This window comes from Nonomuraea sp. 10N515B, assembly GCF_052245915.1.
GTDB lineage: Bacteria > Actinomycetota > Actinomycetes > Streptosporangiales > Streptosporangiaceae > Nonomuraea.
On sequence record NZ_JBQQBQ010000009.1, the window covers coordinates 170784 to 224760 of the forward strand.

The window sequence follows — 53977 nt, forward strand, 5'->3', positions numbered from 1 at the left end:
CGAAGACGGGCTCGCCGCCCTCGGCTATCGCGCCGACGCCCAGCTCGGGCGTCGGCGGATAGCCGATCTTCCTGGTGACCAGCACCTCGAGATCTGCATCGAGCCTGCGCGCGATGGGCACGGCCACCGCCACGCCGCCACGGGGCAGCGCGAGCAAGACGGGGTCGTGCGCGTCCAGCAACCGCTCTGCGAGCCTTGCCCCGGCCTCGGCCCGGTCTGCGAAGAGCTCCATGACCTGTGCCCTACCCCACAGGCACGCACTCCTCGCCTCCTGACCACCAGCCGTTCCCACCACGGCCGCCCCGACCCGTCAGCCCCGGCCCGTCGACCCCGCGGCCCCGGGCCCATCGGACCCGGACCCATCGGACCCGGACCGGGCGGCCGGGCCAGGCCACCGGGTCACGGACGATCCGGCCCGAGCCCGGGCGGGCGGTCAGGGGCGGTTTCTGCCTGAGCGGCGCATCTCCTTCGTGATGACCTTCCATTTGTTCTGCTGCTCCTTGCGCAGGCGCGCATCGGTGCGGCCGGCCATCCAGGCGGCCTCGCGCTGCAGCTTCCGCCAGCTCTCCAGCCGCCGTTCCGGCAGCTCGCCACTCTCGAGCGCGGCCAGCACCGCGCAGCCCGGCTCGCCGTTGTGCCCGCAGTCGCCGAACCTGCACTGCCCGGCCAGCGTCTCGATGTCGGAGAAGACGAGGTCCACGCCCTCTCCGATGTCATAGAGGCCGATCCGGCGGATGCCGGGCGTGTCGATGACGAGCCCGCCGCCCCGCAACGGGATCAGCTCCCGGTGCACGGTGGTGTGCCGGCCGCGCCCGTCCGCGGCGCGTACCTGCTGGGTCTCCATGACCGTCCCCCCGGCCAGCGCGTTGACCAGGGTGGACTTGCCGGCCCCTGACGGGCCGAGGATGACGGCCGTGCGGGAGCCGCCGAGGTAGCCGGCGACGAGCTCCACCCCCTCCCCGTGCAGCGAGGAGACGGCGTGCACATCCACTCCGGGCGCGGCCACCCGCACGTCGGCGAGCAGGTCCTCGAGGCCCTGCTCGAACAGGTCGGACTTGGTGATGAGCACGACGGGCGTGCCGCCGGACTCCCAGGCCAGCGCCACGAGCCGCTCGATGCGGCCGAGGTCGGCGAAGTCGGTGGAGTGCATGGACGGCTCGGCCACGAACACGAGGTCGACGTTGGCCGCGAGCACCTGGCCCTGGCCGTCGCCGGACAGGCCGCCGACCGAATCGCGGCTCACGCCGCCCCTGATGAACGCGGTCGTCCGCGGGAGCACGTCGTCGAGCTCGTAGCGGCCCTCGGGCAGCAGCCGCAGCGCGACCCAGTCGCCGACACACGGCAGCGCGACCGGGTCGGCGGCCGACGCCCGGCGGACGTGGGCGGCGTATTTGACGTGATGCTGTCCGTCGGCCGCGATCACCTCGGCCGCGCCGCGGTCGACGCGGGCCACACGGGCGGGAACGGTGCCGGAAGGCAGCTCGGCGGCGCGGAGATCGGTCCAGCCGAGCAGGGAAAGATCGTAAGAGGACAACTGAGTGAAACCCTTTGATTCGAGAAGGAACCGGGCAGCGTCAGGCGAGCGCCCGGAGGTGGACTGACGGCACGCTGAGCAGAACGACCCGCATAGTCCTCACCTCCTCGATCAGTTCCGGGGCGACTCTACGCACCTGTCCCCAAGGTTGCAATCACATATTGGTCTGGCGTTCCGTTGAACCCTGACCGGGCGGCTCGTCGTACCTCCTGCCGACGGACGCGAGAAAGGGGAGATGATGCGAGCGAGCACGTATCCCCCGCCCTCGGCCGACGGAGCCGCCCCGATGGGCCAGCCACGCTCACGCCACCGGATCCGGCGCATGCGGTCGGATCATGAGGTGCCCGACGACGAGGTGGCAGTGTCCGCGCTCTACCGGGAGTATCACAGGCCGCTGCTGGCCTTCGTGATCCGGCTGACGGCGGGCGATCGGCAGTGGGCGGAAGACGTGGTGCAGGAGACCATGATCCGGGCGTGGCGCAGCGCGGAGCAACTCGATCCTGAGGCAGTCTCACTTATGCCCTGGCTCGCCACGGTCGCCAGACGTATCGTGATCGATGACCGGCGGCGCAGGGACGCCCGCCCCCAGGAGTCGGGCGACGGGCCGCTGGAGAGCATGCCCGTGCCGGACGAGATGGAGGGTCTCCTGCACCAGGTGGTCGTGTCAGAGGCGCTGAAGGCGTTGTCGCCGGCCCACCGCGAGATCCTCAACGAGACGATCCTGCGGGACCGGTCGGTCAATGACGCCGCCGTGGCGCTCGGCATCCCGGTGGGCACCGTGAAGTCCCGGGTCTACTACGCCGTTCGTGCGCTGCGCATCGCGTTGGAGGAGAGGGGGGTGACGGCGTGACATCGAGAGTCGAGCACACGGACGTGGGCGCGTACGCGCTCGGGCTGCTCGAGGCCGAGGACAAAGAAGCGTTCGAAGCCCATCTGCTCTTCTGCGCCGCCTGCCGCTCCGAACTGTCGGAGCTGGCCGGCGTGGCCAGCGTGCTGAACGGGCTCGGTGGTCCCGTGGAGGACGACCGCCCGCCTTCACCGGCCCCGGCGATCGACATGCTGCGCCGCAAGCGGGCGGCGGACAGGAGGACGCGCAGGGGGACGTTCGTGATCGGGATGGCGGCGGCGGTCACGCTGGTGGCCGGCGGGCTGACCGTCGGCACGCAGCTCAGCGGGGGTGACGCGCCCCAGGTCGCGCAGGGTTCCGATCACATGGCCCATATGGGGCCGGCCGAGCAGTTCTACGCCGACGGCCGGCCCATCGAGGGCAAAGGGGTCGACGGGATCACCGGCGGGCTCGTGGTGGAGTCCAAGGGGTGGGGCACGCACGCGGCCCTCAAGCTGGCCGGGGTCAAAGGGCCCTTGGAGTGCGAGCTGATCTCGGTCTCCAAGTCGGGTGAGCGCCGGGTGATGACCGGATGGTCCGTGCCTCCAGCCGGGTACGGAGTGCCGGGGTCGCCCGATCCGCTCTACATGCACGGCGGCAGCGCGACGCAGCTGAAGGACGTCGATCATTTCGAGGTGGTGACCTCGACCGGCAAGAAGCTGCTCACCATCGAGGCCTGATCCTCGCTTTCCGAGCCCTCCCGCCGCTGGTGGGAGGGCTTTCCCGTGCCCCGGCGGAATTTACGGATAGCTGAGTTGAACCGCTGGGCGATTCCCTGCGTACTGCTTGCCGTACCAACCGGAATATCTAGCCCTATAAGAGGTTTCACCATGTCTATCCGAAAGTTCATGATTCCTGGTGCTCTGTTAGTCAGTGTCCTGATCATCGGCCCTGCGCCGGCGCACGCCTCGGGCGACGAGGTCTATCTCGCGGCCGGGCTGCGCGGCGCGAACGAGGTGGGGACGCCGGGAGACGCCGACGGGCGTTCGACGGTCGTCCTCAAGATCAGCGGGAACGAGGTGACGTTCGCGGCCCGGTGGAACAAGGTCGGCGCGTCCACTGCGGGCCACGTCCACGCCGGTGCCAAGGGGGCCAACGGCGACGTGCGGCTGGAGTTCTTCGCCAAGCCGCTCCCCAAGGGCGTGCTGGGCGTCACCGGCACCGTCAAGGCCAGCCCCGAGCTGGTCAAGGCCCTCCTCGACAACCCCGGCGGCTTCTACGCCAACCTGCACGACGCCGCACACCCCAAGGGCGCGGTACGGGGCCAGCTCCAGCGGCTCAGCAAGCCCATCGACCTCAACGGCGTGCTGCACGGGAGCCAGCAGGCCACGTTGTCGGCCCGCGCCGACGCCGCCCAGGAGGTCCAGGAGAACGACGGCAAGAAGCGCGGCGACCAGGACGGCCAGGCCACCTGGTGGCTGCGTCCCGACGGCGCTTCCATCGCCTACACTGCCCACTGGTCCGGCCTCGGCCCGGTCACCGACGGGCACGTGCACAAGGGCGCGCCCGGCACCAACGGTCCCGTGGTCGCGGACCTGTTCGCCGGCGCCCTGCCGGAGAACCTGACCGGCGTCGCGGGGGTGACGCCGGTCTCCTCCAAAACCGTCAAGCGCATCGCCGCGGACCCCGGCCGCTACTACACGAACCTGCACACCGCCGACTTCGCCGGCGGCGCCGTACGTGGTCAGCTGTCCGGCGCGCCGTTCACCCACCCGCGCTCGCTCACAGCCGACGTGCTGCGCGGCGAGCAGATCTACGCCTGCACCCAGCAGCCGTCGGGCGCCTACGCCTTCACCCAGCTCGGCGTGACGGCCAAGCTGCGGCGCGGGATCGACCACTCCTTCGTGACGCCCGGCTCGGGCCCGCCGCAGTGGATCGCCCCCGACGGCAGCGCGGTTCGCGGCGCGGTCGTCACTCGAACGCCCAATGGCGACGGCAACATCCCCGAGCTCCTGCTCAACGCCACCCAGTCAGGCGCCGCCACGGGCCTGCTCGCCCACACCACGCAGATCCTGCGCCTGAACACCACCGGCGGCGTCGCCCCCACCGGCGCCTGCCAGCCCGGCAGCCAGGCCACGGTCCCGTACGGGGCCGACTACATCTTCCTCGGCTGAGGCCGGCCAGGGGGACGCCTCGGTCCCGTCCCCCGGCAGGCCATCCCCGGCCGGCGCGGCGCCCAGTCCTCCGGGTCCCGCCGCCCGGCCACCGCGACGGGGCACTCCGGCCCGCCCCGCTCGCGACAAGCGCCCCGCCGCACACGGAGCCCGTGCGGCGGGGCGCTCTTGGGCGCGAGGCGGTGGAGACCGGCGCACCGTGTATGGCGGCAAGGCCGGGAACCACGGAACCCGGCCAGCGGAACGCCGTAGCGGCGGCGCGCCACTGACCGGGTCAGAAAGCGTCTCCCTGGACGGGGCTCAGCCAGCGTCGGCGACTGGAAGAACCTGGCCCCGCCGTAAAGAAGATCTTAAAGACCAGGAGCAGGGAACTGCGCGGTCAGCTCACTGACCTCGTGGTGAACCCGGCTGATGACGTCCTCGGCGTCGCCCTTGGCGAGGGCGGTGACGACCTCGTCCATCCAGGCCCCGATCTGCCGCATCTCCGCCTCGCCCATCCCCCGCGACGTGACGGACGGCGTGCCGATGCGGATCCCCGACGGATCGAACGGCTTGCGCGGATCGAATGGCACCGTGTTGTAGTTGGTCTCCAGACCGGCCCGGTCGAGCGCCTGCGCCGCCGGCTTGCCGCCGATGCCCTTGGGCGTGAGGTCCACCAGGATCAGGTGGTTGTCGGTGCCCCCGGACACGAGGTCGAACCCGCGCGAGCCCAGCTCGTCGGCCAGCGCCTTGGCGTTGGCGACCACCTGGTGGGCGTAGGCCTTGAACTCGTCGGTGGAGGCCTCTTTGAGCGCGACGGCGATGGCGGCGGTGGTGTGGTTGTGCGGGCCGCCCTGCAGGCCGGGGAAGACGGCCTTGTTGAGTGCCGTGGCGTGCTCGTCGCTCGTGGCCATGAGCATGGCGCCGCGCGGGCCGCGCAGCGTCTTGTGGGTGGTCGTGGAGATCACGTCGGCGTGGCCGACCGGGGTCGGGTGCGCGCCGCCCGCGACCAGGCCGGCGATGTGGGCGATGTCGGCGGCCAGCACGGCGCCGACCTCGCGGGCGATCGAGGCGAAGCCCTCGAAGTCGATGATGCGCGGGATGGCGGTGCCGCCGCAGAAGATCAGCTTCGGCCGGTGCTCGAGCGCGAGCTGCCGCACCTCGTCGAGGTCGATGCGGCCGGTGTCCTTGCGTACGCCGTAACGCACCGGGTTGAACCACTTGCCGGTGGCCGAGACCGACCAGCCGTGCGTGAGGTGGCCGCCGAACGGCAGGCCCATGCCCATCACGGTGTCGCCGGGCTGCAGGAACGCCATGTAGATCGCCAGGTTGGCGGGCGAGCCCGAATAAGGCTGGACGTTGGCGTGGTTGACGCCGAACAGGGACTTGGCCCGCTCGACCGCCACGATCTCGATCTGGTCGATGACCTGCTGGCCTTCGTAATAACGCTTGCCCGCGTAGCCCTCGGAGTATTTGTTGGTCAGGACGGTGCCGGTGGCCTCCAGCACGGCCTTGGACACGTAGTTTTCCGACGCGATGAGCTTGACGGTGTCGGACTGACGGCGCTCTTCCGCCTTGATGAGCTCGGCGATCTGCGGGTCGACGCTAGCGAGAGAACTCATGACTCTCCTGTCATCGTTGACAACGTGCGAAGACCCAGGCGCACGGCCTCCGCTCCTTTCGCTCCCCGGTGGTCGTTCCCACCCAATGCGCCAGTCGCGTCTCGCTGTAGACGATAGCGGATCCGGTGGCGGCCTACCGCCTCCGATCTGGGGGTTCAGACAGATGTGACGGCGACGTTCTTGATCACGCCGAGCGGTCCGAGGTTGACGTCCACCTTCTCCGCATCCTGCGGGAGCCCGTCGAAGACGATGCGCACCTTCGACACCGTGTGATCGAAGACATCCTTGCCGAGCTTGTCGTACAGAGGCGCGTTGTTCTTGCCGACGTTCCTGACCGTCCACTGCAGGCGCGCCGTAGTGCCCTGCCGCGTCAGCGAGTACCTCTGCGGCCCCGCCGGTGCCGAACGGCGGGCGGCCGGTGCCCGCGTACGCCACCTGCTGCACGTCCACCGGGTGGATTGTTCCGGAAAGCAACCCTGCATGGCTCTATTTGGTACGACCCACGCCCGGCCAGAGCCGGTCGACCTCCGCGTTGAGTATGGCCCCGATCAGCACGGCCAGCGCCGTGATGTAGAGCCACAGGAGCACCGCGACGGGCGCCGCCAGGGAGCCGTACACGGAGACGGGTGAGAACCACGCGGCCAGCACGGCCCGCAGCACCGCGGCGCAGAGGATCCACAGGAACAGCGCCAGGATCGCGCCCGGCAGCTCCCGATACCACTTCGTCCTGACCGGCACGCTGACGTGGTAGAGCACGGTCAGGAAGAGCACCGAGCCGATGATCACGACCGGCCAGTAGAGTATGTCGATCATGATGCCGTACTCGCCGGGCAGCGTGTCCTTGAGCAGGGTGGGGCCGACGATCAGGATCGGCATGACGATGATGCCGATGACCAGTCCCACGACGTAGAGGCCGAAGGACATGAGCCTGGTGCGGATGATGCCGCGCTCCTCGCCCAGGCCGTAGGCGACGGAGATGAGGTCCACGTAGACGTAAAGGGCTCGGGAGCCGGACCACAGCGACAGCAGGAAGCCCAGCGAGATGATCGACACCTTGCTCGCGTCGTCGCTGAGCACGTCCGCGATGAGCGGCTTGACCACCTTTTCCACGGCGTCCTCGGCGAACAGCAGCCCCGCCTGCTCGATCACCCACGCATTGACCTGCTTGACCACCGCGCCGCCCGCCCAGGCGCCGATCTTGGCCAGCACGCCGATCAGGCCCAGCACGAACGGAGGCAGCGACAGCAGCGCGAAGAACGCCGCCTCGCCCGCCAGGCCGGTCACCCGATAGGTGACGCCGGCGTTGGTGGCCGAGCGGACGATCGCCCACGATTTCGTGTCGAGCACCCAGCTCAGCCTGGCCCTGGCGTTGGAGACGAGCCCTCGCTTAGGCCGGGGAGGAGCATCTGTGGACGTCATGGCACCCAACGGTTTTCGCAGTGACTCTTCGAGACAGCTTACGTCCCCGGCAGCAGGTCTAGTCGTTGTCTACGATGCGCGCACCCAGCGGAAGGAGGGAGACCGGGATCAGCTTGATGTTGGCGATGCCCATGGGGATGCCGATGATGGAGATGAACAGCGGAATCGAGGTGATGACGTGGCCGATGGCGAGCCAGATTCCGGCGACCACGCACCAGATGATGTTGCCGAGGAGTGAGAACACGCCCGCGTCCGGATCGCGTACGACGGTCCGGCCGAACGGCCACAGCGCGTAGGCGGCAATCCTGAACGAGGCAATGCCAAAGGGGATGGTGATGATCAAAATGCAGCAGATGACGCCGGCCAGGGCGTAACCCAACGCCAGCCAGATCCCGGCGAACACGAGCCAGATGACGTTCAGAATCGTGCGCATGCTTCCAGCATGTCAGCGCGCGTGCCAGCCGTGTCCCTGATTTCACCCTGATCTGGGTGCCCGGCCTTTACCAGGGGGCCCGGCGAACGCCTGGGCGATCTCCATCCAGGCCCGCGCCTCCTCGCCGTCGATCTCCAGTGCCGTGTCGGACAGGTGGACACGCTGGGTGACGGCGAGGCAGAAGTCGAGCATCGGCCCGCGCACCACGGCGGCCGCCTCCGGCGGGCCGGCCGTCCACGCGCTCCCGTCGGGCATGGTCAGCTCCACCCGCACGGGCTCGGACGGCTCCGCCAGGCCACGGACGGCGAAGCTGTACGGCCGGGCCCTGAACCCGATCATGGCCACGTGCCGCAACCTGACCGTCGGCTTCCTGACGACGCCGAGCGCGTCGGCCACGTCCTGGCCGTGGGCCCAGGTCTCCATCAGCCGCGCGGTGACGAACGAGGCGGCCGACATCGGGGGCCCGAACCACGGCACCCGGTCGCGCGCGTTCAGCGCGGCGAACACCTCGATGCTGCGCGCTCGGGCGGCGCGGAACCACTCGCGCAGCTCGCCCGGCGAGGTCCGGCGCGCCCGCACGACGAGGTCGTCCACCGAGGAGAAGCCCGATGCCGCGAAGTCCGCCAGCGAGGCGTTGAAGCCTTCGGGGTCGGTGACCGCCTGGACGGCGGCGTCGTCGAACCAGGCCAGATGGCTCACCTGGTCGCGGATCGCCCATCCCTCGGCGGGTGTGGCCAGCTCCCAGTCCTCGTCGAGGAGGGGCTGGAGCAGCTCCTCGAAGGAGGCGGTCTCGGCGCGGAGATCGCCGAGCAACTCGGCCATGAGATCCACGCGGGCCAGCCTAACCCGAACAACGTTCCAGGAGAATAATGCAGGAGTGATCTGCCAGAGCTGCAAGGACAAGCGTCACGAGGACTGCCGCGGCGGTTCGTGGTGCGACTGCCAGCACCAGAGCACCGAGGAAAAGCCCAAGGACTCGGAGCTCGGCTGGCGCCGCCAGGGTTGAAAGATTTGGACAGTCCCACACTCTGGACCCCGTCTTGGACATCCGGGACCGCCAGGGTATCTTCGATACATGCCAGCGGACCCCATGCTCGTCGGTCGACGCCACGTCGACCTCCAGCGTGTCCGCAGTGCCATCTGTTGCGACGCCCGCTAACCCGATTGTTTCTGCCGCTGAGCGCGTCGCAATCCTCCCTCGCATCCTGCCCTCGACGATGAGGCTTGAGGAACCCTGCGCGCGCCCATGATCCGAAGGACGCGCAATGAGCACCCCTGCCAGCAGGCACCACAAACGCCCGCGCGGCGAAGGCCAGTGGGCTCTCGGTTACCGTGAGCCGCTCAACAAGAACGAAGAGAACAAGAAGAACGACGACGGCCTCAACGTCCGCCAGCGCATCATCGACATCTACTCCAAGCGTGGCTTCGACTCGATCGATCCCGCCGACCTGCGCGGCCGCATGCGCTGGTACGGCCTCTACACGCAGCGCAAGCCCGGCATCGACGGCGGCAAGACCGCGATCCTGGAGCCGGAGGAGCTGGACGACAGCTACTTCATGCTGCGCGTGCGGATCGACGGCGGCCAGCTCTCGCTGGCCCAGCTGCGCACGATCGCGGACATCTCCAACGAGTACGGGCGCGGCACCGCCGACCTGACCGACCGCCAGAACATCCAGCTGCACTGGATCGAGATCGAGTCGGTGCCGGACATCTGGGAGCGTCTGGAGGCCGTGGGCCTGTCGACGACGGAGGCGTGCGGCGACACTCCCCGCGTGATCCTGGGGTGTCCGCTGGCCGGCATCGACGCCGACGAGGTGCTCGACGCGACCGAGCAGATCTACGAGGTCCAGGAGCGGGTCGTCGGCAATCCGGCGTACTCGAACCTGCCCCGCAAGTTCAAGTCGGCGGTGAGCGGCTGCCCGGCGCACTGCACGGTGCACGAGATCAACGACGTGGCGTTCGTGGGCGTGGTCAACGAGCAGGGCGAGATCGGCTACGACCTGTGGGTGGGCGGCGGCCTGTCCACGAACCCGATGCTCGGCAAGCGGATCGGCGTGTTCGTCAAGCCGGAGCAGGTGGCCGACGTCTACGAGGGCGTCGTCGGGATCTTCCGCGACTACGGCTACCGGCGGCTGCGGCACCGGGCGCGGATCAAGTTCCTGGTCAACGACTGGGGTGTGGAGAAGTTCCGCGAGATCCTCGAGACCGAATACCTGAAGGGGGCCCTGCCCGACGGGCCCGCGCCCGAGCTGCCGCGTGGCAGCCGCCGCGACCACGTCGGCGTCTTCCCGCAGAAGGACGGCAACTTCTACGTCGGCTTCGCGCCCAAGGTGGGCCGGCTCGACGGTGACAAGCTCCACACGATCGCCGACATCGCCGAGCGGCACGGCTCCGGCCGGGTGCGTACGACGGTCGAGCAGAAGATGGTCGTCCTCGACGTCGCGCCCGACCAGGTGGACTCCATCGTGGCGGAGCTGGAGGCCAACGACCTGCAGGTCAGGCCGTCCACGTTCCGGCGCCAGACGATGGCGTGCACCGGCATCGAGTACTGCAAGCTGGCCATCGTCGAGACCAAGGCCACCGCGGCCCAGCTGATCGACGAGCTGGAGCGGCGCCTGCCGGACTTCCAGGAGCCGCTGACGATCAACGTCAACGGCTGCCCCAACTCCTGCGCCCGCATCCAGGTCGCCGACATCGGCCTCAAGGGCCAGCTGGTGGTGGACGAGAACGGCGACCAGGTCGAGGGCTTCCAGATCCACTTGGGCGGCTCGCTGGGCGTCAACGCCGGCTTCGGCCGGAAGGTGCGCGGGCTGAAGACCACTGCCAAGGCGCTGCCCGACTACGTGGAGCGCGTGGTGAAGCACTACGACGCGCAGCGCAAGGAAGGCGAGTCGTTCGCCGACTGGGTGCAGCGCGCGGACGAGGCGGACCTGAAATGAGCACGCGAGCGGTCCCCTTCCACTGCCCTTACTGCGGCGACGAGGACCTCGAGCCCTACGAGAGCGACGGCGGCTGGTACTGCAGGGCCTGCGCTCGTGCCTTCAAGCTGAAGTTTCTCGGAATCGGAGTGAAGATATGACGCTGGTGGACATCGAGGTCGGTTTGAGACAGCAGCGCGGCACGCTCGACCTGCAGGACATCGTGGAGTCCGCCGCGACGTTCCTGGAGGGCGCCCCCGCCCGTGAGATCATCCGCTGGGCGGCGGCGACGTTCGGTGACCGGCTGTGCCTGACGTCCTCGATGAGCGACGCCCTCCTCATCGACCTGGTGAGCAGGGTCAAGCCGGGCGTGGACGTGTTGTTCATCGACACCGGCTACCACTTCGCCGAGACGATCGGCACGCGGGACGCGGTGCGGCAGGTCTATGACGTCAACGTGATCGACGTGAAGCCGTCGCGGACGGTCGCCGAGCAGGATCGCGACCTCGGCCCGCGCCTGTTCGGCCGCAACCCGGATCTGTGCTGCTACCTGCGCAAGGTGGAGCCGCTGAACCGGGCGCTGGAGCCGTACCTGGCGTGGGTCTCCGGCATCCGCCGCGACGAGTCGTCCAGCCGGACGAACACCAGGGTCGTCGAGTGGGACGCCAAGCGGCAGATGGTCAAGGTCAACCCGATCGCCGCCTGGACCCAGGAGGACGTCGACAACTACATCGCCGACAACGGGGTGCTGATCAACCCGTTGCACTATGACAACTACCCTTCGATCGGCTGCGCGCCGTGCACGCGGCAGGTCGCGGAGGGAGAGGATCCGCGCAGCGGGCGCTGGGCGGGCCTGGGGAAGGTCGAATGCGGCATTCACCTGTGATCCCCAGGAGGGGACTCGTCCCGTTGGCAGGCGGGACGGCCCCCGGTGGCGTGCCACTGGTGGCGGTGGCGCACGGGTCTCGCGATCCGCGCGCCGCCGCCACCGTGGCCGCGCTGCTCGAGCAGGTGCCGCTGGACGTCCGCGTCGCGTATCTGGATCACTGTGCTCCCACGCTCCCCCAGGCGCTCGGCGGCCTGGAAGAGGCCGTGGTGCTGCCGCTGCTGCTCACCGAGGCCTACCACAGCCGGGTGGACCTGCCGTCGGCGCTGAATGAGGTACGCGCGCGCCGGCCGCGCCTGCGCGTGCACTACGGGGCCACGCTGGGGCCGCACCCGCTGCTGCGCGCCGCGCTGGAGCGGCGGCTGGCCGAGGCGGGCGTGCGGCCCGGGGACCCGGACACGGCGGTGGTGCTGGTGTCGGCGGGTTCCAGCGACGCCAGGGCGAACGTGGTGATCTCGCAGATGGCGCTGGAGTGGCGGCGGGCCGGCTGGTGGACGGTCAAGGCCGCCTACGCCTCGGCCGCGGAGCCCTCCCCCGCACAGGCGGTGGCCGAGCTGGTGCGCGCGGGCGCGCCGCGCGTGGCCGTGGCGCCTTACCTGCTGGCTCCCGGTTACTTCGCCGACAAGGTGCGCCTCAGCGCGCTGGAGGCGGGCGCGGCCGTCGTGGCCGACGTGCTCGGCCCGGCGCCGGAGCTGGTCGACGTCCTGCTGGAACGTTACGAGCAGGCACAACGCCAGCCGGTGTCACTCGCGATCTGAGCAGCGGTTCGCGACGATCCGCCGCGACGGCGGGGCGCGTCAGCAGCCCCCGGGCCGGCTCGGCTCGGCGAGCCGGCGGATCAGTAGCCGCGCCCGATGTCCCTGTTCACGTCGCGCAGCTGCCTGTGCAGCTCGCGGCTTTCGGCCCGCAGCTGCCTGCCGAGCTTGCGCCAGTCCTCGCCGTGCAGCTGCCGCCAGTGCTCGCGCCAGGCCGAGAAGGTCCGCTTCAGCGGCTGCGCCCGCGAGTCGCCGAGCACCTTCACGTCGCCCATGATCGCGTACGCGTGCACCCGCACCACCGGCACGTTCATGCCGGGCGCGGCCTCCAGCACGTCCACCTTCTTGTCGCCCATGACGGCCATCCCGTCGAGGTCCACGTTGACCCCGTCGGGCACGATGATCTTCACGTCGCCCATCACGGAGACGGCCGTGATGTCGACCGTGTTCGTGCGGACCTCGGCCTCGCGCAGGTCGAGCACCACGTCCCCCATGACGGCCACGGCGCCGAGCTCCTGGTCGATCCGCCACTTCCCGCGCCGCTTGGAGTCGCCCATGACGCCGACGAACCAGCGCCGCTTCCTGCCCTCGCGAACGGGTCGAGCTCCGGCGGGCGGCTGGGCTCCGGCGGACACGGCGCCGGCGGCAGGCAGGTCCTGGGTGAGCAGCGCCAGCTCGGCGTGCGTGGTGGCCGTATAAGCGGCCTCCGTGCGGTCGGTCAGCTCGGCCAGCGTCAGCCTGCCTTCCACCGAGGCGACACGGAGCTGCTCGACGACGGCCTCGCGCTCGGCATCCGACGCGCGGACCCCACCGGGATCAGTCATACTCGCAACATATCGCGTCTTGGCCGGAATGCAGCTCCTCCTTTCGGAGGAGAAGGCAGCCAAACTGTGAATATTCGGTATGAGGGGTGAACCCTGGCGGGCCTCGGGCGCGTACCACTCGATGACATGGCCCTAGCTTGGTCCGGGGCGCGGCCGGACCAGGTTAGGGTCCGTGTCATGCATGAGGAACAGCTCTACCGCGCGGCGTTGAACGGCGAGACCGAGACCGTGGGCAAGCTGCTGGCCGGCGGCGCCGATCCCAACAAGCCCAGCGAGGGCGAGGAGGAAGGGCTGCCGCTGTGCGCGGCCGCCGCCTGGGACCGGCACGAGGTGGCCAGCACGCTGCTGGCGGCCGGCGCCGACGTCAACGGCCGGGAGACCGGCGGCTGGACGGCGCTGCTCTGGGCCGCCTCCAACGGCCACGCCGCCACCGCCAGGGTGCTGATCGAGGCAGGGGCCGGCGTGGACACGGCCAACGACGACGGCGACACCCCGCTCTCGCTGGCCGCCAGGCGCGGCGCGCTGGGCGTCGTGCAGGTGCTCCTGGAGGCGGGCGCCGACCCCGGGAAGTACGACGGCGATGGTGACACGCCGCTCGACATCGCCGTCGACTGGGTGGGCGTGCACCTGGAGAGCGCGCTGCTCGACCAGATCGAGCAGGAGGGCTGGGACTACGTCGTGGCCCGGCAGTACGCCAAGGACGGCACCGAACTGGTCACGGTGGCCGGGCAGGCGCCCGACGGCGAGCAGACCGAGCAGGTCCAGGCGCAGCGCGGCCACGCCGCCATCGCGACGCTGCTGGAGGACGCGACCGGGGTCTACACGCCGGTGGAGCGACTCGTGGCGCGGGCGCTGGCCCACCGCGACATCGACGAGGACGCCGAGACCTGGTGGATCGTGGCCGACACGCTGGACAGGCGCGCCGACGAGGAGACGTACGAGGCGCTGGCCAGGTTGTGCGTGAGCGAGGACGCCAGGGAGCGGGAGTTCGGCGTGGACGCGATCGCCCAGTTCGGCTTCGCCGAAGGCGAGAAGCCGTTCCTGGAGCGCACGCTGCCGCTGCTGCAGAAGATGGTCACCACGGAGGGCAACCCGCAGGTGCTGCGCTCGGTGCTGGCCGCGCTCGGCCACCAGGGCGACCCGCGGGCGTTGCCGGCCGTCCTCGACATCATCGGCCGCCCGGGGCACAAGCGCACGATGACGGACGCCATCGCGCTGGCCGACGTGCTGCCGCCGGACCACGAGGAGGGCCTGGCGCTGCTGATCGAGATGACCGAGGAGGACGAGGCCGAGGTGCGCGACTGGGCCACCGCCGGGCTCGCCGGGCTGGAGGCCGACACGCCGCGCATCCGCGAGGCCCTGGCGGCCCGGCTCGCCGACTCGGACCTGCGCACGGTGGCCGAGGCCACGCGCGGGCTCGCCATCCGCGGGGACGACCGGGCCGCGCGAGGCGCCGAGCGGGTGCTGGCCGAGAGCGACGACGATTACGCCAGAGACCTCGTCACGCAGCAGTAGAGGGTCCCTCAGTCGCCGTTGAGCACGCGGGTCACCCATTCCAGGGTGCCCGTGCGCAGGGCCTCCTCCGCCAGGCGCTTGCCCGTCGGGGTCGTGAGGGCGGCCAGCGAGCTGTCGATCCAGCCCTGGACGTTCTGGTGCCCCTGCTCGCGGTATTCGACGGCCTGGAGCAGGCACTCCAGCTTGTCGGCGTCCCGCGCGCAGACGGCCTCGACGCTGGCCTTCTCCTCGTACTCCGCGACGGCGTCGCGCATCATGTCCGCCACCGGCTCCGGCACGCCCCGCACCTGGTCGGCGGTGACCTCCTCGTTGGGCGCCACGGTGAGGTAGCGCTTGCCGATGTACGGGATGTCGGTGATGCGCGTCTCCTGCGTGTCGTGGAACAGGGCCATGAACGCGGCCCGCTCCGGATCACCGCCTTCGAGCTTGGCGATCATCCCCGCGATGATCGCCGCGCGGAAGGAGTGCTCGGCCACGCTCTCCGGGTCGCGCACGCCGGCGACGTGCCACCCGGTCCGCTTGTAGCGCTTGAGCAGCCCGAACTCGTACAGCAGCCCTGCCAGCCCCGTCTCATCGCCCGTCACGATGACCCCCTCTCGTCATGCACAGGGCCTTAGAGCTTAAACGACGTTTCCGGCTGCCGCCGAGCGACGGTCGCGGCGCCTGGTCGGCGGCGCGCCGGCGAGGACAGAGGACGGCGGCAGATGCTCTAAATTACGCCAAATGCCGCGACCATTCTTCTGGCCGCGGCATTTGGCATTTCGGCGGATTCGAGGAGGCGATTCTCCGCACTACTCGTCCGCCGTCATGCCCATGCGGTTCGTCCCGCTGGACGCACGAATCGTCCGGCTCATGGCGTTCGCGTGTCGTTGTGTGATGCCCGCCCGGCCCCGTAGGGCCGGGCGGTCCTGAGTCGTCCCAGGCCGTCCTAGTCGTGGTCTCCGTAGTGGTGCCAGGACCCGTGGTGGTGTCCGTAGTAGCGGCCGTAATAGTCCCGGTTACCGTGGTGCCAGCCGGGATGGTAGCGCCAGACGGGGTTCTGGTAGCGCCACCAGCCGTAACGGCAGCGGTAGTTCCACGCGCAATACTGCGGCGGGGTCTCGTGCGAGCTGACCGAGACCTCGGTCGTGGCGGTGGTGCTCGCGCCGGCCACCCCCTGACCGACGGGAAGGAACATGACCCCGGCGGCCGCGGTGGCCAGGGCCAGTGTCGCGACACGCCCAAGGCTTCGCGTGCGCGGTTGCCGACTTTCGGTGTTCTCGTGCATTCGACTTCCATTCATGGATAGATCGGCCGCGAATCCGGCGCCCGAATGCCGTGGGACGCCGGACGGAAACAGAATTACCCATCCACGAAATCGAAGGTAACCTCTCCGAACCTCAACAACGCGTCAAATCCCTGGCGCTACCCGAGGGAGTTGCCAAACAACGATTTCCTTTTCGTTTGCGCGCCGTGCGGCGTGTCGCCGCGCTTTTTCGCCTCGCACGGCCCCGCATGGCCGGACGCCTCGGCTGGCCGGAGGCGGCACCGCAGGACGGGGGCGTGGGCCGCCGGCGCATGCTTCGCCCTCAGCACGGGCCTCGCCCCCACGGACGCCGCCCTCAGCACGGCCCCCGCCCTCACAGATGCCGCGGTCAACACGGGCCCCACCCTCACGCATACCACGCTCAGCACGGCCCCGCCCCCACGCATGCCACGCTCAGCACGGAGCCGTCGCCCTCACGCATGCCACGCTCAACACGGGCTCCCCCTCACGCATGCCCCGCTCAGCATGGAGCCGCGTCCTTGCAGGCCGATGCCGCCATTGCCAGGGGATCGGTCGGGGACGGGGCAGGCGCAGGCCGGCGTCACAGGCAGGGGCCAGACAGGGGCCTGGGCCACGAGCCGGGCAGGGCCGGGGTCAGGGGCCGGACAGGGCGGGGGCCGTGGACAGGACGTCCCTGGCCAGGGCCAGGTCGCCGGCCACCTCCGCCGGGAAGTCCGCCGGATCTCCCCTGCCGCCCAGCAGGAAACAGAACTTGATCACGTCCGCGCTGATGTGCGCGTCCGGTTCACCGGGCGCGCTCTCCTCCACGCCCAGCGGCAGTACCCACTCACCGCCGCCCGGGCCGGTCAGCGTCAGGTGGAGCGTGCGTCCGGCGCCGTTCATGCCGGAGAAGAGCATCGTCCAGGGCAGCAGGCGGGCGCACAGGTCCGCGGTCGGCCGGATGTGCTCGGGGATCGGGTCGGGGAGCCGGAGGCCGGCCGTCTTGGCGGCGTCGTCGGTGTGGATCCACGTCTCCAGGCCCCTGGCCAGGATCTGGTCGCTCACCGGGACCTCCATGCCGTCCAGGGTGGCCGGCGTGGCCGGCGGCAGCTCCGCCAGGTGGCGGCAGAGCGCGTCGGCCTGCGCCCGCCAGTCCCGTCGCGTCTGCTCGGGGCTGCGGGCCCGCTCGTACGCCTGCACGTCGTGCGTACGTCCCAGGGAGTCGGCCGCCCCGATGGGCGGGCCGAGCACGGGGGCGCCCACGGAAGCGGCGAGGAGGCCGTCCTTGGCGGCCAGGTGCGCGACGAGCTCCTGTAGTGTCCAGCCCTCGACGATGACGCGTGACCAGTCGTCGTCCACGGCCGAGGCGAGCAGTGCGTCCATCGCGGCCACGCGGCCCGCGTACGGGGCCGCCCAGACGGCGGTGGGAGCCGCGGGCCTGCGCCGCGCACGGGCCCCGGCCAGGAGCTGGGGCCGCACCGAGCCCGCCGGCACCACCGGCTCCTCCATCAACGCGTCCAGGTAAAGACGCTCGACGGGGTCCATCACACCTCTTCCTCCGCCAGCGCGTCCGCCAGCCGCCTCAGGGCCAGCCGGATGCGCGACTTGGCCGTGCCCTCGGGCACGCCCAGTTCCTCGCCGACCTGCCGATATGTTCTGCCCCCGAAGTAGGCTAACTCGATCGCCTGCCGGAGGCCGTCGGGCAGTGACGTGACGGCCTGCCGCACCCGCGCGGCCTCGTCGGCGGCGAGCACGGTGTCCTCCAGCCTGGCCGGCTCCCGCTCGAACAGCCGGGGCCCCAGGGCCGACACCCGCCGCCGCTCCTCGGCGCGCACGTGGTCGACCGCCCGGCGGTGCGCGATCGTCGCGAGCCAGGCGCGCAACGTGCCGCGATCCGGGTCGTAGGCCAGCGGCCTTTCCCAGAAGACCAGGAACACTTCCTGCGTGATGTCCTCGGCGATCACCCGGTCCCTGGTGACCCGCAGGGAGAGACCGAAGATCAGCGAGGAGAACCGATCGTAGATCTCTCCCAGCGCGGACTCATCGCCGCCGACCACCCGCTGATGCAGCAGCCGGTCGTCGTACGGTGCCTCCACTGGCACCACACTCCCGTTTTATCCGGACCAAGGCGGCAGATGCGCCGCGACCCGAGCATGCCATTATTCGTCGGAAAAGTAGAGCCGGATGAAGCGCGCACCACACTTTGTGAGCCGTTGATCGGACCACGATAGGGTCGGAAGTCCACGACGGAGGGAGCACATAGCCATGGCCACCACACGCACCGCCACTACCCAGTGGAAGGGCGCCCTGCTCGACGGCTCGGGCACCGTCTCGCTGGACACCTCGGGCGTCGGCACGTTCGAGGTCTCCTGGCCCTCCAGGGCCGAGGCGGCCAACGGCAAGACCTCGCCGGAGGAGCTCATCGCGGCCGCCCACTCGTCCTGCTTCTCGATGGCGCTCTCGCACGGCCTGGCCGGCGCCGGCACGCCGCCGGAGTCGCTGCAGACGAGCGCGGACGTGACGTTCCAGCCGGGTGAGGGCATCACCGGCATCGTGCTCACCGTGAAGGGTCACGTCCCCGGCATCACGGCTGAGCAGTTCCAGGAGGCGGCCGAGACCGCCAAGGCCAACTGCCCGGTCAGCAAGGCGCTGACGGGCACCACGATCTCCCTCAAGGCCGAGCTGCTCTGACGCTCCTCCGCCCGCCCTCGGCACCGTTGCCGGTCTCCCCTCCGAGACCGTCCGCGGCGCCGCGGGGCGAGCCGAGCCGTTCCTGCGCCGTTTCACGCGACGCAGGGCGCCGGCGATCGGGGCCCGTAGGTGTCCTGGTCGTGAGGCCATCGGCTCATTGAGGACCAAGAGCGGTTTTCCCGTGCGACAATTGGGCCACATGCGCGAGGTCTGGCCGGGCGAGCCCTATCCACTCGGCGCCACCTGGGATGGTGTTGGCACCAGTTTTTCGGTGTTCTCCGAGGTCGCCGAGCGGGTCGAGCTGTGCCTTTTTCAGGATGACGGCACCGAAGAGCGGGTGGATCTGCCCGAGGTCGACGGTTTCGTCTGGCATGGCTACCTGCCGGGGATCCAGCCGGGCCAGCGATACGGCTACCGCGCGCACGGCCCCTACGACCCGTCGCAGGGACACCGGTGCAACCCGGCCAAGCTGCTGCTCGACCCCTACGCCAAGGCCATCGACGGCGAGCTGACCTGGAACCAGGCGCTGTTCCCCTACTACTTCACCGATCCCTCCCGGCGCAACACCGAGGACAGCGCGCCCTACATGCCGAAGAACGTGGTCATCAACCCGTTCTTCGAGTGGGGCAACGACCGGCCGCCGCGCATCCCCTACCACCAGACGGTGATCTACGAGGCCCACGTGCGCGGGCTCACCATGCGGCACCCCGACGTGCCGCCGGACCTGCGGGGCACGTACGCCGCCGTGGGGCATCCGGCGATCATCGATCACCTGCTGTCGCTGGGGGTCACGGCGGTCGAGCTGATGCCGGTGCACCACTATGTGCCGGAGCACTTCCTGGTGGCGCGCGGGCTGACGAACTACTGGGGCTACAACACCATGGCCTACCTGGCGCCCCACGGCCGCTACTCCAGCGCGGGCACGCGGGGGCAGCAGGTGCTGGAGTTCAAGGCCATGGTGCGGGCGCTGCACGAGGCGGGCATCGAGGTCATTCTCGACGTGGTCTACAACCACACCGCCGAGGGCGACCACATGGGGCCCACGCTGGGGTTCAGGGGGATCGACAACGCGGCCTACTACCGGCTGCACGACGGCGACCGGCGCTACTACCTCGACTACACCGGGTGCGGAAACTCGCTCAACGTGCGCTCGCCGCACGCGCTGCAGCTGATCATGGACTCGCTGCGCTATTGGGTGCTGGAGATGCACGTCGACGGGTTCCGCTTCGACCTGGCGTCGGCGCTCGCGCGCGAGCTGCACGACGTGGACCGGCTGAGCGCCTTCTTCGACCTGATCCAGCAGGACCCGGTGATCTCCCAGGTCAAGCTGATCGCCGAGCCCTGGGACGTCGGCCCGGGCGGCTATCAGGTCGGAAACTTCCCGCCCTTGTGGACGGAGTGGAACGGCAAATATCGCGACATCGTGCGCGATTTCTGGCGCGGTACGCATTCCGCCCTCCCGGAGTTCGCCTCGCGCCTGACCGGCTCCGCGGACCTCTACGAGTCGTCCGGCCGCCGTCCGGTCGCCTCGATCAACTTCGTGACCTGCCACGACGGGTTCACGCTGGCCGACCTGGTGTCGTACGACCACAAGCACAACGAGGCCAACGGCGAGGACAACCGCGACGGCACCAACGACAACCGCTCATGGAACTGCGGCGCGGAGGGTCCGGTCGAGGACCCCGGCATCGTCACGCTCCGCCGTCGCCAGCGCCGCAACTTCCTGGCCACGCTGTTCCTGTCGCAGGGCGTGCCGATGTTGTCCCACGGCGACGAGATCGGCCGCACCCAGCGCGGCAACAACAACGCCTACTGCCAGGACAACGAGCTGGCATGGGTGGACTGGTCGATGGTGCACGCCGAGTCCGACCTGCTGGAGTTCGTCCGCGTGCTGTCGAAGCTGCGCCGCGAGCACCCGGTCTTCCAGCGCCGCCGCTTCTTCCAGGGCCGCCACCCCGACAACGGCGCCCGCGACCTGGTCTGGCTCACGCCGGGCGGTGCGGAGATGACGGCGGGCGACTGGCACATCAGCTACGCCAAGTCGCTCATGGTCTACCTCAACGGCGAGGCGATCACCGAGCCGGGGCCGCGGGGCGAGAAGATCGTGGACGACTCGTTCCTGCTGCTGATCAACGCGCACCACGAGAACATGTCGTTCACGCTGCCCGGCGAGGAGTTCGGCACCGAGTGGCTGCCCGTCCTCGACACCAGCCACGACACGGTGGAGGACGCGTTCGGGGAGGACGAGTGGCACGGGGGCGACGTGGTGGCCGTCACGGCCCGCTCCCTCCAGGTGCTCAGGCGCCCGCGCCCAGGCAGGTAGGGGAGCTCAGAAGACGCGTGCCGCGCTGGCCGCGAGGAACACCAGCACGAACGTCGCCACTCCGGCCAGCCCGTGCAACGTCACCGCCAGCGCGGGGAACCCCGGGCCGCCCTTCTCGTGCCGGCCCGCCCCGAGCCATCGCGTGAACATCGCGAACCCCAGCAGCGCGGCCGCCGCCAGTCCCCCGAACGCCACCCACGCCAGCACCCGGCTCCCCGTGACCAGGGCGCCCACCCAGCACACCAGCGCCGACACCGCGAGCACCGGATGGGAGAAGACCAGCGTCGCCGGGAAGCGGGTGACCTTGGCCCGGCGCATGCCGCCTCCTGAGAGCCAGTGCCAGAGCAGGTGCAGCCCCGCGACTGCGGCGATCGTCCACGTCCCGGCGGTGACCAGACCCACGGGGCCCTCCCCTGTCCGTCCCATCCCTGTTGTCACGTTAAGCCGAGAGTCGCCGGTATGTCTCCGCATACACGAAAGCGGCACCTGCCGGAAAGCTCGCCATCCGCGGAGGCCGGCGCCCGCGTGCGCCCCGGACCCGGCAGCCTCCCCGCCTCGCCATCACTTGGGCCCGGCAGGGTGGTGAACGGAACGCCTCGCAGGCCGGGACCGGCGGCGAGCCCGGACAGAGCAGTGGGCCCGACGGCCGGCAGACCCCGGACAAACGCAGACCGGACACGGCAGCGGGGCCGGGTTGGCAGCGGGGCCGAGCAGCGCGGCGGCCCGAGCAGCGCGACGGGCCGGGCCGGGCCGAGCAAGGCGGCGGGCCGAGCCGAGCAGGGCAGCGGGCCGAGCCGGGCAGGGCCGAGCGGGCAGGGGGCCGAGCCGGGCCAGGCAGGGCGGTGCGCCGGGCCAGGCAGGGCGGTGCGCCGGGCAGGGCGGGGCGGGGGCGGTGGGGTGGTGAAGCTGGGTGGGGCGGTTGTCGGTGCGGTGTGCCAAGGTAGAGGAGTGCGGCGCATCTATCCCGACATACAGGACAACCCAGACATCGCGCAGGCATACGCCTACCCGCAGGGCCGGCCGTGGCTGCGGCTCAACATGGTCGCCAGCGCCGACGGCGCCGCCTGGCTGAAAGGCCGCTCGGGCGGCCTGTCCAGCAGCGGTGACAAGCGGATCTTCCAGGTCCTGCGCGGGCTGGCCGACGTCGTCGTCGCGGGCGCCTCGACCGTGCGCAAGGAGGGATACGGCCCGGTCAAGCCGCGCGACTCGTGGGCGGAGATCCGCGAGGGCCGCCCCGACGTGCCGCACATCGCCGTCATCAGCCGCAGCCTCGGCTTCGACCTCGACGACGAGCTGTTCACCGCCGCCACCACCCAGACCATCGTCATCACCTGCGAGTCCGCGCCTCACGACCGGCGCAAGGAGCTCGCCAGGCACAACGACGTCATCGTGGCCGGCGAGGAGAGCGTCGACCTGCGGCTGGCGGTGGGGCAGTTGCACGAGCGGGGGCTGACGAGGATCTTGTGCGAGGGCGGCCCCCGGGTCAACGCCCAGCTGTCGGCCTGCGACCTGGTCGACGAGCTGTGCCTGTCGATCAGCCCCATGCTGGTCGGCGGCGGCGCGGCGCGCATTCAAAACGGCGAGCCCGCGCACGTCACACTGGATCTCAGGCAGGTGCTGGAAGAAGAGGGGGTCCTCTTCTGCAGGTATGTGAGGGAGCACAGCTGATGAGCGAGCCGACGGAGCCGACCGGGACGGTCCAAGAGCCGGAGCCGGTGCCCAATTTGCCGGTGCGGCCGCCCGTGCCGCCCATGCTGGCCAAGGCGGTCAAGACCATGCCGAAGCAGGACGGCACGCTGTTCTACGAGCCGAAGTGGGACGGGTTCCGGTGCATCGTGTTCCGCGACGGGGACGAGGTCTATCTGGGCAGCCGCAACGAGCGGCCGTTCACGCGCTACTTCCCCGAGCTGGTCGAGGCGGTCAGGGCCGAGCTGCCGGACAAGTGCGTGGTGGACGGCGAGATCGTGCTGCCCATGGGGTCGCAGCTGGACTTCGACGCGCTGCAGCAGCGCATCCATCCGGCCGCGTCGCGGGTGAAGATGTTGTCGGAGCGCACGCCGGCCCAGTTCATCGCGTTCGACCTGCTGGCGCTGGGTGAGGAGTCGCTGATGGAGGCGCCTTTCGCGCAGCGGCGCGCCCGGCTGGAGGGGATCTTCCCGGAGAAGGTCGGATCCGTCCGGCTGACCCCCGTCACGACCAGCGACGAGCAGGCGCACGAGTGGTTCGAGACGTTCGAGGGCGCGGGGCTCGACGGGATCATCGTCAAGCCGGGTGACCAGCCGTATGTGCCGGACAAGCGCACGATGTTCAAGGTCAAGCACGAGCGCACGGCCGATGTCGTGGTGTGCGGCTACCGGGAGCACAAGTCGGGCCCGATCGTCGGGTCGTTGCTGCTCGGGCTCTACGGCGATGACGGCAGGCTGCACCACGTGGGGGTGGCGGCCTCGTTCCCGATGGCGCGCAGGGCCGAGCTGGTGGAGGAGCTCAGGCCGCTCGTCGCGGAGCTGAGCGAGCACCCGTGGGGGCACTGGGCCGAGCAGGCGGCGGCCAACATCGGCCAGCCGGCCGCCGGGCCCGCGAGGGGCGGGCAGCGGGTGCCGGGGGCGGTGTCGCGCTGGAACGCCAAGAAGGACCTGTCGTTCATCCCGCTGCGGCCGGAGCGGGTGATGGAGGTGGCCTACGACCAGATGGAAGGCGACCGGTTCCGGCACACCGCGCACTTCCGCCGCTGGCGGCCCGACCGCACGCCTGAGTCGTGCACGTACGAACAACTGGAGCGTCCGGTCAGTTACAACCTTGACGACATCCTTGCTCACTAGCCCGATATCCCGATATATCTCGATGTATGAGCACTGGGGATGAGTTAAAGGCCGCCGTGTCCGCCCGCCGCGAGCTCGGGCCCGAGTTCGAGGACGCCATCGTGGAGTCGTTCCTCGACACGATGGGCAAAGAGGTCGACCGGCGGGTGGATGAGCGCCTGGCCCAGGCGGCCCCGAAGTCGGTGGCCCACCAGGGGCCGAGCGACGCGCAGCGGCTCGCTCTGGCGATCGTGTCGCTCAGCCTCGGCACCCTCACCACCATCTTGTTCGTCCTGATGGGCGACGGCCGGGCCGGCTATGTGATCCCGGTCTGGGTCGCGATCATCGTCGTCAACGTGTTGTTCAACAACCGGGGCAAGAGCGGTTAGACCAGCCAGATGAGTCCCGCGAAGCGGCCGCCCGGCTGCTCGCGACGGTGGGAGTAGAGCTCTTCGGACTCGATCGTGCAGCGGGCGTCGTGGCGTACGTCCGCCAGTCCCGCCGCCCTGAGCTGTGCTTCGATGCCGGCCCGCAGGTCGAGCGCGGGGGTGTCCCACGACGTCGTGGACCACGTCTCGGGGACCTTCGACGCCACCTGCTCGCGCAGCGCGGCCGGCACCTCGTAGCAGCGGCCGCAGGCGCCGGGCCCCACCAGCGCGACCATCCTGCCCGGCACGGCACCCTTGGCGGCCATGGCCGCCACCAGGGCGGTGGCGATGCCGGCCTCGGTGCCGGGGCGGCCGGAGTGCGCCGCGCCGACCATCCGGGCCTCCGGGTCGGCCACCAGCACTGCGGGGCAGTCCGCTCCGAGTGAGGCCAGCGCCAGCCCCGGCTCGGTGGTGAACACGCCGTCGAGCGGCGGCGGGTCGTCGCCGAACGGCTCGCTCACGTACGCGACGTCGGCGCTGTGGACCTGGCGCATGTAGACGATCGCCCGCACGCCCAGCTCGGCCGCCAGGCCCGCCCGGTTGGCCCGCACGGCCGCGGGGTCGTCGCCGACCATGCCGCCGAGGTTGCGGGAGCCATAGGGCGGGGCGCTGACGCCTCCGTGCCGGTCGGTGATGGCGACGTGCACTCCGGGAGCCAGCTGCATGCCTAGATCCTAGAGTGCTGGGAGACGTACCTGATGGAAGGGATTCCCGATGACCAGCCTCGCCGACCTGCACGTGCTGATGGCCCGCCTCGGACACCCGGTGGTCCAGCTGGCCGCCCCGTCCGGGCGCGGCTTCGCGGACGGCGCCCCGTACCGGTACGAGATCCCCAGCGTGGAGGGGCCGGCCGTGCTGGAGGCCGTGGTCACGGAGGCCGACCGGCTGGGCGTGCCGATCGCCAGGACGTCGCAGGGCAGCGGCGTGATGATGCTGACGGACGATGAAATTTCCGACATGGCGAGGATCGGGGCCGAGCGCGGCATCGAGATAAATCTGTTCCTCGGGCCGCGGGCCGCCTGGGACACCGGCGGGCAGGCCAAGCTCACGCAGGCCGTGGGGGCGGCGGCGCGGGGGAACGCGATGGTCGCGGCGGGTGTGGCCGACGCCCTGCGGGCCTGCTCCCTGGGCATCCGCAGCCTGCTGGTGGGCGATCTCGGCACGCTGGAGGTGCTGCGGGTGCTCAAGGAGGACGGCACGCTACCGGCCAACCTGGTGCTGAAGACCTCCGTGCTGCTGCCGCTCACGAACGGCCCCACCGCCGCGATCCTCGAACGGCTGGGCGCGACGACGGTCAACGTCGGCACCGACCTGACCGTGCCGCACCTGGCCGAGATCCGGGCCGCGACCCGGCTGCCGATCGACCTCTACCTTGAGGTGCCGGACGACCAGGGCGGGTTCGTACGGTTCTACGAGGCGGTGGAGATCGTCCGGGCCGCCGCGCCGGTCTACCTGAAGATGGGGCTGCGTAACGCGCCCAACATCTACCCGTCCGGCTCCCATCTCGGCGTGGTGCCGCGCGAGCTGGGCCGCGAGCGGGTGCGGCGGGCCGCGCTGGTGCAGCGGCTGATCGAGCAGCTCGACCCCGCATTGGCCAAACTGCCAGCCCGCTCTCGCCCATCCGACCTCGGCGTGCCCGAGGTCTAGTCCCGTATTCCGCACGTCACCGCGCCAGACCACCACTTCCTCCCTGCCCCACCGCATCGGCCGCGGCCCCTTGGGGCGTGCGTCGCATGGCGGCCGGGCCGCGACGAAGCTGCGGAAAACGGGTCTAGCCTCCTGCCCACGCCTGCCAGGTGATGTCCGAGACGGGCTGGTAGCGGCAGCTCGCGCCGGTCGTGATGGAGGCGCGGAGGTGGCGGGCGAGCTCCGGATGGCTCCGGTCGAGCCGGGCGAGCGCGGCGCGGATGCGGTTGGACACCGTCTTGCGGGCGCGTTCGGCCGCGTCGCCGGCACGTGTCGCGGCGGTCCCGGCCTCCTCGATGAGCCGCAGGCGTTGCCGGTCGAGCCGGGCGGCCAGGTCGTCGTGGCCGAGGTGCAGCGCCCGGTCGATCTCCGCGTCCAGCCTGGCGAGCCGGTCGCGGTAATCGGTCCTGGCCCGGTCGCCGGGCGAGGGACCTCCGGCCAGCCGTGAGGCCGACACGTCCACGCCCGGCTGCCGGAGAAGGATCCGCAGGTCGTGCAGCCCCTTGGCGTCGGGCACGCGGACGGTGCGGCCCGCGTACGCGAGCGTCCACATGGTGCCGTCGAACCTGAACACCCTCGACGGACCCGTTCTGTGTGATCGGAGGCGGCGGGCCTGCTCGCTCGCGCCGGCCAGACCGAGGGCGGCCGATTCCCGCTCCACCTCGTCCAGGTGTGCGCGCGCGGCGTCGCCGTCGTGGCCGCGCGCGAGCATGCTCTCGGCCAGCCGCAGCCGGGCCTCGATCGACCAGGGACGGGCCTGGAGGCGGTCGGCGGCGTGCCAGGCGGCGGCGAACCCGTCGATCGCCTCGTCCCATCGCTCCATCGCGGCGTGCAGCAGGGCGGCCCAGTACGCCATCGGGCCCTCGACGGTCGCCATGCCAGGCACCGCCCATTCGCCCGCGAACGGGCCGATCGCGGCCAGGACCTGCGCGCACTCCGCAGGGTCCCGTAGGGCGGCGGCCACCTCCGCCTGGAGCCGCAGCCGCAGCGGCGCGTACCAGCCGTGCCCCTCGGCGCCGGCAGTATCGTCGTGCAGGTGACGCAGGGCGGACGTGACGTCGCCCCGGTGGAGCGCCGTGGCGGCTCTGACCAGATGGGGGTATGGGTGCAGGCCGTCATCGAGCCCGGACAGCAGCGCCTCGGCCGCCTCCGGCCGTCCCCGGCGCAGCTCCAGTGCCCAGCGCAGATGGCGGCACACGCTGGCGGCGTCCACGTGCGGCGGCCGGTCGAGGGTGAGCGCCTGGTCGATGTGCGCCGCCGCCTGGTCGAAACGGCCCGTGAGGGTGGCGATGGTGGCCTGGTCCCATCGCGCGTCGAAGCGGAAGCGCGGCAGGCCCGCGCGTTCGGCCGCTGCCACGAAGGCGCGGTGCTCGGCCAGGTAGCGGGGATCGCCCTGCTCCAGCAGCGCCCACGTGCGCAGGCGCGCGGCGTGGAGGTCCAGTTCCCGGTCGACCGTGCGGCGGGCCAGGTCGGCCAGCTCGGTGGCGATGGCCAGCCGGTCCCGCGCCGTTCCCGGCCCGAGCATGGCGTCGTGGGCCGTCAGCAGGCTCAGCCCGAGCGTCTCATCGTCCTCGCGGCGTCTGGCCAGGGAGGCGGTCCTGAGGCTCAGTTCGCGTACCGCGTGGTCGAGGCGCGTCGCGGTCCCGGGCGGCGCGAGCTTGCGGTGCGCCTCCTCGATGAGGGAGACCTCCAGCGGGGGCTTCCTGGTGGGGTGTTCGAGCCGGTGCAGGACCAGCGCCGTCCGCGCCAGCAGTTCGTCGTCGCCGAGCCGCCTGGCGGCCTCGGCGGCCTCCTCGAACGCCTCCCGTCCCGCCGCCGGGTCGCCGTCGTGGTGCAGGATCGTGCCCAGATCGAGCAGGATGAGTGCCCGGGTGCGGAGATCATGGGCGGGGAGGAGCGCCAGCGCGTGGCGGGCGTGCCGGGCGGCCTCCTCCGTGGCCATGCGGGCGGAGGCGTCGCGGGCGGCCCGTACCAGCCAGCCCACGGTCTCACCGGCATCCAGCACGGGTCCGGCGAGCTGCGCGTGACGAGCCATCTCAGCCGGTGAGAGCTGCGCGTGACGGACCTGCTCCGCCGGTGACGGTTGGGCGTGACGGGCCTGCTCCGCCGGTACGACCGACGCGGCCGGGCCGTGGGCGGCCACCACGGCGGCGTGCCTGCGCCACCGGTCCTCCTCGGGGAGCGAGTCGTAGACGACCTCCCGTACCAGGTCGTGCGCGAACGCGAACCGGTCGTCCCCCGCCGGGACGATCAAGCGGGCCGCCGCGGCGCGGGCGAGGAGCCGTTCGACGCGCTCCGCCCGTACCCCGGTCGTCGCGGCGAGCAGTCGCGCGCCGAACTCGTGGCCCAGCACGGCGGCGGCGGCCAGTGCCTCTTCGACTCCTGGTGGCAAGATGGACAGGCGTTCCCGGACGGCGGCGCGGACCCCGGACGGGATCGTGCCGCCGTACTGCCGCAAATGGGCCAGCTGCTGGACGAAGAACGGGTTCCCGCCGGTGCGCCGGTGGATCTCGGCGGCGGCCTCCAGCTCCGGCGCGTGACCCGTGACCCGGGTGACCAACTCGGTGACGCCCGCGCGGTCGAGCCCGGCCAGGGTGATCACCTCGGCCTTCGCCGCCAGCGACGACAGCGGCGGCTCGGCCGGTCCGGTCTCCGCGTCCCGGTACGTCCCCAGGACCAGGAGCCGCTCCAGCCAAACGTGCTGGGACGCGAACCACAGGAGCCGGAGCGAGGCGTCGTCGGCCCGGTGCAGGTCCTCCAGCACGATGACCACCGGCCGGTGCTGCGCGAGGGCCGTAAGCAACGTCGTCACCGCGTCGTGCAGCGGGAACTCCGCCTGAGCCCAGGACCACGCGCCAGGATCAGCCGTCCGCCCGCCCGGCTCGCTGAGCAGTGCGGGCAAAGCAGGCCCGCGGCCTGCGTCGCGGCGGTCCACTCCTCCGGCGCGGCCTTCCGGCGCAGGGATCGCACGACCTGGGTCCACGGCCAGTAGCCCGGGGCGCCGTCCCGGTCCCAGCAGGCGCCGCCCGCGACCAGGGCGCCCGTGCGCCGGGCAGCGTCGGCCGCGTCGGCGGCCAGCGCGCTCTTCCCGATCCCCGCCTCGCCGGCGATCAGCACCAGACCACCGTGACCGCCTCGCGCCCGCTCGAGCGCGCCACGCACGATCGCGGCCGGTAGGTCGCGTCCAATGAGGGCTGGCATGTGCTCATTGTCCCAACGCCTCAGCCCGCCCTCCGCCCAGCCCGACCTCCTTCCCAGCTCAGCCCGTGCCTGAGGGCGCCGTGCCGCTCGCGCGGACCGGCGTAGCGATCGCTACGGCGCGGCTCGCGCCTGTCCGGTGACAGACACGAGAAGGGAGTCGCCTTGCTCGGCGGACGATTCAACGGGATGGCGATCGGCGCGGTGGCCGGCGTGCTGCTCATGACGGCGGCATGCGGTGGTGCCGGTGGAGGCGCCACGGCGGCGGCCACGGAACCGACCGGAGGAAAGGAGAACACCATGCGGCAGGACACGGACGCCCAAGCGCTGACGCGGCTCGAACAGCGGCAGGCCGACGCCTGGGACCGTGGGGACGGCGACGCGTTCGCCGCCACTTTTACCGAGGACGCCGACTTCATCGCCGTCAACGGCGAGCACATCCGCACGCGGGCGAAGATCGCCGAGAGCATGCGGCAGGGGCTCAGCACGTTCATGAAGGGGACGCGGTTCCAGCTGGGAGACGTGCGGCATATCCGCTTCCTCTCCCCCGACACGGCGATCATGGTCACGAGCAACTGCGTGCTCCGCCCGGGCGAGGACGAGTGCCGTCAGGAGGCACGCTCCATGCAGACCCGGGTCGCCGTGAAGCGCGACGGCGCCTGGCTCTTCACCACCTTCCAGAACACCAGGATCGGGCAGCTGCCGGGCTAGGCGTGCAGGCGGTGGACCGTGAGCGGGCCGCCGCCCCAGCGGCCGATCGCCTCCTCGTCGGCGAAGGCGAGCACGCGCATCATGTTGCCGCCGTCGCTGGCCTCCACGTTGCGCCGCAGCCGCGTGACGAAATCGGGCGCCAGGTTGGTGGTGCCGGCCTCGACGGTGTCGCCGTAGTGGGGGGCGAAGGCGACGCCGGCGAATCCCGTACGGCCGAGCAGCGTGCGCACCGTCTCCGAGGAGTAGAACATGAGGTGGTTCTTGGTGAAGCCGCTCCACGCCGACCCGTACGCCTTGAGCAGCAGCGACCGGGCGTTGACGGTCAGGATGAGCAGCACCCCGCCGGGCGCCAGCAGGCTGCGGAACTTCCTGAAGTCCTCCAGCGGCCGGGGCAGATGGGCGAGCACCGACCAGAGCGTGATCACATCGAACCCGCCCGCCGCGATCTCCGGCACGTCCTCGGGCGCGCCGAAGTAGGTCCGCGCCTTGCTCAGCCGTTCGTTGGCCTGCTGGACGGACTCCGGCGACAGGTCCACGCCGTAAGCGTCGAATCCGCGCTGCTCGGCCAGCTCCAGGAACAGGCCCACGCCGGAGCCGAAGTCCAGCAGCCGCCGCTCCTTGCCCTCGTCGAAGACCGGCGAGAACGCCCTCATGGTCAGGTCGTAGCGGCGCTGCCGGTTGGCCGCGTACTTGCCGGACAGGAATTTGCTGTAGCCGGTGGAGTAGAGGTCGCCGAGGCGTTCCGGGCGGACGTTCGGATTGCGATAGAGGAAGCCGCACGACGGGCAGCGCACGACGTAGTAGCGCCACGAGCCGGGGCCGCCGGTCGGCTCGAACAGCGGCTGCTGGCGGGCTTCCCCGCACATCATGCAGCTGAGGAACTCCTCGATCTCCCCCAGCGGCCTGAGCTGCCGGTACGCCTCCAGCGAGATGACCGGCGCGCGCCTGGTCAGCCATTTCCACTGCGCCTCGCGGATCGCCCGCTCGCCGGGCCGCACATAGACCCGCTGGCCCCAAGGAACACGGTCATAACGGGAGCCGTATGCGAGCCGCCCCAAAAGTCGTCGATATGACATAGCCACCACCTTGCGAAGCGTTTTGCCCCACACCTCTGTGACTATGCGCCCATGTTCGGGCGCTTTACAGGCTCTTGGGCGTCCAGGCGCATGCCCTCATCGACATGTCGGGACTTATGGCTTGATCCTATCAAGCAAGCATATGCTTGGGTACGTGCCTGACTATCGTAATCTCATCGGCGGCGAGCTGGTCGCCGCGGCCCGGACGATGGACTCGGTCGACCCGGCCACCGGCGAGGTGTGGACGCGGGTCCCCGCGAGCGGCCCCGCCGAGGCCGAGGCGGCCGTGGCGGCGGCCCGCGCCGCGTTCCCCGCCTGGTCGGCGCTGCCCGCGCTGGCCAGGGCGCACTTCCTGCGCAAGGTGTCGGAGGTCTTCGCCCGGCACGCCGAGGAGCTGGCCAGGCTGGAGACCCGCGACAACGGCAGGATCCTGCGCGACACCTTGAAGAAGGACCTGCCGGGGATGGCGTACCTGTGGCAGCTGGCCGCCGGGCAGTGCCTGGACGCGGTCAAGGGCGAGACGGTCATCCTCGGTCCTGACGCGCTGGGGCTGACGCGGCGGGAGCCGTACGGGGTGGTGGTCTGCATCATCCCGTGGAACTCCCCCATTTCCACCTTCTCGGCGAAGGCCGCGTACGCGCTGGCGGCCGGGAACACCGTGATCGTCAAGCCGGCCGAGCAGGCGAGCGCGTCGGTGCTGCGGCTGGGCGAGCTGCTGGCCGGGGTGTTCCCGCCTGGGGTGCTGAACATCGTCAGCGGCCTGGGCGAGGAGGTCGGGGACGCCCTCGTGCGGCACCGCGACGTCGGCAAGATCAGCCTCACCGGCTCGACGGCGACCGGCCAGGCGATCACCCGGGCGTCGGCGGACGCGCTGAAACCAATGACGTTCGAACTAGGCGGCAAATCCCCCAATATCGTCTTTCCGGATGCCGACCTGGACGCGGCGGCCCAGGGCGTCACCGTGAACTCCATCTACACCGGGAACGCCGGGCAGGTCTGCGTGGCCGGCTCGCGCATCCTCATCCACCGCTCGATCTGGGACGACATGCTGGGCCGGATCCAGCGGATCTGCGCGGGCCTGGTGCTGGACGACCCCCAGGATTTGGCGACGACGATGGGGCCGATCGTGTCAGCGGGGCAGTTCGAGCGCGTGACCTCCTACCTGGAACTGGCCGAGAAGGAGGGCGCCAGGCTGGTCTTCGGCGGCCGGACCGGCGCGGACGTCGTGCCTGGACTGCCGGGCGGCTACTGGGTCGAGCCGACGTTGTTCACGACGGAGGACAACTCACTGCGGGTGTGCCAGGAGGAGATCTTCGGGCCGGTGGCGGTGGCGCTGCCGTTCGAGACGGACGAGGAGGCGCTGGAGATCGCCAACGACTCCCCGTACGGGCTGGCGGCCGGCGTCTGGACCCGTGACCTCGGCCGCGCGCACCGCTTCGTCCGGGATCTGCAGAGCGGCACGGTATGGGTGAACACCTTCCGCCAGATGCCGCCGGGGCTGCCGTTCGGGGGCGTGAAGGACAGCGGGTACGGCCACGATTCGGTCCTCGAGTTCACCCGCGAAAAAGCCGCCATTATCCAGATCTAGTCAGATAGATTTGCCCCTCGTGAGCGAGGGGATCAAGGACCACTCCGGGCTTTCGGAGGCAGCCGCCCAGTCACGGGCATCGGTGCTGCGTAGCCGCGCCGAATCGTACATCGCCCTGTCGCGGCATGACGCGGCGATCGTGGACCTGACGGAGTCGATCGCCCTGGCGCCCGACAACGCCCGCGCCTGGCGCCTGCGCGGGGAGAGCCACCGCATGATCGAGCGGTACGAGGCCGCGCTGGAGGACTTCGACGAGGCGCTGAAGCTGGAGCCGGACAGCGCGTACGCGCTGGGCTCGCGCGGCCAGACCCACGCTGCGATGGGCCGCTTGGAGGAGGCCATGGCCGATTTCGACCACGCCCTCACCCTCTCCCCCGACTCCCTATGGATCCTGGAGGCGAAGGCGGACGCCCTGGTGGACCTGGACCGCCTCGACGAGGCCCTGGACGAGCACGCCAAGATCCTCACCCTGAACGGCGACCTGCCGTACTCCTGGGTGGCCCGCGGCGATCTGTATCAGCGCCTGCACCTGTACGCCGAGGCGATCGACGACTACACGAAGGCGCTGGGCCTGGACCCCGAGCACGTGCGGGCCCTCAGCCGCCGCGGCGAGGCCCTGCGCATGGTGGACCGCTACGAGGAGGCGCTGTCCGACCTGAGCCGTGCCTTGGAGCTGGACCCGGACAATGATCGGGCGCTGGGCAGCCGAGGAGCGGTGCTGAGCGAACTGGGCGACAACGAGGCGGCGCTGACCGACCTGGACCGGGCGATCGAGCTGGACCCCGAGTACGTGTGGGCGTATCGGGTGAGGGGCGAGATCTTCCAGGAGCTGGAACGCCACGAGGAAGCGGTCTCCGACTTCACCCAGGCACTCCACCTGGAATTCGGCGGCTAGGGGTCCCCGCGCCGGGGAGCTTCGGGCCGTGATCGCTCCGACACCCCGCCTGTCGGCCTCGTGCCTGTGAACTGCCGTGAACTGGTCGAACTCCTACGTCGGCCCAAACAGTCAACTACGACGCCGTGGGGCGGGTGGCGGTGACAACCCACCAGGCGCCGCGCATACGGACGGTGTCGGGTTCGTGGTAGGGGCGCAACGCCGCACTCAGTCGTTCGCGCGCCTGGTCGACGGTGAACTGGTCGGCGGTGCGGAGGTAGTGCCGGACCGGGCCGCTGCCGAGGATGAAGGCGGCGGCGTCAGTGCCGTAGACCATGGACGTGTCGATGGGCACTGTTCGCACATTTTGGAAACCGGCGTGGGCGCGCCATCTCCCGCAGGCACACGAACGCGAGGCGGCCGCTCGGTCGCAGGGCACGGCCGATGTTGGCGAACGCTGCGACGGGATCGGCGAAGAACATGATCCCGCCCCGGCTGATGGCCACGTCGAAACCGCCCTCGGGGAAAGGGTGGACCTGGGCGTCGCCCTGTTCGAACCGCAGGTTGGTGATGCCTTCTGCGATCGCGGTGGCTCGTGCCCGGGCGAGCATCGGTTCTGACAGGTCCACTCCCAGGGCGTGGCCGTGTGGTGCTGTACGGGCGGCCAGGCGTGTCGTCTGTCCGGTGCCGCACCCTACGTCAAGCACTCGATCGTCTTCCTCGACTGCGGCCGCGCGAACAACTCGTCGTTGATCCCGCTGAGCACGGCGTTCCATCGATTGTGGTTGTCGGCCCAGTGGGTGCCCTCGTAGCCGTTCCAGGCCTGGGCCTGCTCGGTGTTGATGATCTGTTGCATCAGACTGTCCTTGATCTCGTGTTCGGTGCCGTTCAGCCGGCCATGGGCAGGAGGTGGCCGTCTTGGCGGGGCAGTGACCGGATTGCGCGCAGCCGGCGCAGCGAGACGATGTGCAGTGCGATCGCCATGGGAACCGCGCCGGTGGCGACGAGCGCGAGCGGGAGCAGGCTCAGTGCCTCGGTGGTGGGTGTGACGTCCAACGGCCGCAACGACCCCAGCCCGGCGAGGAATCCGATGGTCACCGCGACCACGAGATCGACGATCCCCAGCACGTGGAACCACACCGCCCGCCGGTGGCCGACGCCGCGGTACAGCCGCCGGGCGACCAGCGGAGCGGCCAGCCCGACTGCGATGTCACCCAGTGCCGCAGGCAGGGCGAAGACGGCCGGCAGCTTCCCCAGCGCCATCACGACTAAAAACACCACCCCGGCGACGCGCAGGGTGTGGGGCAGGGCCAACCGCGCCAGGGTATCCGGCTCGGCCAGGACCCGGGCCACCACGGGAATCCTGGTGCCCAGCAGCAGCACGGTAAGGATGCCGGCGAAGGCCATGGCGAGCCAGGGTCGGACCTGGCCGGGTTGCTGGTGGTAGATCCCGGCGTTGGCGATCAGGGCGCTGACGACCAGCCATCCTCCGATCAGTGCGAGTGCGCCACCGGCGATCCCCGTTGCCGCCCGCGTGCCGACGCCGGCGGCGACGGCGCCGCGGTAGAGCATCACGCACGTGACAGCTGGTATCCCGACCACGCCCAGCAGCACCAGCGCCCACACATAATTCGGTAGGTCAGCCACGACGGCCTCCTTCCGCGAGGCGATAACTTGGACAGGCATGTCCAAGTTATCGCACTGTAACTCGTACACTGCTGTCTTGGATAGGGATGGTGCGTATGCCTTCGACGCCGACGACAGGAAGCGCCGACACGATGCCGGTCGGCGACGCGCGAGACCTGCGGGCCGACGCCCGGCGCAACATCAGCGCGATCCTGGACGCCGCCCTGGCCTGCCTGGCGCGCGACCCGGACGTGAGCATGGGCGAGATCGCCAAGGCGGCCGGGGTCGGCAGGGCCACCCTGTACGGGCACTTCCCCTCCCGGGCCGAGCTCGTCGACGCGGTGTTCGCCCATGCCGTGGAGCGGGCCGAGCAGGCTCTGTCGGCGGTCGACACGACCGGCGACCCACGCCACGCCCTCGCCGACCTCATCGCGTCCAGCTGGCGGCTGGTCACCGAGTTTCGCGCGCTGCTGGCCGCCGCCGAGCGGGAGCTGCCCGCCGAACGCATCCGCGCCCACCACGACCAGCCGTTGCACCGGGTCCAGGCACTCATCGCCCGAGGGCAGCGCGAGGGTGTGTTCCGCGGCGACCAGCCCACATCCTGGCTGGTCACGGTCTTTTACAGCATGCTGCACAGCGCTGCCGACGAGATCACCGCAGGGCGGCTGCCCGACCACGACGCCATTGCGATGATCACAGCGACACTGTTATCGGCCTATGCTCCGCCCGCACCATCGACGACCGCGACCGCGTCCACCTCGATCAGGTAGCCGGGCGCGGCCGGCGTCTCCACTCCGAGCAACGTATCGGTGGGCTTGTGGTCACCGAACAGCGCGATCCTGCCCGAGAACAAATCACCGACCCTCAGCGCGCGAGCCGTACGCCGGGCCGAACACCACCAGCAGTGCCAGGTCCTCGCTAACCTCGTCGAAGCGGTGTTCCTCGCCCGCCGGCACGAAGATCACCGAACCGGGGCCCACTTCGGCAGCGCCGTCCGGGGTCACGATCTTGGCCCGGCCCGCGGTGACCACGTAGATCTCGTCTTCGGTGTGCGGGCTCTGATCGTCGCGCCCGCCTGCCGGAATACAGTACGTTCCGACCGACAGATCCGGCACCCTCAGGTGCTCCACCCAGTCGTTGGCCGCTCCGGCAGCGAGCGGCGTCCACACCCCTGCACCCTTGATGATCTCCATGACGGAAGCATAGTCATGCACACCTTCAAGGGTTGTGGCCCCAGGTCAGCCGGCCGTGCGGCCGGCGAGTCCGTGGAGGAGCAGGGCCGTGAGCGTGTCAATGATCTCCTCGTCGGGCAGACGCGGCCCGTTCTGACCCGCCCCGAGGACGGCGTAGCCCAGCAGGGAGATCATTGAGCCGATCGCGGCGGCGACCAGGGCGGGATCTCCCGGCAAGGTCTTTCCCTGCTCTCGCATGTACTCCAGGTGGTCGCGGAGCGTATCGGTTTCGGCGAGGATGTGCCGCCAGGCATGGCCGTCGCCGGGTGGTTCGGCGATGGTCGACTGCATCAGCGCCGCCACTACCGGTAGGTGGTCGCCCAGGACGTGCCAGATGACGGCGATGTGCGCGCGGAGTTGGCCGGGGTCGCCGAGGTCGTGCTCGCGCGGGTGCCCCGCGGCGTCGATCTCCCGGTCGGCCTGCACCGCCATCTCCTCCAGCAGCGCCTGGAGCAGTGCCTCCTTGCTGGGGAAGTGGTCGTAGAACGAGCCGGTGGCCCGCCCGGCCTCCCGAGTGATGTCGGTCACCTTGGTGTTGAGGTAGCCGCGTTCGACGAACAGCTTCCGGGCTGCCTGTTTGAGCGCTTGCCCGGTCTCGGCCGCCTTGATCTTCCGCGTTGTCACGCCTTTTCTCCTTGACCTCGTTTCGCGAGCCAAGCATACTGAACTCTCGTTCGCCGAATATAGATTCACTAAATTGAGGTTCACTATGCGTGCCATCATCATCGGCGGCGGCGTCGCCGGGGCCGCCGGCGCGATCGCCCTGCGGCGGCTCGGCTGCGACGTGACCGTCTACGAGGCCTATCCCGACCCCGCGGGCCAGGTGGGTTCCTTCCTCAGCCTCGCCGTCAACGGTCTGCGCGGACTGGACACGCTCGACTGCCTGGAGGAGGTGCGGCGGGCCGGCATCGACGTCGCGCGCCAGCACATGTGGTCCAGTTCGGGCAGGCTCCTGGGCGATGTGCCGCGCGGCCGGCTGTCCGGCGATCCGATGCACAGCGTCACGCTCGCGCGCGGCCACCTGGTCGAGGTCCTGCGCGACCACGCGGTGCGCGCGGGCGCCGAGTTGGTCACGGGAGAACGCTTGACCGGCGCCGTGACGACCGCGACCGAGGTGGGGGCGGAGTTCACCAGCGGCCGCACCGACCACGCCGACCTGCTGGTGGGGGCGGACGGCATCTGGTCCCGGACCCGCACCGTGCTCGATCCAAACGCGCCCGCCCCCGAGTACGCGGGCCTGTTCAGCGTCTCGGGCGTCGCCGAAATGCCCGCCGGACTCACGGTCACCCCCGGCACGTTCAACATGACCTTCGCGCGCAACGGCGCCTTCATCCACGTCCCGGCCCCGAACAGGGCCCTGTGGTGGTCCGCCCAGGTCGCCAGCCCCGACGAGCCGGACCTGAATGCGGTCGCCGACTGGATCCCCGAGCTCACCGATCTCTACCGCCACGAGAAGAGCGCGACCGCCATCCTGGAATCCACCGTCGAGGTGCACCGACCGACCCTCATGCACAAGCTGGCCGCGGTGCCGACCTGGCACAACGACCGCGTCGTGCTGCTCGGTGACGCCGGCCACCCGGTCGGCGCGGGCCAGGGCGCGTCCATGGCCATCGAGGACGCACTGGTCCTCGCCCGCTCGCTGGCCGCGGCCCGGGACATCCGCCAGGCCCTCGCCGACTACGCCCAGACCCGCCGCACCCGCATCGCCAAGATGGTCAAGGCCGCCAGTGACAACCGCGACGCCAAGACCGCCGGACCGATCGAACGCCGAATCAACGACCTCGTCATGCCGGTCTTCTTCCGCCACTTCTACGAAAGGGCCACCGGCTGGCTCTACAACCAGCCCACCCCGGCATGACGAACCCACGGCAACACCTGCACGTAAGCCCAGACGCTGATGCCCCAAGCCCGACCCTCGATACCACGGCACGCCTGTTTCGTCGTCGGCTGCCGGGTAGGTGGTGCGGGCTCACAGGGGGGAGACTGACATGTGTCTGAGCTGTGGCTGCGGAGAGCCGAACGACGATCACGGCAATCCGGCCAACATCACCGCACAGGATCTGCAGGGCGCCGCTCAAGCGGCGGACATCAGCCCGCAGGAGGCCGCCGAGAACATCCAGGCCGGCATCGGAGCCGGGTAAGGCGGCGATGAAACGGAGTGCCTGTGTCCCGCGCCGGCTCATTGCCTCTCGTCGGAGTAGGTGAAGCCACTGCGGGACACAGGCACTCTGCCGCGGTTCACTACGACCTGGACAAGGTCACGTGATCGCCGCTCGACCATTCAAACGCGCTCCTGCGAGCGCTCTACGGGACTACGAGCCGTCGGCAATCGGCGCAAACAACTTGTTGGTCGAATACGACTCGTTGTCTGAGATCTGCTTCTCGACCTGGGCATGGGCCTGGTCCTGGTCCTGGCGCGTGTCCTGCTTCTCGTCCTGATGGTTGTTGTTGTGGATCCAGAGGCGGGCCTTCTGCTTCTGGCGGTGGTGGTAACTGTAGTGGTGGTGGTGGATCTTTGGCTTGGCGTGGCTTACGACGGGCTGCTCCTTGACGGGCTGCCCCTTGGGCTGTGGCGGCGCGCCTCCGGCGTAGGCGGTCGAGGCCAGCGTGACGGCGGCAGCGGACATGGCGATGCTGACCGCGAGAGCCCCGGTCGCAGTCTTGAACTTGGGCATTGAATTTCCCCCCAAAGGTTCGGTTGCCCTGTTCTCAATATTTTCCGAATGATTGGGAAAATGTTGATGAATGGCAGCCAAATATGCTATCCGTGCATCTTCTTTCCTGGATAAGTGTGCAGTAAACGGGGGGCTTTCGTGTGTTTGCCTGATTCTAACGCATCCATGGCCCTATTTGAGCTTTCATGAAATAAAACAAAATGAGGCGATTTGCCGGTTTTATTCGCTCTCGGCGGCGAAAGCTGATCCCGGATCCGCGTGCGCCGCGCGGCGTCGGACAACTCTGGTGAATGTGGGGCTGAGCCGCCTTTATGGCTCAGATCGAAACACGTGCGACGTTTGACTTTCGAGGCCTCATGCAGCGGCGTTCACGCCGAGCCATTCCAAGGCGTCAGCCGCCGCATGGAGGACCGAGATGTGCCCGTCCTCCGGGTAGAGCCGCAGCTCGGCCCGAGGGCAGTGGCGGGCCAGCCATTCGCCGTGTGAACTGGGCACGACCCGGTCCTGACCGCCGTGCATGAGCAGCACCGGAGCGGTCACCTGGCGGGGATCGCAGCCCCACGGGGCGACGTACGCGAGGTCGTCGTCGATCAGCCCTCCGGGGCCGCCCTCCAGGGCGGGGCCGACGACACTGTCGAACCAGGACCACTCACCGGTGAACGCCGCATGATCCACAGGGGCGAACATCTCCGGGTCGTACTCGGCCGTCGCCTCGTGCCGTTCCTTCGCCGCGCGTCCCGCGACGGCGGCACGCAGGGAGGCCTCGCCCGAGGTGGACATGCCGGCGAACCAGTCGAGCCCCTCCGCGCCGTACGGAGCCAGTCCCGACACGCTCACCGCGGCCAGCACCCGGTCGGGCAGCAGCGCGGCGCAGGCCAGGGCGTGCGGGCCGCCGCCCGAGTGACCCATGACGGCGAACCTGGCGATGCCCAGGGCGTCGGCGACGCGCTGGGCGTACTCCGCCGCCGAAGACACATTCCGGCCGGGAACAGGGGTAGTGCCGCCGTAACCAGGGCGGTCGTACGACACCCAGCGGATGCCGAGCCGGTCAGAAACCGGGAAGAGGGGCTCCGGGGGCGCGCCGATGTTGGGCGTGCCGTGATGCCAGAAGACCGTCAGCCGATCATCGGCATCGCCGGCAGCCGTGTCGTAGACGTGCAGCGTTCGGTCGTCGCCAAGATCCAGCGTCAGCTCTTTCACCACCCGGCCGAGCCTAACGACCAGGGAATCCGAGCGCCAGGTGTCTCACCGGGGCCGTACCGCACGGCCCCGGTGAGGATCAGAGGGCGAGCAGGGCGTTCACCGGCAGGCGGGGGTCGGACAGCGGGCGCATGGCGATGCGGAGCAGCGCCAGCGCGTTGTCGTCGCCCGCGATGCGGTTGGCGCTGAGCTCGCCGCAGGACTGGCAGTGATGGATGATCAGCCACTCCCCATCCGGCCGGACGGTGACGCTGAGCGCCGCCATCCGGCCCCGGCAGCCCGCCCGCCGATCCCCCGGGATGCGGTGGTCGACGTGCAGGCTGGTCAGGCAGTGCGGGCAGTGGTTGCGGTGCGCGGTGCCCGGCGCGATCACCGGGACGTCCAGCCGGCAGCCGACGCAGCGGAACGCGTCCGCCGGCTCCCGGTGATGGTGCGCGGTCTTGCGCCGTTGCGGCCTCTCCCGGGCCGGGTTCCTCCTGGGCATGTCACAGGTCACCGAACGCCTCGAGCGGGAACGGCGGCTGCGCGAGCGGGCGTACCGCCATGCGCATGAGGATGAGCTGGTTGTCGTCCCCGCAGATGGGGTTGGACGTCAGCTCACCGCAACGGGTGCAGCGATGGATGATCATCCAGTCGCCGGTGCGGAGGACCGCGATCGAGATCGGGATCATCCGCGAGCGGCACTCGGACGGGCCGCCCTCCATGCGGTCGAGCACGTGCTGTGAGTGCAGGCAGCTTGGGCAGTGGTTGCGGCGGCTGCCGTCAGGGGCGGTCGCCGTCACGGTCAGGCCGCAGCGGACGCACTGGAAGGTCTCGGTGTTGACGATGGAACGTGGTTTGCCGTTGGCAGACAACGCGGGTACTCCTTGCCGGAAACGAATGGGGGTGAAGACAGCAAGGAAGTGCGCCAGCCGCGGCCGGCCCGGCCCCGTCGAGACGATGTCAGAAGTGATGCGTCAGAGGCAGGATTCGCCGGCAACACGTCGAGGCGCACTTGGCGCGGTGCCAGACATCAACCCACCCCTTCCACGGCGGCATGACCCGCCCGTTCGACTCGGCCACCTGCGAGGGTAACGGCGCCGGATGGCCTACCGCCAATGGTTTTCGCCTGCGTGCCGACCGTCGTGCAGGGCGCGCAGGAGAACATTGAGCGAGTCGTCTGGAGTCTGCCCGGCCGTGTCGATGACGATGTGCTCCCGATCCCAAGGTTCGTATGCGCGGTCGATGATCTGCTGCCAGTCGGGAAGGTGGAGGTCAGGGATGTCGGTCGAGCGCGAGGTCGCACGGTGCCGGTGCTCGATCGGGTCGGAGCAGATCACCTCCACCTCCGCGGTCGGTACGTGCGCCTCGGTCCCCACGTCTCGCCAGGCGTCACGGGTGATCGCCAGCGGGTTGACGGATTCCGCGATCACGGTGAGTCCGCCCCGAAGGTGGTCTCCGGCCAGGGCGTACCCGACGGCGTAGCCGACGGGGCCGAGGGGTTGACCGGCCAGGCCGGAACGGACGATCGCCTGCTCGATGGTGTCGATGCGCAGGTGCACGGCGCCCATGTGCTCGGCGAGGAGGCGGGCGAGTGTGGTCTTTCCCGTCGCGGGCAGGCCGCCGATGACGATGAGCATGCCGTCAATACTGTCGCAGCAGTCGCGAAGGAGCGATCGAGGCGATTTGCCGGGAGAGCCGGCGCACGGCTAGCTTCGCCGTCCATGACCCCGACGCTGCGCACTGAGCGCCTGCTGCTGGAGCCGTACGTCCCCGAAGACCAGGAAGACTTCGTCGCCCTGTTCCAGGACCGGAGGGTCTCGCAGTGGATGGGCGACGGTCCTGCTCCCGAGGCGGAGGACCGCGCGCTGTTCGGACGGATCTTCACGAAGGTCTATGCCCAGGATCTGTTCGACGTCTGGGCCGTTCGCCGGGACGGTCGTTTGATCGGACACGGTGAGATCAAGCAGACCGACGTCGTCCAAGGCTACGAGATCATCTACGCACTGGCCCCTGATGTGTGGGGATCGGGACTGGGGAGAGAACTGGCCGAGGCGATCGTCGCCTACGGCTTCGACTCCCTGGGGCTCACGGAGGTGTACGCCACCGTGGCGGCGTCGAACAGTGCCTCGCTGGCCGTGCTGCACAGGATTGGATTCGAGCACGTCCGGGACATAGCAGAGGATGACGGCGGCACCACTCGCGTGCTGACGCGCCGCCGGGCCGTGCAGCCCACCCGGCAGGAGTGAAGGGCTCCTTCCGGGTCCGGCTGGCGATTGACCGAATAAGGTTCTAGATTCGGCTCATGGGGATCGGGCTGAGCGAGGAACACCTGGCATTGGCCGCCTCCGTTCGAGGGCTGGCGGAGCGGACCGTCGAGCACGCGGCCCTCGCCGGGCAAGGGCTCATGGGGCTGCATCTTCCGGAGGAGCACGGTGGGCAGGGGTACGGGCTGCTGGAGTTGTGCGTCGCGCTCGAGGTGCTGGGCGAGCGGCGCGTCCCCGGCCCTTACCTGCCGACGGTCCTGACGTCGGCGGTTCTCGCCCGCTCAGGCGGCGACCGGTACGGGGACCTGGTCAAGGCGCTCGCCGACGGCTCGATGACCGCGACCGTCGCTCTCCCCGCCGACGCCCCGGTCGCCGGTGCCGGGCGGCTCGCCCTGGGGGCGTGCGACGCCGACCTCTTCCTCCTGCCGGTAGGCGGTGGCGCGTGGGCCGTGCTGGGTCGTGACGATGTCGCTGCCGAGCCCGCCGACAGCGTCGATCTCAACCGGGCCCTCTGCTCCGTGACGCCGCGCGGGCAGGTTCCCGCCGACCGGGTGCTCCCCCACGCGCCCGTACGGGAGCTCGCCGCGGTGCTGCTGGGCGCCGACGCGTGCGGCATTGCGGCGTGGGCCGTTGCGACGGCGGCCGGCTACGCCAAGGTCCGCGAGCAGTTCGGCCGGCCGATCGGGCAGTTCCAGGGCGTCAAGCACCGGGTGGCCGCCGCTCTGGTGGCGTTGGAGCAGGCCCGTGCCGCCGTCTGGGACGCCGCCCGGGCCATGGACACCGCCGTCGGGGACACCGGCCTCTCGGATGAGACGCGGTTGGCGGTCGGGGTGGCGGCGGTGCTCGGGCCCGATGCGGCAGTGCGGTGTGCGGCGGATGCGATCCAGGTGCTCGGAGGCATCGGCTACACCTTCGAACACGACGCCCACCGCTACTACCGCCGCGCCCTGTCCGACCGCATGCTGGCCGGCGACCCCGGCCCCTGGGCGGAGGAGGCAGCCGGGCTGGCGGTCCAGGGCACGCGGCGGGCGATGGAGCCGGACCTGCCCGACGAGGCCGCGGCCGTCAGGGACACGATCAGGGCGGAGGCGCAGTCGCTGCGGGCGGAGGAGCCGGCGGCCAGGCGGGCGAGGTTCGCCCGCGAGGGCTGGATCATGCCGTACCTGCCCAGGCCGTGGGGCAGGGACGCCTCCCCGCTCGAGCAGGTGATCATCCACCAGGAGTTCCGTGACCTCAAGCGCCCGAACCTGGGCATCGCCGCCTGGGCGGTCCCGTCCATCGTCCGGTACGGCACCCGCGAGCAGCAGGAACGTTTCCTCCCTGGCACGCTGACCGGCGAGATCGTCTGGTGCCAGCTGTTCAGCGAGCCCGGAGCCGGCTCCGACCTGGCCGGGCTGTCGACCAAGGCCACGAAGGTGGAGGGCGGCTGGTCGCTGAGCGGGCAGAAGATCTGGACGTCGCTCGCGCAGTACGCCCACTGGGGCATCTGCCTCGCCCGCACCGCGCCCGAGCGGCCGAAGCACGACGGGATCTCCTACTTCCTGGTGGACATGTCCTCCCCCGGGATCACCGTCAGGCCGCTCAAGGAGATCAACGGTGAGGAGATCTTCAACGAGGTGTTCCTCGACGACGTCTTCGTGCCGGACGACCTGGTCGTCGGCGAGGTGAACGCGGGCTGGCGGGTCGCCCGCGACACGCTGTCCCACGAACGCGTCGCGCTCGGCGATTCCTGGGGTCCCGGCTCGCAACACACCGACATGGTCAAACTGATCGCCCATCTGCCCGAGCTCCGGCAGGCGCAGCGCGAGCAGGCGGGACGTCTGTGGGCGGAGGGCCAGGCCATCTCGGCGCTCGGCCTGCGCGTGACGCTCTCGAAGCTGTCCGGCACGGATCCCGGAGCGGCCTCCAGCGTCCGCAAGCTGCTCGGCATGCGGCACGCGCAGGCGATCTCGGAGTTCTGCTGGTCGCTGGCCCCGGCGGACCCGTACTGGAACCGCATGATCCTCACCACCCGCGCGTTCACGATCGGCGGCGGCACCACGGAGGTGCAGCTCAACATCATCGCCGAGCGGGTGCTGGGGCTGCCGCGGGACCCGTGATCAGCCTTTGGGATAGTACGGGGCCGCCAGGTGCGCGTACACGATCGTGTTGTCCCGGTAGCTGTGCGCCTGCCGGTCGAACGCCCCGCCGCAGGTCACCAGCCGCAGCCCCGGATAGGCGAGCTTGCCGTAGACCTTCTTGGCGGGGAAGCGCGTCTTCGGCGTGTGTTCGACCTTGTCGACGACGAAGACGGCCACCGAGCGGTCGGCCCGCAGCACCTGGACCTGGTCGCCGCGCTTGACCTCCTTGAGGCGGGCGAAGACGGCGGGGCCGCTCCTGGTGTCGAGATGCCCGGTGATCACGGCGGCGCCACGCTGGCCGGGGACGGGGCCGTAGCGGTACCAGCCGGCCAGGTTCGGGGCGTCGAGCGGCGGGTTCTCGATGGCGCCGCGCGTGTCCAGGCCCAGCTCCGTCAGCGGCGCGGCGACGCCGATGGACGGGATGTAGACGGCGGTGGGACGGGCGGCCTCCATGGGCCTGGCCATCTTGGAGAGCGGCACGCCGGTGATCGGCGCCGGGCGTGCGGTCGCGACCGGCGTCGTCTCGAGCTCGCCGCCCACGATGCCGCTCAGCCCGGACCAGATCAGCAGCGCCCCGGCCAGGGTGATGACGCCCGCGATGGCCAGGATCAGCCGATTTCCGCGAGCACGCGTCGTCGCGTCGGCAGGAGCGCGCGACCCACCGGCCGCTTCAGCGGGAGCGCGCGAGCTGCCGGCCACCCTAGGCGGCATCCCCGCGGCGCCGTACCGCGAACCCGGCCAGCCCGGCCCCGGTCAGCAGCGCGGCCCCGCCCAGCGCGAACGGCCACACCGCGCCGTCCTGCGTGAGCCCGCCCCCGCCGGTCTCCGGATGCCCTTCGGGCACCTTGTGCTCGCGCTCGCCCGTCGGCCGCCACGGATCCTCATGCGCCTCGGGCCCTGGCTGGTGGGCCCAGGGCTCCTCGTCCGGTGCGGGCTCGCCCGACCAGGAATCCTCGGGTGCGGGGGTGCTCGAGGAGGTGTCGTCCGGCGGGGACTCGTCGCAGAGGATCGGCAGTGGAAGGAGGCAGGTGGGGACCACGTCCGGCAGTTCAGGGCCGGACTGTGCGGAGGCGGTGCCGATGCCCGCCGCCAGGCTCACTCCTGCGACCATGAAAGCCGTGACCGCTCCAGCGGCCGCGAGACGTCGCGCTCTTGCCATGAAGGCTCCCGAATTCGTCGGCTGTCGCCCCCCGATGCAGCAGTGAGCCTTGCGAACTATTGGACGGGGAGTCAAGTAATGTGACCGAAGTGAAACAGGCGGATACGGAGTGTTTGGTCGGCCGCCGACGTGGCAGAAGTACTCCGTTAGGGGGACAAAAGCCATGAGTCAACCACAACAGCCCGAACTTCGTAGATCAGGCAAGGCGGCCACCGACTCCACATCCGCCCACGCCATACCTGAGACGAAGAGCGGCGCCAAGCGGCGGACCATCCGCCCGCACGGGACCGACAAGGGAGGCAAAGGCGGCGGCAAGGGCGGCGGCGTGCCTCCCGGCCAGCGCTCGCCGTATCCGGAGTGAGGCCAGAGGTGAAGGGAAGCCTGCAGTTCATCGGCAACGCCACCACGCTGATCCGTTACAACGGCTTCACACTGCTGACGGATCCGAACTTCCTGCATCGGGGTCAGCGAGCGTATCTGGGATTCGGCCTGAGCTCGCGCCGGCTCACCGACCCCGCTGTGGAGATGGAGGACTTGCCTACCCTGGACGCGGTGGTGCTGTCCCACCTGCACGGCGACCACTGGGACCGGGTCGCCCGGCGGGGTCTCGACAGGGACACGCCGATCATCACCACCACCACAGCGGCACGCAAGCTGCGCTGGCGGGGGTTCCGCAGTAGCGTGGGCCTGGAGGAGTGGCAGCAGCACACGCTCCGCGGCGCCGGCGGGACCGTCGTGATCACCGCCCTGCCCGCGAGGCACGCGCCCGGCGCGGCCGAGGCGCTGCTGCCGCCGGTGATCGGCACGATGCTGGAGTTCTACAACCGGGACGAGCGCATCGAGCTGCGCCTGCACATCAGCGGCGACACGCTGCTCGACCGCCGCCTGGACGCGATTCCGCGCCGCTTCCCAGAGATCGACCTGGCCCTCGTCCACCTGGGCGGCACCAGGCTCGGCACGCTCATGGTCACCATGGACGGCGAGCAGGGCGCCTCATGGGTTGACGTGATCAACCCCAAGACGGTGGTGCCGGTGCACTACGACGACTACACCGTCTTCAGCTCGCCGCTGGACGACTTCCGGCGGCAGATCGACCAGGCTGGGCACGCCGACCGGATGGTCTACCTGGAACGGGGCGAGACCCGAGAGCTCGCCCCGCACCGGCTCATCCGCCACTGATCCGCGGCGGCGGCTCAACGTGCGGCGAGGTCGCGGCGGCGCAGGCCGATCCGGGACGCGGAGCAGGCTCGCCCTGATGGTCTCTCCCACGAGGCCGAGACCGCCGGTCGACACGGCGGCGCCGATGCCGACCGCGGCACCGTACACCGCCGGCGCTCGTGCACGGTCTGCTCAGGGCAGGAGTGCCAGCTTGCCCACAGTGGCCCGCGCTTCCAGTTCCGCGAGTGCCTTCGGCCCCTCGGCCAGCTCATAGATGGTGGGCCGGCCGGGGCCGAGCACTCCGGCTGCGAGGAGCCCGAACATCTCACCCATGACGTCGCCGAAGATTTGCGGTGCGGACTGGATCAGGATGCCGATGTTCAGGCCGATGACGTGGATCTGGTGCTTGTAAACGAGCTCCCAGTTGGTGATCGTGGCTTCCCCGCCGACCACGCCGTAGACGACGACCCGGCCGGTGACCCGCTTGGTCGCGGCCAGGCTGGCGTCGAGGGTGGCGCCGCCAACCGACTCCAGTACCAGATCGGCGCCCGCGCCGCCGGTCAGTCGCAGGACCTCGGCGGCGAGGTCGGCGCCGCGGGAGTCGATGACGTGGTCGGCGCCTTGCGCCCGTACCACCTCGTGCTTGCCTGGAGAGGCCGTGGCGATCACCGTCGCGCCGTAGTGCTTGGCCATCTTCACCGCGGCCTGGCCGGTCCCGCCGGCCGCGGCGTGGATCAGTACGGTCTGCCCTGCGGCGATGCGGCCCAGTGGCTTGAGCGCCGCCAGCGCGGTCGGCCAGTTCACGACCATGCCCAGCGCCTGCTCGTCCGCCCAGCCCGCCGGCACGGGGACCGCCGCCGCCGCGGGCAGCACCATGTACTCGGCGAAGGCGCCGCCTCCGATGCCGACGCCGATGACGTGGGCGCCGGGCTCCAGGCCGGTCACCCCCTCGCCAACGGCGGTCACTTCACCCGCCCCCTCGATGCCCGCCAGATACGGCGGCTGCGGACCGCCTGCGAACGTGCCGCGGGCCTGCGAGATGTCGACGAAGTTGACGCCGGCGGCGGTGACCCGGATCAGGACCTCGCCCGGGCCTGGGTTCGGTACCGGCACGTCGGTGATCAGGCACAGGTCCTGCGGGCCGTTCAGTGACGTCTGCTGCAGGGCGCGCATGGTGGACGGAATGCTCATGGCGGTTGCCTTCCTACTTATTTATCGAACGACAAACAAACCGTGGCACGGCGCTCTGGCTGGGGTCAAGGTAAAGTCGATCGAACGATAAAGAAGTCCGGAGGAGACGCTGGATGGCTACTCGCGGCAGGCCGCGCACCTTCGACCCGGACACCGCCTTGCGCACGGCGCTGGACCTGTTCTGGGAGCGGGGCTACGAGGGGACGTCGCTCAACGACCTGGCCGAGGCCATGGGAATCGCCTCGGCCAGCATCTACGCCTGCTTCGGCAGCAAGCAGGACCTGTTCCGCAAGGTCATGGCTCTCTACGGCGCGACCTCGGGCGAGCCGCCCAGGCGCGCGCTGCGCGAACAACCGACCGCGCGCGCCGCAATCGAGGCCATGCTCCGCGCCACCGCCGATGAGATCACCCGCCCGGACACGCCGCACTACTGCATGCTCATCCTGGCCGCGCCCACCGGCGCCGTGGAAAACCACGCGGTCCGGGAGTTCCTGGCCGACCTCCGGCGCGACATGCTCACCACCATCAAAGACCGGCTCGCCCGCGGCGTCACCGACGGCGACCTCACCGCGCCGCCCGCCGGCCTCGACGCCATCGCCCGCTACTACACCACCGTGGTGCAGGGCCTATCCGTACAAGCCCGCGACGGCGCCACCCGCGCCGAGTTGGAAGCGGTCATCACCTGCGCGATGGCCGCCTGGGACACGCTCACGTCCGCGCCGTCACACATCGGCGGTTGATCCGGATGGCGGCCTCGGCCAGCGGGCAAGCTGCCGCTCGCCGCTCCGGTGGCTGGCTGCGGCACCCGCGTAAAGAACGATCAGGATACCACCTCGAGGCGGGAAAGCGCCTTGGCGATGGGATGGGCGGTGAGGGAGAGCTGCCATTCGCGGGCACCCAGCTCCCGCAGCCGGGTCGCGACCGTCTCGTCCGTGATCTCGTCCGGCGGCTCCCACGTCAGCCGCCGCACCGCGTCCGGCTGCAGCAGGTTTTCCGTCGGCATGTGGTGCTCGTCGGCCAGCGCGGCCACCACGGCGCGCGCCGCGGCCAAGCGCTTGGCGGCGGCCGGGTCGCGGTCGGCCCAGCGGTTGGGCGGCGGCGGGCCGTCCCCGGGCGTGCTGGGCTGGGGAAGCTGGCTGTCGGACAGGTTGCGGGCCCGGTTGACGGCGGCGAGCCAGTCGCTCATGTGGCGGCGTGCGCTGCGCCCGGTGAAAGCCGAAATTTCGGTCAAGGCCTTCTTGGTGCGGGGCCCTTCGAGCGCGGCCGTGATGATCGCCGCATCCGGCAGGACCCGGCCGGGCGCGAGATCGGCCTCTCGGGCGATCCGGTCGCGCATGGTCCACAACTCGCGCACGATGGCCAGCGCCCGGACGTTGCGTACCTTGTGGATGCCCGACGTGCGCCGCCACGGATCCGACCGGGGCGCCGGCGGCGGGGTGTTGAGCACGGCGGCGAACTCCTCGCGCGCCCACTCCAGTTTTCCGCTGTCCGTCAGCTCCTTGTGGAGCGCGTCCCGCAGCTCGACCAGCACCTCCACGTCCAGCGCCGCGTAGCGCAGCCAGTCCTCGGGCAGCGGCCTGGTCGACCAGTCGGCGGCCGAGTGGCCCTTCTCCAGCCGCAGCCCGAGCACCGTCTCGACCATCGTGCCGAGTCCCACGCGCTCGTAGCCGAGCAGCCGGCCCGCCAGCTCGGTGTCGAACATCTCGCGCGGCCGGAAACCGACCTCCAGCAGGCACGGCAGGTCCTGTGACGCGGCGTGCAGCACGATTTCTGCCTCGGCCACGGCCGCGTCGAGCGCGGACAGGTCGGGGCAGGAGGTCGGGTCGATCAGCGCGGTCCCCGCCCCGGCGCGGCGCAACTGCACCAGGTAGGCGCGGTTGCCGTAGCGGTAGCCCGAGGCACGCTCGGCGTCGACCGCCACCGGGCCACTGCCCGCGGCGAACCGCTCCACGACCATGGCGAAACCGTCCGCGTCCTCGATCACCGGCGGAATGCCCTCGCGCGGCTCGAGCAGCGGCTCGACGGTGCGTTCTTCTGTCACGAGTTCACCGGCCTCATGACGCGGGTGCTGTATTGACTGGTGCCCTCACTTCGTTCGGTCACTCTCCGGTTTCATCACGTCGGCGGGGCAGCGCGGCCACATCCGGCGGGAGCGGCGGGATCCCCGCCGCCAGGCACATCAGGTCGCACCAGGCGGCGACGTGGCCGGAGAGATCCTCCTGGGCGGGTGACCAGGAGGCCCGCAGCTCGAGCTCGGTCGTGACCGGGTCTTCGGCTTTGTTGCCGAACCCCTCTGACACGGCTCTAGTCACGGTACCGCCAGCGGCGGAGTAGTCGGCTTGATGGGCGTCGAGCGCCTCGGTCAGCCAGCTCCACGCGACGGGCCCGAGCAGCGGATCGGAGGTGATCTCCGGCTCCATGTCGGCCCGCACGTACGCCACCAGCCGAAACGGGCCTTCCCAGCCGCGCTGGCCGTCGGGGTCGTAGAGCAGGATCAGCCTGCCCACCGCGAGCTCGTCGTCGTCGCGGTAGACCGACGCGCCGATCGCGGCCGAGTAGGGGGCCAGCCGCTGGGGCGCGGGCAGGTCCTCCAGCTCGATCTCCGGCCTGACCTCGGACAGCCGCAGGCTCTCCGCCGCGCGCGTGAACGCCGCGGGTGGCGGTGGCTGGTCACCGAGTGTCATAGCCGAAGCGTAGGTCGATATCGGACGGAAGGGGACCACGGGGGTGCTCATCCTTGGTGATCAAGCCGCAGCCATAACGAGCCGGCGAGCCGCTGTGGTGGTCTGGGCGGAGCCGAGCATGATCGCGTGGCCGCATTCGACGCAGGCCCATTCCGGGCACTCTCCCGGCCGGTGTCCGTCGAAGCACGGCGGCTGCTCGAACAGCCGCTCACCTGCGCAGGAGGCGCAGCGCTCACTGCGGCGCTCTGTGGAACTCCACAACGCGGTCATTGGACATTCTCCGTGGACATCCCGGCCTTGAGGCCGAAGAGGAAACGAACTCCCGCGTAGCGGGACAGGATGAGGCGATCTGCCATCGGGCCAACCGCCGTCAGGATGCGCACCGGTGTTCTTCCTTCTTGATCGTGTAGGCGTAGCCGTCAGCTCGCTGGAGCAGGCGCAGATGCTTGTGCGAGGTCTTGATGGGGCCGGTGGGGGTCTGCACGGTGTGGCTCCCGGATGTCCGGACGGCGACCCGGCCGATGTGGGTTCCGACATGCTTGCCCTTCGGCACGATCGCGCGCACCAGATCCCCGGTCTGGAACCCGAAGATCTGCTTGGCGCGCGGCAGGCGCAGCCGGGGGAAGCCGTACATGTCTGTGCGGGTCCTGCAGTACGAGCCGCGCCCGCTGGCGGAGACCACCAGCACCCGGTCCGGCCACGAGGCCACATGGTGGAGCTCGCCCACGTGAAGGGCGTCCAGAGTGTGGGACTTGGGTGCGCCGGTGCGGTGCCGGTTCCACTTAGTGCGGCCACCGCTGCCGCAGAGTACCGTCTGGCCGCTGGCCGCCAGCGCGTCGTACAGTGCCCAGCGGGTGGTGTTGACGGCGGCGGCGTCCCGCAGCGGCGTCTTGGCCTGGGCGAGCACCCGCTCGAGGACCGCCGGGTGGCCGGTCAGGAACTCGGTGACCGGCTTGCTGTTCTTGGCCTGGTTGCACGGCACGCAGGCCACGGTCAGATTGCTGATCCGGTCCGTGCCGCCTCGGGAGCGGGGCTGGATATGGTCGATGTTCAACGGGACACCGCTCGCTCCACAGTACGCACACGACCGCCCCCACTTCTCCAGCAGGTATTCTCGCGCCTCATAGCCGTGCAGGGTGCCGTGGTGGTACTCCACACCCTCCAGGGGCCTGCCCGCGGCCAGCGCGTGGGTATCGAACTGCACGGTCTCCACGTGGATGGCCCGCACGGGGGCGAGACGGCCGAGCCGCTGCACCCAGCTCATCGCAGTGTCCACCCGGTGCCGCAGGCTTGGCGGCAGCCAGCCGTCCGGGCGGCGGCGGTTGGCGAACCTCGGGGCGCGGTAGCGCAGGTTACGCGACCGCCTGCAGCGGCGGTAGCCAGCCCGGGCCTCGAGCCTGTCGCGGATCTTGCCGCCGCGGTGGTCCAACTGGATGCCGAACAGGCCGTACCGGGTGCCTTCCTGGGCGCGGAACACGCTGATGCCGGTGTGCCTGCTACCGGGGTCCAGGGAGACCTCCACGCCCTCGACCTCCAACTCTGCGGCTGTGCGATCCTTCAAGCGGATCACGAAAGGGGTGTGCCGGGCCACCACCGCCCGCCCCGCCGCGAGAAGCTTGCGGGCGCGGGCGGGATGGCAGGGATCCAGCGGCGTGCCGTCCGATGCCAGGACGAACACGCGGGGTGCGGTCTCACGACCGGCTTCTCCGCTTGCGCGGGTGACGCCCGCCGCGCCAGGTGAGGCGCGGTGGGTCTCCCCTCGACCATGTTGGGCACTCCGCTGCCCGGAGGCGTCCGCGCCCCGTTTCGTCCCTGCTCCAGGGGTGTCTGCTGACGCGGATTCCAGAGTCCGCCGCTGAGGAAGCACGGCGGAGTGGATCTGCTGACGTGTGTCCAACGTAGCCACCAAGGTCACCTCCCTATCGGTGATGGCTGGGTCTGGTCACTCCGGGCCCTGCCCCGGCCAGTAAGGCACGCTTCGCCCTTCAGACCGGGAGCGAGTGACCGCACGGGGCCTTTCCTTCGGGTTGTGGGTCCGACGTTGGCACGAGCCGCTGACAATTCCCCGCAACGCGCTCGGCGTGTCCCGAAAGTGGTCGCTGAATCGGTGCCGCGCGGTGGGTTGGCGAACATTTGACCCAGTCGAGACCGGCTCTCTGGTACGCCATGGGCCGTGTTCGACCCGTGTGCGATGCCGTCGCCGAGCGGACCGGTAAACCTTCATCCCGCTATCTGATCATGATTTGGGGTGTCCAATGGATGTTTTTCCGACACCTCGCTGCCGATGCGGGGACCGGCCCCCGAGCATGGCACCCTTGTGGGGTGAACCTCGCCGACTCAGCGTTCCTGCGTGCCTGCCGCCGCAGGCCCGTCCCGCACACCCCGGTCTGGTATATGCGCCAGGCCGGCCGGTCCCTGCCGGAATACCTCAAAGTGCGCGAGGGCGTGCCGATGCTCACCGCCTGCGCGACGCCGGACCTGATCGTCGAGATCACCATGCAGCCCGTCCGCCGCTACGGCGTGGACGCGGCCATCTTCTTCAGCGACATCGTCGTGCCGCTCAAGGCCATCGGCGTCGACCTCGACATCAAGCCGGGCGTCGGGCCGGTCGTCGCCGACCCCATCCGCGATGCCAAGGGGCTCGACGTGCTGCGTCCCCTGGAGCCCGACGACGTGCCGTTCGTCACCGAGTCCATCCGGGCGCTGACCGGCGAGCTGGGCGGCACGCCGCTGATCGGGTTCGCGGGGGCGCCGTTCACGCTCGGCTCCTACCTGATCGAGGGCGGCCCGTCCAAGAACCACGACCGCACCAAGGCCATGATGTACGGGGCGCCGGAGCTGTGGCATGCGCTGATGGAGCGGCTGTCCGGCATCGTGCTGGAGCACCTGCGCATCCAGATCGCGGCAGGCGCCTCGGCCGTGCAGCTCTTCGACTCCTGGGTGGGGGCGGTGGCGCCGGACGACTACCGGGAGTTCATCCTGCCGCACACCCGGCGGATCTTCGAGGGCATCGTCGGCGTGCCGCGCATCCACTTCGGCGTGGGCACCGGCGAGCTGCTCGGCGTGCTCGGGGAGGCGGGCGCCGACGTGGTGGGGGTCGACTGGCGGGTGCCGCTGGACGAGGCGGCCCGCCGGGTCGGGCCCGGCAAGGCGCTGCAGGGCAACCTCGACCCGGCGATCCT

General features: G+C 70.3%; 60 protein-coding genes and 1 riboswitch (2 of these 61 only partly in view). Of the genes, 26 read left to right on the forward strand and 34 right to left on the reverse strand.

What is annotated here, in order from left to right; genetic code table 11:
* Positions 1-232, reverse strand: partial view of a phosphoribosyltransferase gene (locus tag ACTWQA_RS15970; protein ID WP_443160003.1) — the start only. The gene continues 395 nt to the left of window position 1, outside the view; the window shows 232 of its 627 coding nt (coding positions 1-232); its start codon is at positions 230-232; its stop codon lies off the left edge, out of view.
* Between the two features lie 201 nt (positions 233-433).
* On the reverse strand, positions 434-1534 hold the full coding sequence (gene rsgA / locus ACTWQA_RS15975; protein ID WP_443160004.1) for a ribosome small subunit-dependent GTPase A: 1101 nt from the start codon (positions 1532-1534) through the stop codon (positions 434-436).
* Between the two features lie 322 nt (positions 1535-1856).
* Here rsgA and ACTWQA_RS15980 point away from each other — a divergent pair, with 322 nt between their 5' ends.
* The 3 genes from ACTWQA_RS15980 to ACTWQA_RS15990 all read left to right on the forward strand — a co-directional run bounded on the left by ACTWQA_RS15980 (position 1857) and on the right by ACTWQA_RS15990 (position 4534).
* Complete coding sequence (locus ACTWQA_RS15980; RefSeq protein WP_305922706.1) at positions 1857-2384, forward strand: sigma-70 family RNA polymerase sigma factor; 528 nt, start codon at positions 1857-1859, stop codon at positions 2382-2384.
* Positions 2381-3100, forward strand: coding sequence for an anti-sigma factor family protein (locus ACTWQA_RS15985; RefSeq protein WP_443160005.1), 720 nt, complete (start codon positions 2381-2383; stop codon positions 3098-3100). The genes ACTWQA_RS15980 and ACTWQA_RS15985 overlap by 4 nt, the downstream gene beginning before the upstream one ends.
* A gap of 150 nt (positions 3101-3250) precedes the next feature.
* Entirely contained in the window at positions 3251-4534 is a 1284-nt protein-coding gene (locus ACTWQA_RS15990) for a CHRD domain-containing protein (RefSeq protein WP_443160006.1), read from the forward strand.
* Positions 4535-4884: 350 nt separating this feature from the next.
* Here the strand turns inward: ACTWQA_RS15990 and glyA are convergent, their stop codons facing one another.
* The 5 genes from glyA to ACTWQA_RS16015 all read right to left on the reverse strand — a co-directional run bounded on the left by glyA (position 4885) and on the right by ACTWQA_RS16015 (position 8809).
* Entirely contained in the window at positions 4885-6135 is a 1251-nt protein-coding gene (gene glyA, locus ACTWQA_RS15995) for a serine hydroxymethyltransferase (RefSeq protein WP_327590578.1), read from the reverse strand.
* 25 nt (positions 6136-6160) lie between these two features.
* A riboswitch (ZMP/ZTP riboswitch) is annotated at positions 6161-6243 on the reverse strand.
* 47 nt (positions 6244-6290) lie between these two features.
* Complete coding sequence (locus ACTWQA_RS16000; protein WP_443160007.1) at positions 6291-6617, reverse strand: hypothetical protein; 327 nt, start codon at positions 6615-6617, stop codon at positions 6291-6293.
* A 4-nt stretch (positions 6618-6621) separates the two neighbouring features.
* Complete coding sequence (locus tag ACTWQA_RS16005) at positions 6622-7554, reverse strand: YihY/virulence factor BrkB family protein (RefSeq protein WP_327590577.1); 933 nt, start codon at positions 7552-7554, stop codon at positions 6622-6624.
* A gap of 58 nt (positions 7555-7612) precedes the next feature.
* Complete coding sequence (locus ACTWQA_RS16010) at positions 7613-7987, reverse strand: YccF domain-containing protein (RefSeq protein ID WP_305922698.1); 375 nt, start codon at positions 7985-7987, stop codon at positions 7613-7615.
* A gap of 42 nt (positions 7988-8029) precedes the next feature.
* Positions 8030-8809 carry a TIGR03084 family metal-binding protein gene (locus tag ACTWQA_RS16015; RefSeq protein ID WP_443160121.1) on the reverse strand — a complete coding sequence of 260 codons (780 nt, stop codon included), beginning with the start codon at positions 8807-8809 and terminating at the stop codon, positions 8030-8032.
* Between the two features lie 253 nt (positions 8810-9062).
* Between ACTWQA_RS16015 and ACTWQA_RS16020 the strand changes: the two genes are divergently transcribed.
* The 4 genes from ACTWQA_RS16020 to ACTWQA_RS16035 all read left to right on the forward strand — a co-directional run bounded on the left by ACTWQA_RS16020 (position 9063) and on the right by ACTWQA_RS16035 (position 12549).
* Positions 9063-9146: a putative leader peptide gene (locus ACTWQA_RS16020; RefSeq protein WP_311132608.1), complete on the forward strand. Its 84-nt coding sequence runs from the start codon at positions 9063-9065 to the stop codon at positions 9144-9146.
* Positions 9147-9252: 106 nt separating this feature from the next.
* On the forward strand, positions 9253-10926 hold the full coding sequence (locus ACTWQA_RS16025) for a nitrite/sulfite reductase (RefSeq protein WP_443160008.1): 1674 nt from the start codon (positions 9253-9255) through the stop codon (positions 10924-10926).
* A gap of 136 nt (positions 10927-11062) precedes the next feature.
* Positions 11063-11791 carry a phosphoadenylyl-sulfate reductase gene (locus ACTWQA_RS16030; RefSeq protein ID WP_443160009.1) on the forward strand — a complete coding sequence of 243 codons (729 nt, stop codon included), beginning with the start codon at positions 11063-11065 and terminating at the stop codon, positions 11789-11791.
* On the forward strand, positions 11773-12549 hold the full coding sequence (locus ACTWQA_RS16035; protein ID WP_443160010.1) for a sirohydrochlorin chelatase: 777 nt from the start codon (positions 11773-11775) through the stop codon (positions 12547-12549). The genes ACTWQA_RS16030 and ACTWQA_RS16035 overlap by 19 nt, the downstream gene beginning before the upstream one ends.
* 80 nt (positions 12550-12629) lie before the next feature.
* On the opposite strand, the gene ACTWQA_RS16040 is transcribed toward ACTWQA_RS16035, so the two are convergent.
* Positions 12630-13370 carry a DUF1707 SHOCT-like domain-containing protein gene (locus ACTWQA_RS16040; protein ID WP_443160011.1) on the reverse strand — a complete coding sequence of 247 codons (741 nt, stop codon included), beginning with the start codon at positions 13368-13370 and terminating at the stop codon, positions 12630-12632.
* A gap of 177 nt (positions 13371-13547) precedes the next feature.
* On the opposite strand from ACTWQA_RS16040, the gene ACTWQA_RS16045 reads away from it, so the two are divergent.
* Positions 13548-14885: an ankyrin repeat domain-containing protein gene (locus ACTWQA_RS16045; protein ID WP_443160012.1), complete on the forward strand. Its 1338-nt coding sequence runs from the start codon at positions 13548-13550 to the stop codon at positions 14883-14885.
* Positions 14886-14893: 8 nt separating this feature from the next.
* Here ACTWQA_RS16045 and ACTWQA_RS16050 read toward each other — a convergent pair whose 3' ends face one another.
* The 4 genes from ACTWQA_RS16050 to ACTWQA_RS16065 all read right to left on the reverse strand — a co-directional run bounded on the left by ACTWQA_RS16050 (position 14894) and on the right by ACTWQA_RS16065 (position 18233).
* Positions 14894-15469 (reverse strand): HD domain-containing protein, encoded by a 576-nt coding sequence (locus tag ACTWQA_RS16050; RefSeq protein WP_305922690.1) that lies wholly within the window; start codon positions 15467-15469, stop codon positions 14894-14896.
* A gap of 344 nt (positions 15470-15813) precedes the next feature.
* Entirely contained in the window at positions 15814-16152 is a 339-nt protein-coding gene (locus ACTWQA_RS16055) for a hypothetical protein (protein WP_443160013.1), read from the reverse strand.
* Positions 16153-16785: 633 nt separating this feature from the next.
* Positions 16786-17676 (reverse strand): maleylpyruvate isomerase family mycothiol-dependent enzyme, encoded by an 891-nt coding sequence (locus tag ACTWQA_RS16060; protein ID WP_443160014.1) that lies wholly within the window; start codon positions 17674-17676, stop codon positions 16786-16788.
* Complete coding sequence (locus ACTWQA_RS16065; RefSeq protein ID WP_443160015.1) at positions 17676-18233, reverse strand: sigma-70 family RNA polymerase sigma factor; 558 nt, start codon at positions 18231-18233, stop codon at positions 17676-17678. Before ACTWQA_RS16065 ends, ACTWQA_RS16060 begins: the two co-directional genes overlap by 1 nt.
* A gap of 163 nt (positions 18234-18396) precedes the next feature.
* On the opposite strand from ACTWQA_RS16065, the gene ACTWQA_RS16070 reads away from it, so the two are divergent.
* Positions 18397-18822 carry an OsmC family protein gene (locus ACTWQA_RS16070; protein ID WP_327590568.1) on the forward strand — a complete coding sequence of 142 codons (426 nt, stop codon included), beginning with the start codon at positions 18397-18399 and terminating at the stop codon, positions 18820-18822.
* 199 nt (positions 18823-19021) lie between these two features.
* Complete coding sequence (gene glgX / locus ACTWQA_RS16075) at positions 19022-21145, forward strand: glycogen debranching protein GlgX (protein WP_305922685.1); 2124 nt, start codon at positions 19022-19024, stop codon at positions 21143-21145.
* A gap of 6 nt (positions 21146-21151) precedes the next feature.
* Here glgX and ACTWQA_RS16080 read toward each other — a convergent pair whose 3' ends face one another.
* Positions 21152-21547 carry a hypothetical protein gene (locus ACTWQA_RS16080; protein ID WP_443160016.1) on the reverse strand — a complete coding sequence of 132 codons (396 nt, stop codon included), beginning with the start codon at positions 21545-21547 and terminating at the stop codon, positions 21152-21154.
* Between the two features lie 546 nt (positions 21548-22093).
* On the opposite strand from ACTWQA_RS16080, the gene ACTWQA_RS16085 reads away from it, so the two are divergent.
* The 3 genes from ACTWQA_RS16085 to ACTWQA_RS16095 are packed head-to-tail and all read left to right on the forward strand — an operon-like array spanning position 22094 to position 24332.
* On the forward strand, positions 22094-22813 hold the full coding sequence (locus ACTWQA_RS16085) for a pyrimidine reductase family protein (protein WP_443160017.1): 720 nt from the start codon (positions 22094-22096) through the stop codon (positions 22811-22813).
* A complete protein-coding gene (locus ACTWQA_RS16090) occupies positions 22813-23964 on the forward strand; it encodes an ATP-dependent DNA ligase (protein WP_305922681.1) in 1152 nt (383 codons plus the stop codon). Before ACTWQA_RS16085 ends, ACTWQA_RS16090 begins: the two co-directional genes overlap by 1 nt.
* A gap of 26 nt (positions 23965-23990) precedes the next feature.
* Positions 23991-24332 carry a hypothetical protein gene (locus tag ACTWQA_RS16095; RefSeq protein ID WP_443160018.1) on the forward strand — a complete coding sequence of 114 codons (342 nt, stop codon included), beginning with the start codon at positions 23991-23993 and terminating at the stop codon, positions 24330-24332.
* On the opposite strand, the gene pgeF is transcribed toward ACTWQA_RS16095, so the two are convergent.
* Positions 24329-25036 carry a peptidoglycan editing factor PgeF gene (pgeF, locus tag ACTWQA_RS16100; RefSeq protein ID WP_443160019.1) on the reverse strand — a complete coding sequence of 236 codons (708 nt, stop codon included), beginning with the start codon at positions 25034-25036 and terminating at the stop codon, positions 24329-24331. The two genes, ACTWQA_RS16095 and pgeF, sit on opposite strands and share 4 nt — an antisense overlap.
* 49 nt (positions 25037-25085) lie before the next feature.
* Between pgeF and ACTWQA_RS16105 the strand changes: the two genes are divergently transcribed.
* Positions 25086-26018, forward strand: coding sequence for a hypothetical protein (locus ACTWQA_RS16105; protein WP_443160020.1), 933 nt, complete (start codon positions 25086-25088; stop codon positions 26016-26018).
* Positions 26019-26142: 124 nt separating this feature from the next.
* Here ACTWQA_RS16105 and ACTWQA_RS16110 read toward each other — a convergent pair whose 3' ends face one another.
* Both ACTWQA_RS16110 and ACTWQA_RS16115 read right to left on the reverse strand, forming a co-directional pair.
* A complete protein-coding gene (locus ACTWQA_RS16110; RefSeq protein ID WP_443160021.1) occupies positions 26143-28869 on the reverse strand; it encodes an ATPase in 2727 nt (908 codons plus the stop codon).
* Entirely contained in the window at positions 28866-29258 is a 393-nt protein-coding gene (locus ACTWQA_RS16115; RefSeq protein ID WP_443160022.1) for an AAA family ATPase, read from the reverse strand. Before ACTWQA_RS16115 ends, ACTWQA_RS16110 begins: the two co-directional genes overlap by 4 nt.
* 162 nt (positions 29259-29420) lie before the next feature.
* On the opposite strand from ACTWQA_RS16115, the gene ACTWQA_RS16120 reads away from it, so the two are divergent.
* On the forward strand, positions 29421-29966 hold the full coding sequence (locus ACTWQA_RS16120) for an SgcJ/EcaC family oxidoreductase (protein ID WP_443160023.1): 546 nt from the start codon (positions 29421-29423) through the stop codon (positions 29964-29966).
* Here ACTWQA_RS16120 and ACTWQA_RS16125 read toward each other — a convergent pair.
* Entirely contained in the window at positions 29963-31042 is a 1080-nt protein-coding gene (locus ACTWQA_RS16125; RefSeq protein WP_443160024.1) for a class I SAM-dependent methyltransferase, read from the reverse strand. The two genes, ACTWQA_RS16120 and ACTWQA_RS16125, sit on opposite strands and share 4 nt — an antisense overlap.
* A 154-nt stretch (positions 31043-31196) precedes the next feature.
* Between ACTWQA_RS16125 and ACTWQA_RS16130 the strand changes: the two genes are divergently transcribed.
* Together ACTWQA_RS16130 and ACTWQA_RS16135 are read left to right on the forward strand one after the other, a co-directional pair.
* On the forward strand, positions 31197-32630 hold the full coding sequence (locus tag ACTWQA_RS16130) for an aldehyde dehydrogenase family protein (protein WP_443160025.1): 1434 nt from the start codon (positions 31197-31199) through the stop codon (positions 32628-32630).
* Positions 32631-32649: 19 nt separating this feature from the next.
* Positions 32650-33525, forward strand: coding sequence for a tetratricopeptide repeat protein (locus ACTWQA_RS16135; protein ID WP_443160026.1), 876 nt, complete (start codon positions 32650-32652; stop codon positions 33523-33525).
* Positions 33526-33640: 115 nt separating this feature from the next.
* On the opposite strand, the gene ACTWQA_RS16140 is transcribed toward ACTWQA_RS16135, so the two are convergent.
* Genes ACTWQA_RS16140 through ACTWQA_RS16155 form a run of 4 tightly spaced genes read right to left on the reverse strand, consistent with a single transcriptional unit; the run spans position 33641 to position 35151 of the window.
* Positions 33641-33841, reverse strand: coding sequence for a hypothetical protein (locus ACTWQA_RS16140; RefSeq protein WP_443160027.1), 201 nt, complete (start codon positions 33839-33841; stop codon positions 33641-33643).
* Positions 33825-34211 (reverse strand): class I SAM-dependent methyltransferase, encoded by a 387-nt coding sequence (locus ACTWQA_RS16145; protein ID WP_443160028.1) that lies wholly within the window; start codon positions 34209-34211, stop codon positions 33825-33827. The genes ACTWQA_RS16140 and ACTWQA_RS16145 overlap by 17 nt, the downstream gene beginning before the upstream one ends.
* Positions 34199-34360 (reverse strand): hypothetical protein, encoded by a 162-nt coding sequence (locus ACTWQA_RS16150; RefSeq protein ID WP_443160029.1) that lies wholly within the window; start codon positions 34358-34360, stop codon positions 34199-34201. Before ACTWQA_RS16150 ends, ACTWQA_RS16145 begins: the two co-directional genes overlap by 13 nt.
* Positions 34361-34392: 32 nt before the next feature.
* Positions 34393-35151, reverse strand: a complete 759-nt coding sequence (locus ACTWQA_RS16155; RefSeq protein ID WP_443160030.1) for a hypothetical protein — start codon at positions 35149-35151, stop codon at positions 34393-34395.
* A 95-nt stretch (positions 35152-35246) separates the two neighbouring features.
* On the opposite strand from ACTWQA_RS16155, the gene ACTWQA_RS16160 reads away from it, so the two are divergent.
* Positions 35247-35900: a TetR/AcrR family transcriptional regulator gene (locus ACTWQA_RS16160; protein WP_443160031.1), complete on the forward strand. Its 654-nt coding sequence runs from the start codon at positions 35247-35249 to the stop codon at positions 35898-35900.
* 84 nt (positions 35901-35984) lie between these two features.
* On the opposite strand, the gene ACTWQA_RS16165 is transcribed toward ACTWQA_RS16160, so the two are convergent.
* On the reverse strand, positions 35985-36323 hold the full coding sequence (locus tag ACTWQA_RS16165; RefSeq protein WP_443160032.1) for a cupin domain-containing protein: 339 nt from the start codon (positions 36321-36323) through the stop codon (positions 35985-35987).
* Positions 36324-36368: 45 nt separating this feature from the next.
* A complete protein-coding gene (locus tag ACTWQA_RS16170) occupies positions 36369-36986 on the reverse strand; it encodes a TetR/AcrR family transcriptional regulator (RefSeq protein ID WP_443160033.1) in 618 nt (205 codons plus the stop codon).
* A gap of 85 nt (positions 36987-37071) precedes the next feature.
* On the opposite strand from ACTWQA_RS16170, the gene ACTWQA_RS16175 reads away from it, so the two are divergent.
* Together ACTWQA_RS16175 and ACTWQA_RS16180 are read left to right on the forward strand one after the other, a co-directional pair.
* Positions 37072-38220: an FAD-dependent oxidoreductase gene (locus tag ACTWQA_RS16175; RefSeq protein ID WP_443160034.1), complete on the forward strand. Its 1149-nt coding sequence runs from the start codon at positions 37072-37074 to the stop codon at positions 38218-38220.
* Between the two features lie 130 nt (positions 38221-38350).
* Positions 38351-38503 carry a hypothetical protein gene (locus ACTWQA_RS16180; protein ID WP_443160035.1) on the forward strand — a complete coding sequence of 51 codons (153 nt, stop codon included), beginning with the start codon at positions 38351-38353 and terminating at the stop codon, positions 38501-38503.
* A 171-nt stretch (positions 38504-38674) separates the two neighbouring features.
* Here the strand turns inward: ACTWQA_RS16180 and ACTWQA_RS16185 are convergent, their stop codons facing one another.
* The 5 genes from ACTWQA_RS16185 to ACTWQA_RS16205 all read right to left on the reverse strand — a co-directional run bounded on the left by ACTWQA_RS16185 (position 38675) and on the right by ACTWQA_RS16205 (position 41856).
* The gene (locus ACTWQA_RS16185; RefSeq protein WP_443160036.1) at positions 38675-39037 is read right to left on the reverse strand and encodes a hypothetical protein; all 363 of its coding nucleotides are present in this window, start codon (positions 39035-39037) and stop codon (positions 38675-38677) included.
* Positions 39038-39391: 354 nt separating this feature from the next.
* The gene (locus tag ACTWQA_RS16190) at positions 39392-40240 is read right to left on the reverse strand and encodes an alpha/beta fold hydrolase (protein ID WP_443160037.1); all 849 of its coding nucleotides are present in this window, start codon (positions 40238-40240) and stop codon (positions 39392-39394) included.
* A 76-nt stretch (positions 40241-40316) separates the two neighbouring features.
* Positions 40317-40721 (reverse strand): RNHCP domain-containing protein, encoded by a 405-nt coding sequence (locus ACTWQA_RS16195; RefSeq protein ID WP_443160038.1) that lies wholly within the window; start codon positions 40719-40721, stop codon positions 40317-40319.
* A 1-nt stretch (position 40722) separates the two neighbouring features.
* A complete protein-coding gene (locus ACTWQA_RS16200; RefSeq protein WP_443160039.1) occupies positions 40723-41091 on the reverse strand; it encodes an RNHCP domain-containing protein in 369 nt (122 codons plus the stop codon).
* Positions 41092-41325: 234 nt separating this feature from the next.
* Positions 41326-41856 (reverse strand): AAA family ATPase, encoded by a 531-nt coding sequence (locus ACTWQA_RS16205; protein WP_443160040.1) that lies wholly within the window; start codon positions 41854-41856, stop codon positions 41326-41328.
* Between the two features lie 84 nt (positions 41857-41940).
* On the opposite strand from ACTWQA_RS16205, the gene ACTWQA_RS16210 reads away from it, so the two are divergent.
* Positions 41941-42465 (forward strand): GNAT family N-acetyltransferase, encoded by a 525-nt coding sequence (locus tag ACTWQA_RS16210; RefSeq protein WP_443160041.1) that lies wholly within the window; start codon positions 41941-41943, stop codon positions 42463-42465.
* A 56-nt stretch (positions 42466-42521) separates the two neighbouring features.
* Positions 42522-44582, forward strand: coding sequence for an acyl-CoA dehydrogenase (locus tag ACTWQA_RS16215; RefSeq protein WP_443160042.1), 2061 nt, complete (start codon positions 42522-42524; stop codon positions 44580-44582).
* Here ACTWQA_RS16215 and ACTWQA_RS16220 read toward each other — a convergent pair whose 3' ends face one another.
* Both ACTWQA_RS16220 and ACTWQA_RS16225 read right to left on the reverse strand, forming a co-directional pair.
* A complete protein-coding gene (locus ACTWQA_RS16220) occupies positions 44583-45302 on the reverse strand; it encodes a class F sortase (RefSeq protein ID WP_443160043.1) in 720 nt (239 codons plus the stop codon).
* A gap of 1 nt (position 45303) precedes the next feature.
* Positions 45304-45762, reverse strand: a complete 459-nt coding sequence (locus ACTWQA_RS16225) for a hypothetical protein (protein ID WP_443160044.1) — start codon at positions 45760-45762, stop codon at positions 45304-45306.
* 163 nt (positions 45763-45925) lie between these two features.
* Here ACTWQA_RS16225 and ACTWQA_RS16230 point away from each other — a divergent pair, with 163 nt between their 5' ends.
* Positions 45926-46123 carry a hypothetical protein gene (locus tag ACTWQA_RS16230; protein WP_305922660.1) on the forward strand — a complete coding sequence of 66 codons (198 nt, stop codon included), beginning with the start codon at positions 45926-45928 and terminating at the stop codon, positions 46121-46123.
* An 8-nt stretch (positions 46124-46131) separates the two neighbouring features.
* Positions 46132-46941, forward strand: a complete 810-nt coding sequence (locus ACTWQA_RS16235) for an MBL fold metallo-hydrolase (RefSeq protein ID WP_443160045.1) — start codon at positions 46132-46134, stop codon at positions 46939-46941.
* Positions 46942-47112: 171 nt separating this feature from the next.
* Here the strand turns inward: ACTWQA_RS16235 and ACTWQA_RS16240 are convergent, their stop codons facing one another.
* Entirely contained in the window at positions 47113-48111 is a 999-nt protein-coding gene (locus tag ACTWQA_RS16240) for a zinc-binding dehydrogenase (RefSeq protein WP_443160046.1), read from the reverse strand.
* A gap of 113 nt (positions 48112-48224) precedes the next feature.
* Between ACTWQA_RS16240 and ACTWQA_RS16245 the strand changes: the two genes are divergently transcribed.
* Positions 48225-48851 carry a TetR/AcrR family transcriptional regulator gene (locus ACTWQA_RS16245; protein ID WP_443160047.1) on the forward strand — a complete coding sequence of 209 codons (627 nt, stop codon included), beginning with the start codon at positions 48225-48227 and terminating at the stop codon, positions 48849-48851.
* Between the two features lie 80 nt (positions 48852-48931).
* Here ACTWQA_RS16245 and ACTWQA_RS16250 read toward each other — a convergent pair whose 3' ends face one another.
* The 3 genes from ACTWQA_RS16250 to iscB all read right to left on the reverse strand — a co-directional run bounded on the left by ACTWQA_RS16250 (position 48932) and on the right by iscB (position 52473).
* Complete coding sequence (locus tag ACTWQA_RS16250) at positions 48932-50152, reverse strand: HRDC domain-containing protein (protein WP_443160048.1); 1221 nt, start codon at positions 50150-50152, stop codon at positions 48932-48934.
* Positions 50153-50210: 58 nt separating this feature from the next.
* Complete coding sequence (locus ACTWQA_RS16255; RefSeq protein WP_305922654.1) at positions 50211-50795, reverse strand: DUF3000 domain-containing protein; 585 nt, start codon at positions 50793-50795, stop codon at positions 50211-50213.
* Positions 50796-51165: 370 nt separating this feature from the next.
* Complete coding sequence (iscB, locus tag ACTWQA_RS16260; RefSeq protein WP_443160049.1) at positions 51166-52473, reverse strand: RNA-guided endonuclease IscB; 1308 nt, start codon at positions 52471-52473, stop codon at positions 51166-51168.
* 716 nt (positions 52474-53189) lie between these two features.
* Between iscB and hemE the strand changes: the two genes are divergently transcribed.
* Positions 53190-53977, forward strand: partial view of a uroporphyrinogen decarboxylase gene (gene hemE / locus ACTWQA_RS16265; protein WP_443160122.1) — the 5' portion only. Its footprint extends 169 nt past the window's final position; only the first 788 of its 957 coding nucleotides appear in the window; it begins with the start codon at positions 53190-53192; its stop codon lies off the right edge, out of view.

What these genes read in the sequence shown, in the direction of transcription:
- ACTWQA_RS15980 (WP_305922706.1), top strand. Translation starts at nt 1,857, where the DNA reads ATGCGGTCGGATCATGAGGTGCCCGACGACGAGGTGGCAGTGTCCGCG.
- ACTWQA_RS15990 (WP_443160006.1), top strand. Translation starts at nt 3,251, where the DNA reads ATGTCTATCCGAAAGTTCATGATTCCTGGTGCTCTGTTAGTCAGTGTC.
- glyA (WP_327590578.1), bottom strand. Translation starts at nt 6,135, where the DNA reads ATGAGTTCTCTCGCTAGCGTCGACCCGCAGATCGCCGAGCTCATCAAG.
- ACTWQA_RS16000 (WP_443160007.1), bottom strand. Translation starts at nt 6,617, where the DNA reads ATGCAGGGTTGCTTTCCGGAACAATCCACCCGGTGGACGTGCAGCAGG.
- ACTWQA_RS16005 (WP_327590577.1), bottom strand. Translation starts at nt 7,554, where the DNA reads ATGACGTCCACAGATGCTCCTCCCCGGCCTAAGCGAGGGCTCGTCTCC.
- ACTWQA_RS16010 (WP_305922698.1), bottom strand. Translation starts at nt 7,987, where the DNA reads ATGCGCACGATTCTGAACGTCATCTGGCTCGTGTTCGCCGGGATCTGG.
- ACTWQA_RS16015 (WP_443160121.1), bottom strand. Translation starts at nt 8,809, where the DNA reads ATGGCCGAGTTGCTCGGCGATCTCCGCGCCGAGACCGCCTCCTTCGAG.
- ACTWQA_RS16020 (WP_311132608.1), top strand. Translation starts at nt 9,063, where the DNA reads ATGCCAGCGGACCCCATGCTCGTCGGTCGACGCCACGTCGACCTCCAG.
- ACTWQA_RS16025 (WP_443160008.1), top strand. Translation starts at nt 9,253, where the DNA reads ATGAGCACCCCTGCCAGCAGGCACCACAAACGCCCGCGCGGCGAAGGC.
- ACTWQA_RS16030 (WP_443160009.1), top strand. Translation starts at nt 11,063, where the DNA reads ATGACGCTGGTGGACATCGAGGTCGGTTTGAGACAGCAGCGCGGCACG.
- ACTWQA_RS16035 (WP_443160010.1), top strand. Translation starts at nt 11,773, where the DNA reads ATGCGGCATTCACCTGTGATCCCCAGGAGGGGACTCGTCCCGTTGGCA.
- ACTWQA_RS16040 (WP_443160011.1), bottom strand. Translation starts at nt 13,370, where the DNA reads ATGACTGATCCCGGTGGGGTCCGCGCGTCGGATGCCGAGCGCGAGGCC.
- ACTWQA_RS16045 (WP_443160012.1), top strand. Translation starts at nt 13,548, where the DNA reads ATGCATGAGGAACAGCTCTACCGCGCGGCGTTGAACGGCGAGACCGAG.
- ACTWQA_RS16055 (WP_443160013.1), bottom strand. Translation starts at nt 16,152, where the DNA reads ATGCACGAGAACACCGAAAGTCGGCAACCGCGCACGCGAAGCCTTGGG.
- ACTWQA_RS16060 (WP_443160014.1), bottom strand. Translation starts at nt 17,676, where the DNA reads ATGGACCCCGTCGAGCGTCTTTACCTGGACGCGTTGATGGAGGAGCCG.
- ACTWQA_RS16070 (WP_327590568.1), top strand. Translation starts at nt 18,397, where the DNA reads ATGGCCACCACACGCACCGCCACTACCCAGTGGAAGGGCGCCCTGCTC.
- glgX (WP_305922685.1), top strand. Translation starts at nt 19,022, where the DNA reads ATGCGCGAGGTCTGGCCGGGCGAGCCCTATCCACTCGGCGCCACCTGG.
- ACTWQA_RS16090 (WP_305922681.1), top strand. Translation starts at nt 22,813, where the DNA reads ATGAGCGAGCCGACGGAGCCGACCGGGACGGTCCAAGAGCCGGAGCCG.
- ACTWQA_RS16095 (WP_443160018.1), top strand. Translation starts at nt 23,991, where the DNA reads ATGAGCACTGGGGATGAGTTAAAGGCCGCCGTGTCCGCCCGCCGCGAG.
- pgeF (WP_443160019.1), bottom strand. Translation starts at nt 25,036, where the DNA reads ATGCAGCTGGCTCCCGGAGTGCACGTCGCCATCACCGACCGGCACGGA.
- ACTWQA_RS16105 (WP_443160020.1), top strand. Translation starts at nt 25,086, where the DNA reads ATGACCAGCCTCGCCGACCTGCACGTGCTGATGGCCCGCCTCGGACAC.
- ACTWQA_RS16115 (WP_443160022.1), bottom strand. Translation starts at nt 29,258, where the DNA reads ATGCCAGCCCTCATTGGACGCGACCTACCGGCCGCGATCGTGCGTGGC.
- ACTWQA_RS16125 (WP_443160024.1), bottom strand. Translation starts at nt 31,042, where the DNA reads ATGTCATATCGACGACTTTTGGGGCGGCTCGCATACGGCTCCCGTTAT.
- ACTWQA_RS16140 (WP_443160027.1), bottom strand. Translation starts at nt 33,841, where the DNA reads ATGGTCTACGGCACTGACGCCGCCGCCTTCATCCTCGGCAGCGGCCCG.
- ACTWQA_RS16150 (WP_443160029.1), bottom strand. Translation starts at nt 34,360, where the DNA reads ATGCAACAGATCATCAACACCGAGCAGGCCCAGGCCTGGAACGGCTAC.
- ACTWQA_RS16160 (WP_443160031.1), top strand. Translation starts at nt 35,247, where the DNA reads ATGCCTTCGACGCCGACGACAGGAAGCGCCGACACGATGCCGGTCGGC.
- ACTWQA_RS16165 (WP_443160032.1), bottom strand. Translation starts at nt 36,323, where the DNA reads ATGGAGATCATCAAGGGTGCAGGGGTGTGGACGCCGCTCGCTGCCGGA.
- ACTWQA_RS16175 (WP_443160034.1), top strand. Translation starts at nt 37,072, where the DNA reads ATGCGTGCCATCATCATCGGCGGCGGCGTCGCCGGGGCCGCCGGCGCG.
- ACTWQA_RS16180 (WP_443160035.1), top strand. Translation starts at nt 38,351, where the DNA reads ATGTGTCTGAGCTGTGGCTGCGGAGAGCCGAACGACGATCACGGCAAT.
- ACTWQA_RS16185 (WP_443160036.1), bottom strand. Translation starts at nt 39,037, where the DNA reads ATGCCCAAGTTCAAGACTGCGACCGGGGCTCTCGCGGTCAGCATCGCC.
- ACTWQA_RS16195 (WP_443160038.1), bottom strand. Translation starts at nt 40,721, where the DNA reads ATGCCCAGGAGGAACCCGGCCCGGGAGAGGCCGCAACGGCGCAAGACC.
- ACTWQA_RS16205 (WP_443160040.1), bottom strand. Translation starts at nt 41,856, where the DNA reads ATGCTCATCGTCATCGGCGGCCTGCCCGCGACGGGAAAGACCACACTC.
- ACTWQA_RS16210 (WP_443160041.1), top strand. Translation starts at nt 41,941, where the DNA reads ATGACCCCGACGCTGCGCACTGAGCGCCTGCTGCTGGAGCCGTACGTC.
- ACTWQA_RS16215 (WP_443160042.1), top strand. Translation starts at nt 42,522, where the DNA reads ATGGGGATCGGGCTGAGCGAGGAACACCTGGCATTGGCCGCCTCCGTT.
- ACTWQA_RS16225 (WP_443160044.1), bottom strand. Translation starts at nt 45,762, where the DNA reads ATGGCAAGAGCGCGACGTCTCGCGGCCGCTGGAGCGGTCACGGCTTTC.
- ACTWQA_RS16230 (WP_305922660.1), top strand. Translation starts at nt 45,926, where the DNA reads ATGAGTCAACCACAACAGCCCGAACTTCGTAGATCAGGCAAGGCGGCC.
- ACTWQA_RS16240 (WP_443160046.1), bottom strand. Translation starts at nt 48,111, where the DNA reads ATGAGCATTCCGTCCACCATGCGCGCCCTGCAGCAGACGTCACTGAAC.
- ACTWQA_RS16245 (WP_443160047.1), top strand. Translation starts at nt 48,225, where the DNA reads ATGGCTACTCGCGGCAGGCCGCGCACCTTCGACCCGGACACCGCCTTG.
- ACTWQA_RS16255 (WP_305922654.1), bottom strand. Translation starts at nt 50,795, where the DNA reads ATGACACTCGGTGACCAGCCACCGCCACCCGCGGCGTTCACGCGCGCG.